Raw genomic sequence first — 57,671 nt, 5'->3', positions numbered from 1 at the left:
TACTATGCTGACCCAGAACCACGAGAAGACGATCAAAGGCTTTATGGGGCAGACCACTGCCTTCCGCAAGAGCCTGATCAAGCCCGATGTGGTAATTATGGGCGACAACAAAGCATCCGGCGAGGTGCGCTACATGCACGGCACCCTAGGCAAAGGCACCTGGACGTTCTACGGCGGCCACGATCCGGAAGACTACCAGCACTTGGTGGAAGAAGAACCAACGGATTTGTCGCTGCACCCCAACTCGCCTGGTTATCGCTTGATACTCAACAACATACTATTTCCGGCTGCTAAAAAGAAGAAGCAAAAAACCTAGCCGATTCGGCGCACTTAGCCGCTAAATACATTAACACTTCGTTATAAGCCGTCAGCAGTTGTTGCTGGCGGCTTTTTTTATGCTCCGGCGCATCATTCCGGAGCCTGCCATCGTTACTAACGAGCTGCCGAGCTATGCTGGTTTCGCGCTCCGATTCGCCCAAAAACACTACCCTTAGCAGGTGGTTTGTACAACAGACGGCTAATTTGGGCGTAAGTAGGTACGCAACCGTCGGTACGTAGTTGCTGCTTCCAACACTTATTGCAACTCCTTGTCTTAAAGCACCTTGCATGGATCTCGATCATTCCAATTACGGCTTATCGGTCAGCAAAGAGGAAGAAAACCTCGTTGAGGAAGAAGTCAATCCGCTGCCCCGGGCGGTTCTCCGCCTCAACAACCACATTTTGCTGGATGGAGAGTGGCGTTTTGCCATCGACACCGACGACAGCGGGCTACGCGAAGGCTGGTACTTAGGCCATGACTATGAGCACATTGCGCAGTGGCCGGGCTCCGTGGAAGACCACATGGCCGAAGCCAAAGGCAGTCCCCGCTGGCAAGACCAAGTGGTGGTCTGGTACGAGCGCGAGTTCAACCTACCCGAACGCGACGAGCCCCAGGCCTGCTCGATGCTTCAGATCACGTTCGGGGCTTGTGGCTACGAAACCCGTGTCTGGCTTAATGGACATCTGCTCAGTACGATAGAGGGCGAAGAAGTGCATTACGGAGAGTATACTTCTTTCTCCTATGAGCTACCCGAAGAGTACCTGCATTTAGGCAACCGCCTCACGGTCCGCATTGCCGACACAATGGATGCAGAAACGCCGCGCGGCAAACAGGAGTCGCACGTGTACAAACGCGGCGGCATCTGGTACCAAACTTATACCGGCGCTACGCGCAGCGTGTGGCTAGAGATGGTAGAGCGCAACCGCTTGCGTTCGCGCGTGGGCGTGGTAAGCGTGGTGGAAGACCAGCTCGTGCGCTTCAACCTTACCATGCGCATTCACGATCCGGGGGCTTACACCATCCGGTTGCAAGTGTTTGATCGCGAGCCTCTTAGTAAAGAACCCCTGGTAGCTTCCGACTTTCCGATGCGCCTAGAGGCCGGCCAGACCTACCAGCGCGTGGTGATAGAATTGCCGGGAGCCCGGCTGTGGTCGCCGGACGCGCCCAATCTGTATCGTCTTGTTGCTCAATTAATTGACTCCGAAGGCTACGCAGCTCAGATCGAAGCCAACTTTGGACTGCGCAAAATTGAATCGCGGGGGCGCTACGTGTACCTCAACAACAAGCCGACCTACCTCGACGGCATTCTGTACCAGCCCGGCACGGCCACTTACGAGGAGATGCGCCGGCATATGTACGCCATGAAAAAGCTGGGCTGCAACCTCGTACGCGTCCACATTGCCGGCATCGACCCGCGCATATACAATCTCGCCGATGAGCTAGGCCTGCTGCTGTGGGTGGAAGTGCCGAGTCCGCACAGTTCAACTCCGCGCAGCCGCGAAAACCACCGGGCCGAGTTGCTGCGCATGGTCGACCTGATCGAAACGCACCCTTCGGTGGTATGCTGGAGCCTCTACAACGAAGACTGGGGCGCCCAAGACATTGCTACCAATCCCGAAACCCGCAAGTATATCGTTGATACTTACCACTATATGCAGATTCGGTATCCGCAATTTTTGGTAATCGACAACGACGGCTGGCACCACATTTCTTACGAAGGACGCCTGAAATCCGACCTGCTGACGGCCCATCTCTACACCCCCGACTTAGACAGGTGGCGGGAACTCCTGGATCGGTTGGTGGCTGGCGAGATGGAAGGCACCGCCGCGTTCCCGCTGGTGGTGGGCGACCCATTTTTCTACCGCAAGCAAGTGCCCCTGGTGGTAAGCGAATGGGGCGGCTTCGGCTTCCCCGACTACGGCGGGCCGCTGGATTCGGAAGCGCGTACCGAACGCATTCGCAGCTTCAAGCAAGAGTTGCGGCGGCGCCCCATCGCCGGGGATGTTTACACGCAAGCGACTAATATTGAGGACGAACGCAACGGCCTGATGAACGCGCAGACCGGCGAACTATGGGTACCGGAAGGGTTGCTTGCCTCGCACAAGGAAAAGGAACTCGAAGCGCCCGTCCCCAAGATCGGATGAAGCTAATCGAGCGTTTTTGAATGAATGCGGCTGATCGAACGCATGTCAGGGCTTTTTTTGGTTCTGGCGTGCGTGAGGTTTGTGTGATAAACACTATTGCGAAGCGATTCTAGTGCATTCGGTCGTCGCGTACGGGCAAGTTCGTTACAATTTCCCCCTCAATTTTTAGCAGTTCCTGCAACCGAGCCTCAACCTCTTTCGGGTCGCAATATTCCTTGGCTAAATCAACGTACGCGACGAAGTGGCCGGCTTCGGAAACCATGAGTTCGTAGTAAAATTTGCTGAGGTCGGGGTCAGGAATGTGCTTCCAGAGGAGCTTGAACCGCTCGCAGCTACGGGCTTCTATCAGAGCACTTACCAGCAGCTGATCCATGAGCTGGCGTTCGCGGGCGCCACCCTTCCGGACGTGCGTCATGAGCTGCACTACATACTCATCGCGACGCTGCCGGCCGAGGGCAAAACCACGCTTGCGCAGCTCCTGCAACACCCGCTCGAAATGAGCCCATTCCTCGGCGACTAAATCGGTTAGTTCGTCTACCAGCCTAGCTTTCTCGGGGTACTTAACAATCAGGGAGATACCTGTGCTGGCCGCTTTCTGCTCGCAGTACGCGTGATCGACTAGGATGTCCTCGATGTTCTTGCTGGCAATGTCCACCCAGCGTGGGTCGGTGTTGAGTTTGAGCTTAAGAATGGTCTTTTCTTTTGGCTCGGAAGGCGTGAATTCAGCCATAAAGTTAAACGTAAAAGGTCTTGCGATAACGCTTTATCAACCAAGGTATTAACCGAGCTAATCAGTTAAAAAACTGCCACCGCAGACCCAATTGAAAGCGCCGGGGCAGGCTGGTGTAGTAAGGCGAAGCAAAGTACCCGTTGCGGTACAACCCTTGGTTAACGTAAGCCATTTTCAGGAAAATAGCGACCGTTTTGATATCCGCATTCAGGAACACATCAACCACGGGATAGTTGCGGATGGTGAAGTTGTCCTGCACGTAAAATTGCTGCGTGCTGGGGCTGTAACCATAGGCTCGGAAGCGCGATTGGTAATACACTTCCGCACCGACCTGCCCGAACAAGGCCTTCTTGAACACGTCGCCTTGGTAATACACTTTGCCGTTGGCCACCAGCGCCGGAATGTGCAAGCCCGCGCCGTCGCCGCCCAATGTGTACGTGGCCTCGTTGTCGGAGAAAAAGCTGCCGAACTGCGCGCGGTGGCGGGCCGATACGATAATCAACTGTTTGGCATCGCTCAGTTGCGCGGGCCGGGCGGAAGCATCGTAATAAACCAAGTTGGTGAGGTTGACTACGGCTCCGGAAGCCTGCAACCGCTGGTGACCCAGCGTTTGATCCACGCGCACAGTGAGCTGGTTTACCTGCGTTTGACTGAAGTTGTTATTCCAGAGATAGTGATTGCCGATGAACTGCTGCTGGGTCAGCGTCGGCGAGTACGAACTACTGAATATTTCGCCGGTCAAAGGCCCGAGCTTAGCGGCGGCTCTCACCCAGTATTCTTTGAAAAACCGGTATTCGCCTGCCGTTTCAATAGCGAAAATCTTGTAGCGAAAAGCGGCCGTACCCCCCACAAACAGTTGCCCCGGCACTTTCTGAATGGCAGAATCCGGCTGCGTCACCCTCGTGAGCACACCAGGGTTTCCGATCAGGCTTTGGGTGTCCAGGCTGCCTTTCCGATGCCGCCCGTAGATGCGGTACTCGACCGTTTCGGTGCGCCCCAGCACGCCCACGGTGTTTTCGATCTGCCGGTATTGCACGCGGTCGTCGGTGGCTGTAATGCTGCGCCGTGCTTCGGGGTAATACAGCACCTCGCCGTTGCTGGTCGGCAGTTGCGTATCGGTGTATTTGTTGAGCTGGCGGCTTAGGTCCAACACATGGAACGCGGTAAGCCCCTTGCCCAACAGGCGATAGGTTTGGGCAACGTGCACTTGGTCGCGGTCTTCGTTGTTGGCAGCCTTGGTTAGCCACACCGTTCGTCGGTCCTCGTTGCCAAACAGGTCGCCCCGGCCCAGCGTGTCGGTCGCCAGCGGCCGGATTCCACCCTGCTCCACGGATTTGTGGCGGGACGTATTCAGGTTGGCCAATACGTGATAGCGCTCATCCTCCGTCTGATAGCGCATAAATAGCAGCACATTGGAGTGATCCGTGAGGCCTTCGCGGGGGTTGGCAGTGTAGAGCTTGTTGGCAGAAAACCGTTCGTAGGCGAAACCTACGCTCGCCGTTTTTTTGATGCTACGGCTAAACGAGAGCTCAAAAACTGATTCGGGGGTGCCCTGCACGTACCGCAGAAACGCGTACGGCGAGCGGGTATCATAATACGGAATGGTAGCCGAGTTGCGCACGTAGCGGTCGAATACGTTGCGGCCCAGCCGGGCGCCCAGCTGCGTGTTAGGTGCCCACAGCAGCTGCCGCGACGCGGTTCCTAATTCGCCCAGATCCTGCTGATAAGTACTGTCGTGCGCCCAAAACCGCGCTTGCTGCATGTCGGTGAGCGTAGTATCGACCATGCGGCCCTCGGTTTTTTCGCGCAGCACGTCGGCTTCGCGGATGATGAAGGTAGTTTTGGGGCCGTAGATGGTTTTGGTTGTGTCGTCAACTATCTGTGCTTTAGCCTGTTGAGGCGGCAGCAAAAAAACCAGCAGCAACGAGAGCCACAGCACTGCAACGCCGCCCGAAGCGGCTGCACGACGAAAAAGAGACAAGAAGGGCGAAGTCAGAAGCAGGTCAGACAACAGCTTGGGGCTGAAATAATGGCGTGAGCAGTTCCTGCAAACGGGCGGCCCCATCGGCCAGAAACTGTACTTCAATCGGAATATAAAAAACGGGCAACGGCGTCACCACGGCTTGCAAGGTAGGGTCAAGAAGGCGAGTAGCGTCTTTTTGCGTGGTAAAAACGCTCTGGCCGGGTTGTAATTGTCTGGCCACGTCTGTAATCTCCGCAGCCGAAAAAGCATGGTGGTCAGGAAAGGCCGCGTGGTACACGATCGTGTAACCGGCTCCGAGCAGATGCTCCCGCAACGGGCCAGGCTGCGCGATGCCCGTGAGCAGCACGATTTCGGGGCCAGTAGGCGGCGCGGCAGCCTTGTTTACGGACACCGGCTCGCCGTATACGTAGGTTGAAAATAGTACCGGCGTATGCGGGCGGGCGTAGCGCCGAATGGCACGGGTAATTTCCTGCCGTCGGGTTTCGCCTAACGACGGCTCGCACTTCGTCACCACAATCACATTGGCCCGCCGCGCGCCCCTACGGCTTTCGCGCAGTCGCCCAGCAGGCAACACAAAGTCCTGATAGAAAGGCCGTTGCTGTTCAGTCAGGAGGATGTTTAGCGCTGGTCGTACCCGCCGATGCTGGTAGGCATCGTCCAAGACAATTGCCGTTATATTTAATTGATTATCAATTATTTGCCCAATACCCTCTCCCCGATTCTCAGCGACTGCCACCGGCACGGCACCCCGAAAATCCTGAAAATGCTGGAGCGGCTCATCGCCGATGGAAGCAGCTGTGGCCGTTGCGTCGGCGAGCTGAAAGCCCCGCGTCCGGCGCCCGTACCCCCGGCTCACGATGGCCGGTCTTTCGCCGCGGGCCAGCAATTGGGCAACGAGCCACGCCACATGCGGCGTCTTGCCCGTGCCCCCAACTCGCAGATTACCAATGCTGATCACCGGCACGGCAAAGGCAGCGACGGGCTTCACACCGGCGTCGTAGAGCCAATTGCGCACGGCCAGCACTCCGGCATACAGCCACGCAAAAGGCAACAGCAGAAAGGCGAGCGGATGGGGCATGCGATGGTAGGAAGGGAAGCAAAAATACGCGGAATTTCCGGGCGTTGCAGTTACGACAACGCCTTACTGCTTGGCTTCGCTACAGCGTTGTGGCCCGCTTCTGCGTAAGCACCAGGGAGTTGAATCCCTCTCCGCCCATGCCGACTTTCGCCGATCGCCTGCTGCATTTTCTGACGAACTTTCCGTTGCCCACTGCTCTACCCGACCAAGTAGAAGCTGTCAGCCCGTACCGCCAGGCAGTTCCGCACGCCTTGCTGACGCAATTTGCCCAACGGTATTACGCTGACAATCAGCCACGCGTGGCTTTGCTGGGCATCAATCCGGGCCGTTTGGGCAACGGCCGTACGGGCGTGGCCTTCACCGATCCGGTTGCCCTTACGGCCTGCGGCATTGCCAACAGCTTGCCGCAGCAGCGCGAGCCTTCGAGCCAGTTTGTGCACCTGATGATGGAAGCGATGGGCGGGCCAGTAGCGTTTTATCAGAGGTTTTACATAGGCTCGCTGTACCCGCTGGTTTTGCTGCGCCATGGCCGCAACTACAATTACTACGACTCCCCGGCTCTCACAAGCGCCCTCGATTCGGATATCCGGATATCGCTGCAACGGCAGGTTTCGGAGCTAGGGTTGGTACGCGAAGTGGCCGTATGTTTGGGGCGGCGCAATGGGCAGTATTTGCAGCGTTTCAACCAAGAACTGCAGTTGTTCGACCACATTCACGTCCTCGATCACCCGCGCTACATCATGCAATACCGGCGGCGAGAGTTGCCTGAGCACATCGCTCGCTATCAGGAAGTGCTCCAGAACAGTTTACAACTCAGCGCTTAAAGAACTTTTTGTAATCATTTGATTTTCAAGCACATGCCTACCGTTCTCGACCTCACCCGCGTGCTGGAAGCCGCCGCCCCTCTCGCCTATCAGGAATCGTATGACAACGCCGGCCTGCAATGCGGTGACCCTCAGGCGGTTGTCCAAGGCGTGCTGATCGCGCTCGATTGTACGCCGGCCGTGATAGACGAAGCCATCCGGCGCGGCTGCAACGTGGTGGTAGCGCATCACCCAGTCGTGTTCAAGCCTTTAAAGCGCCTCACCGGGGCCAATGAAGTAGAGAAAACCTTAATGAAGGCCATCAAAAACGATGTGGCCATTTATGCAGCTCACACCAACCTCGACAACGTGGTGCGCGGCGTCAACCGCAAGCTTGCCGAAAAGCTTGGCTTGCAGAAGCTACGCATTCTCGACCCCAAAAGCGGCATGCTGGCTAAGCTGGCAGTCTATACCCCCGCCGGCCATGCCGAAAAGCTGTTGCGCGCCCTCTACGACGCGGGCGCAGGCCAGATCGGCCAATACGCCGAGTGCAGCTTCCGGTTTCCGGGTACGGGCACCTTCACGCCCGGCCCCGATTCCAACCCCTACGAAGGCCAACGCGGCCAGCCCGAAACGACCAATGAGCTGCGCGTGGAAGTGCTGCTGCCGCTGCACCGTCAGCGACAGGTGCTGCACGCTATGCGCCAAACTCATCCTTATGAAGAAGTAGCTTACGACCTGATTCGGCTAGAAAACGAAGATCAGGATGTGGGCTCGGGCATGATTGGCGAACTACCCGAGGCCTTGAGCCCGGCAGAATTTCGCCAATTGCTGCGCCAAGCGCTTGGCGTGCCAGTTGTAAAACATACTGATTATCAATCACCTATAAAAAAGGTAGCGCTTTGCGGCGGTGCTGGCAGCTTTCTTATCGGCAAGGCCCGCAACGCCGGCGCCGAGGCCTACGTGACCGGCGACCTAAAGTACCACGAGTATTTTGGCGCCGAAGGCCACCTGATGCTCTGCGACGTGGGCCATTTTGAGAGCGAACAATTTACGGGAGAGGTTTTCCGCGATTTGCTTACCTCATCGTTTAGCAGTAATTTTGCGGTCTTAATTGCTGAGACCCTCACCAACCCTGTCCGTTATGATTTCTAACCCGTCCGCGGAAACTCCTGTTGCCAGTAAGCTGGAAGCCCTTCTGAACCTGCAGCGCATCGACTCGCAGCTCGACGAAATCCGGCGCGTACGCGGCGACTTGCCCGAAGAAGTGCGTGACTTAGAGGACGAAATTGCCGGCTACGAGGTACGGGTAAGCAAATTCGACGAAGAAATTGCCGCTCTGAACGAGCAGATCAAGCAGCGCAAGCAAAACGCCAAAGACGCCGACGGCCTCATCAAAAAGTACGAGGATCAGCAGCAGAACGTGCGCAACAACCGCGAATACGAAGCCATCGCTAAGGAAATCGAATTGCAGCGCTTGGAAATCCAGATTTCGGAAAAGAAAATCAAGGAAGCCCAGTACCAGATCGAGCTAAAAAACAACGACATCGCCGGCACGAAACAGCGCCTCGACGAGCGTAAAAAAGACCTCGACAACAAAAAAGCCGAGCTTGATACCATCGTGGGCGAAAGCGAAAGCGAAGAAAAAACGCTGATGCAGGAGCGCGATAAGGCCGTCCAGCCTATCGAAGAGCGCCTGCTTATGGCTTACACCCGCATCCGCGGCAACGTACGCAACGGCTTGGCCGTCGTAACGGTAAAGCGCGATGCCTGCGGCGGTTGCTTCAACACCGTACCCCCACAGCGTCAAGCCGACATCATTTCGCACAAGAAAATCATCGTGTGCGAGCACTGCGGCCGCGTGTTGGCCGACGTTGATATCAAAGTCAGCTAGATTATTATTTTAGTTAGGTTGAAAAAGGAACGGCGTCGCGTCGTTCCTTTTTTATTAGGCTGTTTTTAGGTGACAAAATTTTTCGCTGAGGTTGGCAGTAGGGTACGCAGGAGTGCACTTGTGCTCCTGTTCCTGCTCTCTGCGAACTTCAGCGACTGTTTCTGCGCGCCTCAGCTAGAGGGTTACCTCGATCAAACTCTTGTCACACAGCACCTTACCAAAAATCAACAGCGCGCCTATGACGAGCTGCTAAAGCTTAGGCCAGAGCCAGCGCGGGCGCTGTTGCGCACCGAACAGCCACGGAGCGCGGGTACGCTTTTGGTGGCCGATTGCATCGACTTCACCGAGCTAATGATTTCGCAGGACGCCAACCGGTACGCAGCCGTGGTGCAGGCCCAGGATGAACGCTTGGCCACGCTGGCCGAATCGCCAGAGCCAGGCCCCTTGCGTGCGTATGCCCGAGCTGAGATTCGGCTGCACCAAGCAGCAGCGCAGGTAGCCTTCGAGCATGAGGTGCAGGGCGCCTGGAGCCTGCGGCAAGCGTATCAGCAGATGCAGGCCACCGTGAAGCGCTACCCCGACTATCTGCCGGCCCGTAAAACCTTGGGAATGATGCAGTTTTTTATTGGCTCACTGCCCGAAGGCTACCGCTGGTTTTTGAAGCTGCTTGGCCTTGCCGGCAGCGTTGAGGTGGGCTTGCAGAACCTGCGCGTCGCGGCCCAACGCCCCAACGATTTTCAAACCGAAGCCCAAATCATTCTGGCGCTTATCCACGAAACGTACTATAAGCAAGGCGAGGAATCCAGCCGATTTATTCAGCAGCTCACACAGCAACAATCTGACAATCTGTTATTTGCCTATCTCGCTATTAGCATCAATAAGCGCTTGCACCACACCGATCAGGCTTTGGCGGCCTATCGGAGTCGCCCTTCCGGCGCGGGCTATTTGCCTATCGCTTACCTGCATCACATGGTAGCTGATTTGCTGCTCTACCAAGGGCAGTACGCAGCTTCGCAACGCGAAAATCTGCTCTTTTTGCAGGAATATCGCGGTACGCATTATCGCAAAGATGCCGCGTTTAAGCTGTATCTGGCGTCTTGGTTGAGCGGCGACCAAGCCAGCGCCGAGCGCTACCGGCGCCAGATCGACGCGGCAGGACGCACCGTGCTGGAGGAGGACACTTATGCGCAACGCTTTTTCGATGATCAGCAGCCTCTGAACCGAACCCTGACCCGCGCTCGCCTCCAGATCGATGGTGGGTATTACCGCGAAGCCCTTACTACCCTCGAAAGTTTTGCGACGACGGCCCACACTTCCCTGCGCGATCGCTTGGAAGCGCCCTACCGCCGGGCCCGCGCCTATCACGGCCTGCAACAGCTTGATTCGGCCCGTTATTTTTATGCCCGCACGGTGGCTTTGGCGGGCGATGCACCTTATTATTTCGCGCCCCAATCAGCTTTGCAACTCGGCTATCTCTATCAAATGCAAGGGCAAACCCGTTTGGCTAAAACGTACTTTCAGAAGGCACTCACTTACCCAAAACACGAGTACAAAAATAGCACCGACACCAAAGCAAAGTTGGCTCTTGAAAGCATTAAGCAATGATTTATATATATACCCATAATCAGCTATCAATCAAATAGTTATATAATTATTTTCGCATTCACATATTAGCGTATCTATTTTGCTTGTCGTTCCCTTTTCTGCCTTGCTCATATCACCCGACGACTTTCGAGCCAAGGCGCTTTTTTGGGCGGCGCGGTTCAGGTATTGTGCATATTACGAGCCCAATGGGCTTGCTTATCCGCAGGGGCCTTTTGCACAATTGCTAGCCGTTCGGACAACGGAGGCACCCTCACCTGCTACTCTGGCCGAGCTGCGAACCTGGCTGCAGTTGCCTAGGCAGGTTCCCGTTTGCGGGTTTCTAACCTACGATGTAAAAAACCAGATCGAAGCCCTTCACAGCGCCCACTTTGACGGCTTGTGCTGGCCCGAACTGCACTTTTTCGAACCCGAGATCTGGCTTTACTGGCGGCCTGAAGGCGTGGAAATCAACGGGCCTGACGGGGTGCTGGAGGACATTCTTGCCACCGAAATTCTGCCTGTAGAGGAGAGTGTTTCGGTAACGGCCATGCATCCGCGCATGTCCAAACCTGACTACCTCGCAGCCGTGGCCTCCGTTCGCGAAGAGATTCTCGACGGGGAAGTTTACGAACTCAACTTGTGTCAGGAGTTCTACGCCGAGCAAGTGTCGCTTGACCCCGTTAGCACGTTTCTGCGCCTCAATCGCGCTTCGCCTACGCCTTTTGCCTGCTTTTACAAATGGCACGATCGCTACCTGCTGTGCGCCTCACCCGAACGTTTTTTACGGCAAAATGGCCTTCAGCTTCTCTCTCAGCCGATTAAGGGCACTATCCGCCGCGGCACTTCTCCTATAGAGGATATTGAGCTAAAAAGCCTCTTGTTTAACGACGAGAAGGAACGGGCTGAGAATCTGATGATTGTGGATTTGGTTCGCAACGACCTCAGCCGCGTAGCCCAGACGGGCAGCGTGCAGGTTCCGGAGTTGTTTGGGTTGTATCCTTTCCGCCACGTGTGGCAAATGATCTCCACCGTGACGGCCCTACGCCGCCCCGATCTTGATGCAGTGGATGTGCTACTGGCGGCTTTCCCAATGGGCTCCATGACCGGTGCGCCGAAGGTGCGGGCTATGCAACTCATTGAGCATTACGAGCATACGCGGCGGGGTTTGTACAGCGGCTGCGTGGGCTATATATGGCCCGCTGGTGATTTCGATTTCAACGTCGTGATTCGCTCACTTCAATACAACGCAGGCACAGGCTACTTGAGTTTTCAAGTTGGCAGCGCCATCACCTACGACTCTGAGCCCCAGCGGGAATACGACGAATGCTTGTTGAAAGCGCGGGCCATGCTCGAAGTCTTGGGCGCTGTAGTACAGGAGTAATTGCTTGTCTATCAGAAACAACCCGGCTTAAGACCGTAGTGGCTAGTCACGTGGAAGCCCGCCTACAACACAGCTTCATACACTACGTCAGGAGGTAATTCACTGGGTAATGACAGAGTTTTTTACTTCTATATAGCTCTGCCATTCTGTCATTTTTGGGCCAAAAAGCCTACCTTTGCCCTCCTTATTTGTATTTGAGGCTATGTCGCAGCAACTGCTTTCTCTCGATTTTCTCGATACTCCCGCCACCCCCGCCGAGCACCAGCCTTCCGGGGAAGTACGCGTGAGTCCCGCCACCCGCACGGGCCGGCAGCGCAAGCTCTACATTGAGAGCTATGGCTGTCAGATGAATTTTTCCGACTCCGAAATCGTCTCCTCCATTCTCTTTGAGGAAGGCTTCGACACGACCGAAGACTTGGCCGTAGCCGATCTGGTACTCCTCAATACCTGCTCCATCCGCGAAAAAGCGGAACAGACTGTACGCATGCGTCTGTCGCAGATTAACGGGCACAAAAAGCGCAACCCTGGTCTGCTGGTAGGCGTGCTGGGCTGCATGGCCGAGCGCTTGAAAACCAAATTTCTGGAGGAGGAAAAAATTGTAGACTTAGTTGTAGGTCCCGATGCCTACCGCGACTTGCCGCGCTTGATCAAGGAAGTAGATGGCGGTCAAAAGGCTGTGAATGTGCTACTTAGCCGCGAGGAAACGTACGCCGATATTACGCCCGTACGCCTTAATTCCAATGGCGTTTCGGCTTTCGTGAGCATCATGCGCGGCTGCGACAACATGTGCTCTTTTTGCGTGGTGCCCTTTACCCGCGGCCGAGAGCGCTCCCGCGATGCCCACAGCATCGTACAGGAATGCCGCGACTTGGTAGCTGCTGGTTATAAGGAAGTTACTCTCCTGGGTCAGAACGTCGATTCCTACAAATGGGCTTCGGAGGACGAGCAAGAGCATGTCAATTTTGCTCAGCTGCTAGAGCGCGTTGCGTTGATAAGCCCTGAGCTGCGGGTGCGGTTTTCGACCTCACACCCCAAGGATATCACCGACGAGGTGCTGTACACCATGGCACGTCACGAGAACATTTGCAAGTACATTCACCTGCCCGCCCAGAGCGGTAACTCACGGATTCTCAAGCTGATGAATCGTACCTATGACCGTGCTTGGTACGAGGAGCGCGTGCAGGCGATCCGTCGCATTCTGGGCACTGAATGCGCCATCAGCACCGACATGATTTCGGGTTTCTGCTCCGAAACCGAGGAAGAACACCAGGATACGCTCTCGCTGATGGAGTATGTACAGTACGACATGGCGTACATGTTCTTCTACTCGGAGCGCCCCGGCACGCTGGCGGCGCGTAAGCTGGAAGACGATATTCCCTTGGAGATCAAGAAGCGCCGCTTGCAGGAAGTGATTGATTTACAGCAGAAATCCAGCCGTCTGCGAAATCAATTAGCGATCGGCAAAGTGCACAAAGTACTGGTCGAGAATGTTTCTAAGCGCAGTGCCGAACACCTGAGTGGCCGAAATAGCCAGAACCAAGTTGTCGTTTTCCCAAAAGGAGACTTTAAGAAAGGCGACTACGTGCACGTCCTCGTGCATGACTGCACGGCCAGCACCTTGATTGGGGAAGCGGTAGCCGTTTCTTAACACCCCATAAGCAAGTGAAGTATTTCTTGCTGCTTTTCGTCTCCATTACGAAAACCCACTTACGACCTTGACTCCCAGCGAAATACAATCCATCAAACAGCGCTTTGGCATTATTGGCAATGCCCCGGCTTTGAATTACGCCATTCAGGTGGCGGCCCAGGTGGCTCCCACCGACATGACGGTACTCATCACCGGCGAAAGCGGATCGGGCAAGGAGTCGTTTTCCAAGATTATTCACGCGCTTTCGCCGCGTAAGCACGGACAGTTTATCGCCATCAATTGCGGCGCTATTCCTGAGGGAACTATTGATTCTGAGCTGTTTGGCCACGAGAAAGGCTCGTTCACCGGCGCCAACGAAGCTCGCAAAGGTTATTTTGAAGTAACCAACGGCGGCACCATTTTCCTCGATGAGATTGGCGAAATGCCACTCGGCACGCAGGCCCGCTTGCTGCGCGTGCTCGAAAACGGCGAGTTCATCCGCGTGGGTTCGAGCAAAGTGCAGAAAACGGACGTACGCGTGGTAGCGGCCACCAACGTTAACCTGCTGAACGCGGTGCGCGAAGGGCGTTTTCGGGAAGACCTATATTATCGGCTCAATACTGTACCCATTACGGTGCCCCCATTACGGGAACGCGGCGACGATATCTACTTGTTATTCAGAAAGTTCGCTACGGATTTTGCCGAGCGTTACCGCGTCAAGCCGATTTCTCTCACCACGGAGGCCATCGCCGACTTGCAGCGCTTTCGCTTCCCTGGCAATATCCGGCAGCTGAAGAACGTTGCCGAGCAAATGTCGGTACTGGAAATGGAACGCGAAGTCGATGCCCAGCGCCTGCGGCAATATCTACCCGCCGACCATAACAGTCAGCTGCCCATGCTGTTGCACGCAGCCGGCTCGCCGGATGCCGGCCCTAGCGGCACCTATTCCGAGCGGGATTTGCTCTACAAAGTGCTCTTCGACATGCGGCGCGACATGACCGATCTGAAGAAGCTAGTCCTCGATTTGGCAGCCGGTCAGCGGCCAGCCGAAACGCAGGAACTGTTGCGGCAAAACAGTCATTTATTTACGAACCTGCCTCCTTACGACGGCAGCAACCGGCACAGCCGGCCAGCTGAAGCAGGCGCCTCGGAGTATTTTATCAATCCGCGGCCTGAGATCACGGTGGATGAAGAAGCAGCTTACGAAGACGAAAGCCAGCGGGTAGAAGACATTCCGCACGAAACCGAAGAGGAAACGCTCTCGCTCGAAGCCAAAGAGAAAGAGATGATTATCAAGGCGTTAAAGAAACACCACAACAAGCGAAAGTACGCAGCTCATGATTTGGGCATTTCGGAACGCACGCTTTATCGCAAACTGAAGCAGTATGATCTGGAGCAACTATAGCCGCTGGGCTACCTGGGTATTGATGCTGTTAGTGTGGCCCGTAGTGGCGGGGTGCAGCGTGTACTCTTTCACCGGCACCAACATCGATCCTACAGTCAAGAACATTTCCATTCAGACTTTCCAAAACAACGCCAGCAACGGTCCCTCCTTTCTGTCCCAACGCTTTACGGAGGATTTGAAGGATTATTTTCAGCGCAATACCTCGCTCAAAATCACGCCGCGCGACGGCGACTTACAGTTTGAAGGTCAGATCATTGCGTATGATTTCGCGCCGGCTGCTATTCAAAAGCAGAACGGAGTCGATCAGGCCGGCGTGAACCGCCTTACGGTGCAGGTGCGGGTGCGCTTTACCAACACAAAGGACCCCAAACAGGATTTCGAGCAGACTTTCCAAAGCTACGACGACTTCCCGGCGACGCAGGACGTAGCGCGCATCAACAACGATCCGACCGCCATTCGGCGCATTACCAATAACATCATCACCGACGTATTTAATAAGTCCGTGGCGAACTGGTAGCGTCCAAACAGCTCGTGGTTAAATGAATAAATTGCTGTAATGTTGCCGGCCCTAAGCCGGTGGTTGCCCAGTGGCCATAAACAGGCTTATCCTTTAACTAATTTATTACCAACTCGTTAACTTACTAAATCATGACCCGTGCGTCGCTGCTGCACATCTTGGATCACGTGAGCGAGATTTCGGAAGCCGAAATCCGTGAGCTGGAGCAGTTGGCGGCCGCCTTCCCCTATTGCCAAACGGCGCATGTGTTGCTGGCCAAGGCCGCCCACGACCGTGGAAGCATGCTGGCCAGCCAACGTCTGCGCCGGGCAGCCACTTATGCCGCTGATCGTCAGTTGCTTCGGCAGCTTATCGAGCGGCCGGCACCAGTTTTGGAAGCTGCTTCTTCAACGGAGCATTCCTTAACTGAACCTTATGGCTATCAAGCAGTTGAACAACAAGTTGCTTTTCAGGACGCCCTTGTAAGCTCTGAAACTTCGCTTCCGGAAGAATTAGTTGTGTCCGAGGAATACCCTGAAGCCATTGTTCAGGAAGAGTCAACCGAGAGCCGTCAGGAAGAATATGCAGACTCGGTTACCGAAGCTCTTGAGTCAGAGGCCTCTACCGTAGTGGATCAGCCAGAAGCCGATACCTTTTCGGCTGAAATACCAGCCTTGGATTTGGGCACAGAAAACGCTGATCAAGAGGCTGTAATAGCAGAGGAATCCGCTGCACCTTCTGAGTATACTTCGCCTGAAGAATCACATGAACAGGCACGGGAGGAAACGCTTGCCAGCTCTCAGGACCCAATAGCTTTCTTGGAAGAGGCAGCTACTCAGGGCGCGTTGCCGAATACAGACACTGCCGAACCAGCGGTAGCGACTGCTATCGAGCCGGTCACCTCGGAATCTTCGGCTTCGGATGGAATTTTTCCAGCGGAGGAAGTTTCGGCCCCACTTTTAGAGTCTAATAAGGGAAAGGAAACAGATGAAGAAGAAATTACAAGTACTATAACTCCTTCATTACCTGACACTTACAATATAACCAAATCAAAAACGGATGATGTATTGCTTCCCGTCGCGCCACCTATTCGGCCGCCAGTGGAAGTTGGAACATCACGCTTCGAATTCGGATTAGGCGGGGTGACACGGTCTAGTGAGCCCGCATACGAGCTTCCTGCACTGGAGGAAACGGTAGAGACCACCCCAAAAACGGATTACGATTTCCGTTCTGACTTAGACCTGGGGTATGCGCTGGGTTTGGGCAGCCGGATGGGCTCTTGCCTTCAATTGCGCGACGAACTCACACAAGACCTGCCAACTGAAGATTTTTTCCCACCAGATGCGGTATTGGCGGCGCATGGTCAGGCTCACCGCCCAATTGCCCTTCCGCCCCCTTCCACGCTGGAATTGATCAATCAATTTCTGCGCAATAAGCCCCGGCTGAAGTCGGCGGCCAAGCTTCCCGCGCCTACCGACGAACAGGCCGATCTTTCGGTACGAAGCACGGCGTCCATACCGGAGATAGCTTCCGAGAGCTTAGCCAAAATCATGGTAAAGCAGGGGAAAATTGCTAAAGCCATTGAAATATATGAACGGCTGATGGTGCGCCAGCCGGAAAAAAAGGCGTACTTTGCCGACCAAATTCAACAACTGAAACCTTCGGAGTAGATGTATATTGCCCTCATCATTCTCATTCTTTTTGTATGCTTGCTGCTGGCTTTGGTCGTGCTGGCTCAGAATCCCAAAGGCGGCGGCATTTCCAGCCAATTTGGTGCTGGCGGCGCAGCTAACCTAATGGGTGTCAAGCGTACCGGCGATTTGCTCGAACGCTTGACCTGGGGCTTCGCTATCGGCTTGGTTATTCTGTCGCTTGGCACACACATGCTCAACGGCACTACTGAGGCGGGTCCGGTTCGCAGCATCAATCAGCAAAAGGCGATGGAAACGCGTTTGCCTAACAACACCAGCACGGCACCTCTGCCGGGTGCGCCTGCTCAGCCTCGCGCTGCCACCCCTGCTGCTCCCACTCAGCAGCCAGCAGCTACTCCTGCGAAATAAACGCGCGTCGCGTTAATTCATAGTAAATCCAGTGGTTCCGAAAGGGGCCACTGGTTTTTTTTTACGCTTACTTTTACCCTGCCGGGCACACTGAAACTGTCAGGGTCTGCCACGTTTGACAGGTCAGCGGTGAAAAGCTGGCCGGGAAGCGTCCGGAATGGCGTCCATTCTGTCAGGTTTAGCGGGCTGGCACGAGAAGTGCCCAACGCCGTGCACGGTATACACCCATACATCCTTTTCAACCAAAACGAATACTATGTCACTTAGCATGAAACCACTGGCTGACCGCGTCATCATCGCGCCGGCTGCTGCCGAGGAAAAGACCAAATCGGGTATCATCATCCCCGACACGGCCAAAGAAAAGCCCCAGCGTGGCGAAGTTGTAGCCGTAGGCGAAGGCAAGGTGGCCGACAACGGCACCACCATCCAGCCGCAGGTGAAAGTGGGCGACCAGGTGCTTTATGGCAAATATGCTGGCACCGAAATCACGGTGGATGGCCAAGATTACCTCATCATGCGTGAGTCGGACATTTTTGCTGTCCTATAAGCTTCCTTTCCCTCTGATCTGATCTAACCCTTTGAAATAAGATGTCTAAAAACATTCAATTCGATACCGACGGCCGCGACAAACTGAAGCGCGGTGTAGACAAATTGGCTAACGCCGTGAAAGTTACCCTCGGTCCAAAAGGCCGTAACGTGGTCATTGACAAGAAGTTCGGCGCACCAACCATCACCAAGGACGGTGTAACGGTAGCTAAAGAAATTGAGCTGAAGGACGCCATCGAAAATATGGGTGCTCAGCTGGTGAAGGAAGTGGCTTCCAAAACGGCTGACCAAGCTGGTGATGGTACCACGACTGCAACTGTGTTGGCCCAGGCCATCTATACGGCTGGTTCGAAGAACGTAGCCGCCGGTGCCAACCCCATGGACCTGAAGCGCGGTATTGACAAAGCAGTACACGCTGTAGTTCAGAATCTGAAGCAACAGTCGAAAAAGATTGAAAACTCTTCGGAGATCGCCCAGGTAGGCGCTATTTCGGCCAACAACGACATGGAAATCGGTCAGATGATCGCGGACGCCATGGACAAAGTGGGCAAAGAAGGCGTCATCACGGTAGAAGAAGCGCGTGGTACTGAGACCGAAGTAAAAACGGTGGAAGGTATGCAGTTCGACCGCGGCTACCTCTCTCCTTACTTCGTAACTAACCCGGAGAAGATGGAAGTAGAGCTCGACTCGCCCTACGTCCTGATCTACGACAAGAAAGTGAGCACCATGAAAGAGCTGCTGCCCGTATTGGAGCAAGTAGTTCAGACGGGCAAGCCGCTGGTGATTGTTTCAGAAGACGTTGACGGTGAGGCACTTGCCACTTTGGTAGTAAACAAGCTGCGCGGCTCTTTGAAAATTGCAGCGGTGAAAGCTCCTGGCTTCGGCGACCGTCGCAAGGCGATGCTGGAAGACATTGCAGTCTTGACAGGTGGTACCGTGATCTCGGAAGAGCGCGGCTACAAGCTCGACAGCGCTACGATTGATTACCTCGGCCAAGCTGAGAAAATCATCATCGACAAAGACAACACTACGATTGTGAACGGCAAAGGCGATAAGCCGGCCATCACGTCTCGCATAAACGAAATCAAAGCCCAGATCGGTACTACCACTTCCGACTACGACAAGGAGAAGCTGCAAGAGCGCCTTGCCAAGTTGTCGGGTGGTGTAGCTATCCTTTACATCGGTGCTTCTACGGAAGTGGAGATGAAAGAGAAGAAAGACCGCGTTGACGATGCGCTGCACGCTACGCGCGCTGCCGTTGAAGAAGGCGTAGTTCCCGGTGGCGGTGTTGCCTTGGTTCGGGCCATTGAGTCGCTGGCAGCAGTTGATACCCTGAACGGTGACGAACGCACTGGCGTGAACATCATCCGCACGGCGCTCGAAGCTCCTTTGCGCTGCATCGTCGGCAACGCCGGTGGCGAAGGCTCGGTAGTGGTGCAGAAAGTTCGCGAAGGCAAAGGTGACTACGGTTACAATGCCCGCGAAGACCGTTACGAAAACCTGATGGCGGCCGGTATCCTCGACCCCACTAAAGTAACGCGTCTGGCCCTCGAAAATGCGGCTTCGATCGCCGGTCTGCTCCTCACTACGGAGTGCGTGATCTCGGACGAGCCTGAAGAAGAGAAAGCTGGTGCTGGCGGCGGTGCTGGTGGCATGGGCGGCATGGGTGGCATGGGCGGCATGATGTAAGCCTTTGTTTCACAACGCTTTACAAAAAGGCCCCGAAACTTTCGTTTCGGGGCCTTTTTACGTCCGGTGCTTTCGTGGTATGGTACCGGCTTGCGTGGCTTGCCAAAGGCTGCCAGGCACCGGTAGAATGGCAACCAAAAGCCCCGCCGGCAATTGCCAGCGGGGCTTTTGGTTGCCAAGCTAAGGTAAGGCTAGACAGCCGGAGCGAGATTACGAGCATCCATCATCTTCGCCAGCTTGCTGCTGATTAAAAACAACAGTATCGCCGCAACCGCCGCCGAAACCACGAACACCAAGAAGAAATCGTAAAGGTTAGTGATGTGGAAACCCAATAGCACTGGTGCAGGGGCTGTCGATTTGGGATCGGGATACAGACTGCTCATATAACCAGCTAGGTAGTTGGCGGCCGCGTTGGCCAGAAACCATACGGCCATCAACAAAGAGCTGAATTTCAGCGGGGCCAGCTTGTTGACCAAAGAAAGGCCAATAGGCGACAAGCACAGCTCACCGGCCGAATGGAGGAAGTAGAGAGCCACCAAAAAGAACATGCTCACCTTCACCCCGGGCATGAGGTTGTGCACGCCAAAACACATGACAAGATAGCCAGCAGCCAGCAAAGCCAGGCCCATTGCCATTTTGACCGGCGATGCAGGTTCGGCTTTACGACGGCCCAGTGCCGTCCAGACCATGGCCATAAGGGGTGCCCCAGCTACTACGAAGATGGCATTAAGGTTCTGGAAAATACTGGCCGGCAACTCATAGCCGAAAATGGTGCGGTTCATCTGCTCATCGGCGAAGAACGTGAGCGAAGCAGGCGCCTGCTCGAAAGCGGCCCAAAAAAACACCACAAAAAACGACACAATGAAAATTACCAGTACGCGCTGTACATCCGCCCCAGTCAACGACTTATCGGTGAAAATCATGAACGCAATACCGACCACAGCCAAGCCCAGCAACGGAGCAATGGTGGGGAATTTTGCCGAATCCAGCCACAAAGTACCCAGCACCAAAGCCAGCAAGACCGGTAGCAAAGCAAAGATGCCTTTTACGCCGCCAGAGTGCACGGGCGTTTCGCCCACCTGCTCGCCTTCAGGCGTATGGAGATATTTGCCTTTGCCCCAGTTGAAAACCAACGTACCTAGCACCATGGCAATGCCACAGGCCAGAAAGGCCCAGCGAAACAGCTCCGGATGGCCATCTTTGTCGCCGATGAGACTCGTAATGGTATTGCCCAGAAACGAGCCCAGGTTGATACCCATATAGAAGATGGTATAGGCAGCATCTTTGCGGGTGTCGGCAGGCGAGTAAAGCGATCCCACCATCGACGAGATATTGGGTTTAAAAAAGCCGTTGCCCACTATCATGGTGCCCAAACCAAGGTAGAGTAACCAATGGCTTAGCTCGTGCGTGCTAGCCGGGCCGTAATTGCTGGCGGACGCAAACAACGTAAACTGCCCAAGTGCCATTAACAAGCCACCCGTCAGGATGGAGCGGCGGTTGCCCCAGTAACGATCTGATATATAACCACCTATGAGTGGCGTAAGATAAACCAAGCTGGTGTAGCCGCCATAGAATTTGGAGGCAAAAGCCTTGTCCATCATCATGGCCTTGGTCAGGAACAGCACCAGAACGGCGCGCATGCCGTAGTAGCTGAACCGCTCCCACATTTCGGTGGCAAAGAGCAAGTATAAGCCCTTCGGATGGCCGGTTGACGCGGCAGGCGGCGCCTGTTCGCGAACGGCGGATGCAGTTTGCATGTAAGGTGATTGAAAGTGGTTAAATTAGAGAAGGGTATCCGACAGCTGTCGGATGGGTCTTGGTAAAGCTACAAAACTTTCCTAATTGATGCGGTTTCGCCCAAACCCGCTCAGAAAAAGGCTTAAATATTTAGCGAATTTTCGCTATTTTTCGATGTCCGCTAACCGAAACCCAAACCAGCGTCGGTTTTTTATCTATTTTTGTCTCGAAATCCCCCATTTTTCCCACCCACCCTCTAACTCGTTTTCGGCCCATGCTCAACTCTGCCGCCAACGCCCTCGATCGCCTCAAGCCGCTTGGTTTTGTCCAAGCCGCCCACGTCAACTTGAACCTTACTCCCGCCGAATTGGTCGAAGCCGCGTTGCAGCGCGGCGAAGGCACCCTGACGGATACGGGCGCGCTGATGTGCGATACCGGACAGTTTACGGGCCGCTCGCCCAAAGACCGGTTTGTAGTGCAGGATGCCCATACCCAAGACAGCGTTTGGTGGGGCGATATCAACATCCCTTTTGCCCCCGACCAATTCGATCGGTTGCAGGAGAAGATGATTAACTATCTATCCGACAAGGAGATATACGTGCGCGAGGCCTTTGCCGGTGCTCATCCGGATTATCAGCTAAAGCTGCGCATTGTTAATGAGCAAGCCTGGCATAACTTGTTCTGTTACAACATGTTCCTGCGGCCCACCGAAGGCGAAGACACGAGCTGGACACCCGACTTCTCGATCATTTGCGCGCCTGGTTTCGAAGCCGACCCGGCCGTGGACGGCACTCGCCAGAAGAATTTTGCCATCCTCAACTTCACCAAGAAGATGATCCTGATTGGCGGCACGGGCTACGCTGGCGAGATGAAAAAAGGCATTTTTGGGGTACTCAATTATTTGCTGCCCCACGAGCACAATACCCTGCCCATGCACTGTTCGGCCAACGTGGGCCCCGCAGGCGATGCAGCCATTTTCTTTGGCTTGTCGGGAACGGGCAAAACCACCCTGTCGGCGGACCCACACCGCGGCCTCATCGGCGATGACGAGCACGGTTGGACACCCGACGCCGGTATTTTTAACTTTGAAGGCGGCTGTTATGCCAAGGTGATTGATTTGAGCCGCGAGAAGGAGCCTCAGATCTGGGATGCAATCCGGTTTGGGTCGATTGTGGAGAATACGCGCTTCGTGCCCGGCACCCATACGGTGGACTACGCCAACAAATCCGTTACGGAAAATACGCGGGCGGCCTACCCTATTCATTTCATTGACAACGCCATTGAGCCATCGGTAGCAGGATCGCCGAAGAATATTTTCTTCCTCACAGCCGATGCCTTTGGGGTGCTGCCTCCCATCAGCAAGCTCGACAAGAGCCATGCCATGTACCACTTCATGTCGGGATACACGGCCAAGGTAGCGGGCACCGAAATGGGCATCACCGAGCCCCAAACAACGTTTTCGGCGTGCTTTGGAGCCGTGTTCCTGCCCTTGCACCCTACCAAATACGCCGAGATGCTGGGCCAGAAAATGGACGAACATCCCGACGTGAATGTATGGCTGGTAAACACCGGCTGGACCGGCGGCAGCTACGGCGTGGGCTCGCGCATGAAACTGACTTACACCCGCGCCATGATTACGGCTGCGCTCAACGGCGAGCTCGATGAAGTGACGTTCCTCAAACACCCGATTTTCGGGGTGGAAGTACCGACGGCTGTTCCCAATGTACCGGCCGAAATTCTGGACCCGCGCAACACCTGGACCGACAAGGAAGCCTACGACAAAACGGCTGCGGCCCTGGCTGAGAAGTTTGTAAACAACTTCCAGAAGTACGCCGATTTTGCCAGCGAAGAAATCCTGGCTGGCGCGCCCAAAACGGCAGAGCTTACTGTGTAATCCTTTGATTATTAAACATATATAAAAATGCCTCCTAGAAATCTAGGAGGCATTTTTGTAGTAGCCTATTCTGGTTTGGCGGGTTGCCCTAAGCTTCCACAGTCTGTTGTGGAAGCGGTATCCGTTGTGCATTGGCTGCCAGCCACGCGTCGAAGGTTTGTAGCTCAGGATTTAACTCGCGGGAAAACCGAACATCCCGCGCGGCTACAAATTGCTCTTCAAAATCGCGGTTGGCTTGGAACATGTTGCCCAAATCTTCCGCGCCGGGAAAGCCGAAGCTCCGGTACATATCTGGTGTAACCTCGTTATACTCAACCTTCTGCCCTATGGCTTTGCTCAAACTGTCAGCCATTTGCTGGCAGGTGAGCTGCTCGCCGGCAATGCCAACGGTCTTCCCGATAAGTTCGGCCCCCTTCTTGAAAATGCCATATGCGCATTTGCCAATGTCTTCGGCGGCGATGCCCGATAGGCGTTTGTCGCCCATGGGAAAAGTGATGGCCAGTTTCCCATCGGCGCCCTTTTGCGGCCCCATGGCGAAGTAAATAAAGTTATCCCAATAGAAAGAGGTCAGCAGGAAAGTAGTGGGCACGCCCAGATCGGCAAAGTAGTGATTAGCAGCACCTTTGGCATCGGTATGCGGCACTTTGTACTTGCCCATGAGCGTAGGCATGCGCGTATCGCTCAGCGGCATCCACTCCCGTGTGTCCTCCAGGGTCGACCAAATGACATGTTGCACCTTAGCATCTTTGGCAGCCTGGGCCATGTTGTGCGCTTCGGCATCTTCTTTTTCCGGTGAAAAATGCTCCCAAAAAAACGTCACGCAGAAGGCTCCGTACGCCCCGTCTAAGGCCTGGCGTAAGCTCTGCGGATCATCAATGTTGGCCGCCACTACCTCGGCACCCAAACGAGCCAGCTCCTGGGCTTTTTCGGAGTTAGGATTGCGGGTGATAGCCCGCGCCGTAAACTCGCCCATAGGATCGTTAAGAATGGCGCGGACGAGTCCGCCGCCCTGCGCACCAGTAGCGCCGAAGACAGCAATTGTTTTTTTGTTAGCCATGGGTTTTCCTGCGCAGCAAAGCGCTGTTAGTAAATGAGTAACGGAATCACTTACTAAAGATAAACCGCACTGATTGGTGCTGTCAATCGCCAAATCATGTGATATTGGCAGCTACATACCCACGCCAAAGTACCCCATTGACAACTGCCAGCGGACCGCTTTTGCAGTGTTGTATACCAGTAGAAATTAGCGGCCGGGAGACTTGTGGCCGTTGCGGAGTTTCGGCTTACTTGGCTACGTAGCCCGCTCCCATCAGCCGATCAAGGCCCTATTCTTCGGCCCTTATCCCTAGACTTGCTACTTTACTCTCGCCTGCACCCGACCTTTGCCAGTATGCCCACTTTCTACGCTCCTGACCTTTCCAGCACCACTTCGTCCTACACCCTGCCCGAAGACGAAAGCAAACACGCCGTGCGGGTTCTGCGCCTGCACGCGGGCGATCCCGTAGAGCTCGTTGACGGCCGGGGCGGCTTATACCAGGCGCAGGTGACTTCTGCCGAAGCCAAACGCTGTCAACTGCGCATCACCCACTACGAAGCCGTTGTGCGCCGTGCCTACAGCGTACACGTAGCCGTAGCGCCTACCAAAAACCTCGACCGCATGGAATGGCTGGTGGAAAAGGCCACCGAAATCGGCGTCGACCGGCTTAGCTTTTTGCGTTGTGCTCGCTCCGAGCGCCGCGATCTAAAGCTGGATCGGCTGGAAAAAATTGCTGTAAGTGCGCTCAAGCAATCGGGTCAGGCCTGGCTCCCACAATTAGATGAACTGATTGATTATGAGCTATTTATAAATACTGCCACCCCTGACACCACGTACATTGCGCATTTGGATGAAGGCGAACGCGTAAGCTTGTCTCACTTGGCAAGCACCGGTCCGGCGTGTTGTATCCTGATCGGGCCGGAAGGCGACTTTACACCGGCCGAAATTGCGTTGGCCCGCCAGCGCGGCATCCGCCCCGTAACCCTTGGAAGCACCCGCCTGCGCACCGAAACGGCCGCCCTTGCGGCGGTACACACCGTACACATCGCGCACGAACTTTCTCAGGGCTGATCTGCGTATCTTTATGTATCAGGCCGTTTGGGCGGTCTGGACAATTTTCTTTCGAACCTTTCTACCGATGAAATTCTTTGCCTCGCTTGTTTGTGTGGTTGCCTTGCTGCTCACGGCGGCGGCCCCGGCGCCTAGCTTTCGCATTGCCAAGCTGCACTACGGCGGGGGCGGCGACTGGTACGCCAACAAAACCTCGCTGCCGAATTTGATTCAGTTTTGCAACCGCACGCTCAAAACCAACATTGCTCCCGACGAGGCCACCGTCGAGCTGGATTCGCCGGAGCTCTTCACTTATCCCTTCCTGCACATGACCGGCCACGGCAACGTTGCTTTTACCGAAGCCGAAGCCAAGAATCTGCGCCGCTACCTCATTGGCGGCGGTTTTTTGCACATCGATGACAACTACGGCCTCGATAAATTTATTCGGCCCGAAATGAAGAAGGTATTTCCGGAACTGGAGTTTGTCGAGCTGCCCTTTTCACATCCTATCTACCATCAGAAGTTCAACTTCCCGAAAGGGCTCCCCAAAATCCATGAGCACGACGGCAAGCGCCCGCAGGGTTTCGGTCTGCTCTACAAGGGCCGGCTGGTATGCTTCTACACCTACGAATGCGACTTAGGCAACGGCTGGGAAGACGTAGGCACCTACCAAGACCCGCCGGAAAAGCACGACGAAGCGTTGCGAATGGGGGCCAACTTGGTCACTTACGCCCTGACCCAGGATTAGTCTCAGATTGGATTTTGACTAACAAAAAGCCCTGCTTACGTACGTAAGCAGGGCTTTTTGTTAGTCAAACTTGGGCTTGAGCACTTCGCTCAATATAAAGGCGGTTCGTAAATCCGTTGGATTTCGCAGGAGATCCCGGACGTTGGGCCGGCTGTCCTGACGAGCTCGCTCTTCGTGGCGGGCCAGTTGCTGCGCTGCCCGCTGTGGGTCGGGCGTAGAGCCCGCACGTGGCAACGACGACGCGCGCCGCATCGTCGGGGTTGTGGGCTCTAACGATTTGTTCGTGGCCGGTGCTTCTAACGACTTCGGGCGGACATCGGTGCGCTCGAGACTGCGGGCTGCGGGCGCCGTACCGTGCGCCACTGTACGTCCGCCCGGCGTATGGGTAGGCACATGCGGCGCAGCGGGTTGGCTCGCCTGGTTTTGGGCCTGCATCTGCTTAAGCAACTCCTGAAACGACGTACTGGGCAGCGGCGGCACCTGACCAGCAGGCCGCGGGGGCCGTTGGCGGCTTTCCTGGGCGGCGGTTTCTTGCGCTTTTTTCACCATCCGCCACACAAAGGCAATCAGCCCCAGAAGGATAAACAGCAGCGTTTGAAGCTTTTCCATAGTGGATGATGCTCAAGGTACTTATACATAATCACTTTACTATCAAGCATTTATGCAAAAGTAAGTTTTTAAACTATTAGGCTAGCGTACGCCCTTTTCAGGGAAGCGGCCCTGCTTGGTGCGGTAAAAGGCTTTAATTTTTTCCAGATCGGCTTCGTAATCGCCCGTTGGGTAAACGGCGGGGCCGACGCCGGCTTCTTTGTTTTTGTAGTCCAGAAAACCAAGCAAAATGGGTACGTGTGCCCCTTCGGCCGCAAAATAGAACCCCTTTTTCCAGCGGGGCTGGTAGCTGCGCGTGCCTTCGGGCGTAATCAGAATCACGAGTTCCTCGCGTTCGTTAAACAGCTTCACCATGCCATCGACCAGGCTGTTGTTTTTGCTTCTATCGACGGGCAACGCGCCCAAAGACCGCACCAGCCACCCGACAAAAAAGTTGTCGACCCACTCTTTTTTCACCGTAAAACGCACCGGCACGCCCATCAGAAAGAAGGCGCCCCGCGCATACAGGATGTCCCAGTTGCTGGTGTGCGGTGCGGCAATCATGATGGCTTTGGTGATGCCGGGCGGCACTACCGAAGCCAACCGCCAGCCCGTAATCCAGAACCAGAATTTTGAAAACAGGTACCAGAATGTAGGAGTAGAAGGTGGTTTTGGCATATTAAGGAGAGGTCAGCTGCCGGATGAGAAAGCGCAGCCAGAGGCTAAAACTAGAAAAATTTGCCGCCGAGCCCTAGAAGTCGGTTCACTTGGCCAGCAATTGTTGCAAGGCATCGGCTTGACTGAGCGTATACCGATAGCCAATATCAAACATTTCGGCGGTGTGGCGCAGGTCCAGGATGCGGTAGTGCCGCAGCTCGGGCGGTTCCAGCACAAAGTGGCACTGCGCCAACCGCGGGATCACGTTCATGCTGATGGCCAAGTAAGCCGTGCGCTCGCTTATCTCGCGGATGGTCGTCAGGGGTGCTTCCTGTGATTTGGGATTGCAGTGTACGCCCACCACCACCAGCTCGTCGCGCCCCAGCAGTGGCTCAACCGGCAAGTTGTTCATCACGCCCCCGTCAACCAGCAGGCGTCCTTCGTACTCGACGGGCCGGCACAATATCGGCACGGCCGACGAGCCCAATAGCGGTCGGATAATAGGGCCTTGGTCGTAATAAACCGGTTCGCCCGCCCCGAGGTCAGCAGCTACCAGCGTCAGCGGGATGGAAAGCTCGGCAAACGTCCGCTCGGCGCCCAAGTAATGCGCGTATAGCTTCTGCACTACTTCCAGATGCACCAAACCCAACCGAAAGGCCGGCCGGAACAGGCGCACAAACCGGGTGTCGGTAATGAGGCGAAAAATCTCGCGCGGTGGAAACCCGGCGGCGTAAAACGTGCCGACGATAGCGCCCGAACTAACGCCCGAGATCCGCCCAATGGGCAGCTGTAGTTCGTCAAGGGCCTGTAACACACCCAAATGCGCGATTCCGCGTGCCGCCCCTCCCGAAAATGCCAGCCCTAGTTGTCGCACTATTAGTCAGGGGTTATAACTCGGCCAGACGGAAGGTTTCGGCGAGGCGCACCCCTTTTTCGGTGTGCTGCACGGTACAGCACTCCACCGTAGGGTCATGCTCCAACATCAGCACCCAATTTTCATCGGCCGCTCGGCGCAGAACCGCTTCTTTTTCCGACAGCGTTACCAACGGGCGCATATCGTAAGCCATTACATACGGCAAGGGCACATGCCCCGTGCTCGGCAACAGATCAGCCATAAAAGCCACCGTACGGCCTTTGTATTCCATCAGGGGCACCATCATTTTCTCGGTGTGCCCATCGGCAAATATGATTTCCTTAAACTGCGGAAGCACACTTGGCATAGCACTCTGATTGTCAATAAATTGCAAATGGCCACTTTCCTGAATCGGCAGGATATTTTCTTTCAGAAAGCTGGCCTTTTCGCGCGCATTGGGTTGCACGGCCCACTGCCAGTGCGCCGCATTAGACCAGTATGTGGCATTTGGAAAGGCTAGTTGCAACTTGCCATCAAGGGTCCGGGTTACGGAGCCGCCGCAGTGGTCGAAATGCAGGTGCGTCAGGAAAACGTCGGTGATGTCGGAGGCCGTAAAGCCCAGCTTTCGCAGCGATTTTTCTAAAGAGTTATCCCCGTGCAAATAAAAGTACCCGCGAAATTTCTCGTCTTGCTTATCGCCTATCCCATTGTCAATCAGCACCAACCGATTGCCATCCTCCACAAGCAGGCACCGCATGGCCCACGTACACATGTTGTTCTCGTCGGCGGGGTTGAGCTTCTGCCACAGCGATTTCGGAACCACGCCAAACATGGCCCCGCCATCTAGTTTAAACAAGCCCGTATCAATGGTATGAAGAGTCATGCTTATAAATGAAGAATGAGCAGCGCAGAAGTAGCCAGGCTGACTTCCCTCTTCGCTGCTCATTTTAAGGAGAATTTAGCTATTCTACTACGACACCCATTGCCGAGAACTTATCAATACGCTGACTGATACGTTCTTCAGCCGGCAGTGCATCAAGCTCGTCCAGGGTTTTGATCAGCGTCTTTTTAAGCACGTCGATCATCTTGTTGGGGGCCGTGTGGGCCCCGCCCAACGGCTCCTTCACGATGCCATCCACGAGTTTGGCCTGCATCATATCGGAGGCGGTAAGCTTTAGCGCCTCGGCTGCTTGTTCCTTATAATCCCATGAGCGCCACAGAATGCTGGAGCAAGATTCAGGCGAAATCACTGAGTACCAAGTATTTTCTAACATCAGTACCCGGTCGCCGATCGCAATGCCCAAGGCCCCACCCGATGCGCCCTCGCCAATGACAACGCAGATGACGGGTACTTTCAGCAAAAACATTTCTTTCAGGTTGCGGGCAATGGCCTCGCCTTGGCCCCGCTCCTCCGCTTCCAGGCCCGGAAAAGCGCCGGGTGTATCGATAAGGGTGATGATGGGCTTGTTGAATTTTTCGGCCAGCTTCATAAGGCGCAACGCCTTGCGATAGCCTTCAGGGTTAGGCATGCCGAAGTTGCGAAACTGCCGCTGTTTGGTATTACGCCCCTTCTGCTGCCCGATAAACATGACGGAACGGCCATCCAGGTCGGCAAAACCGCCAACCATGGCTTTGTCGTCGCGCACCGTGCGGTCGCCGTGCAGTTCCACAAATTTGGTACTCATGCCCTCGATGTAGTCGAGGGTATATGGCCGGTCGGGATGGCGTGAGAGTTGTACCCGTTGCCAGCGGGTGAGGTTGGCATAAGTTTCTTTCTTGAGAGCCTTGATCTTGGCTTCAAGCGCGGCCACGGCTTCCGATACATCAACCTGGCTATCGTGGGCCAGCTGTTGCATTTCGCGGAGTTTGCCTTCGAGGGCAGCGATGGGTTGTTCGAAATCGAGGAGCATTGCCAATGGAAAACGCGGTCAGTTGCCTGATTTGGGTGGAATGATGGCTGTACTATCAGAGGAAAGCAAAGGTAAGCGAAACGACTCCACTGATGGTGCACTCGACAGCGGAATGAGTATTTCAAAAATCAATGTCTCTGAAATACAGCTACAACCGCGGAAAACGCCGTTTTTTTACGAAATATTTTCACTCAAGTGTTGTGCAGTCTCAAACCTCCTTCTACCTTTGCAGCACTTTAACGGAGAAACAAACGGTTCTCAAACGCTAAAGTAAACGGTTCGGTAGTTCAGTCGGTTAGAATGCCGCCCTGTCACGGCGGAGGTCGCGGGTTCGAGTCCCGTCCGGACCGCAGCAATGCAAAAAAGCCCCTCAGGATTCCCTGAGGGGCTTTTTTGTTTCTGATATTTCTTACTGGCTTATAAAGTCAGTTGTGTAAATAGGCAGATGGGGCGCATAACCAGCGGCATTTCAGTTAGCTCGGCGCTTGCCTTATTTCGCGCTTTCTTCTAACCCATTCTTTACCGAATTTCGTATACAACGCAGCAGCGGGAGGTGAACTGCCGAGTTCATTAGCACTCGGTAGAAGTGATGAAAGACCCGCATGCTTTGGAAAGCCTCACCCCCTTCGGATGAGGCTTTTTAATTTTTACTTAGTAGCCATCCAAGACGGGTTTCTGAAGAGGACTAAAAAGTAGCTACTGTAGCCCATAACCAACAAGGTGCCGTTTAAGCCACACCTTGCTGACGTACTGACATCTACTTATTTATCAAGGGATTGCAACCAAGGCAGGGCGTCGCCCATCATGGGTCCGATACTACTTTGGTGCGTACCGCCCGGAATGGGGAAAAAGGCAACGTTGGTGGCGCCAGCGGCCTGAAAGCGTGCGAAGGTGGTAACCGAGGTTTGGAAGAAAACGCTTTCGTCGTTTGTGCCGTGGTAGAGGCGCGTGGGGCTTTTCGGCACCCAATTCAGGAAACTATTCTGCTCCAACTGTTTTTTCAACACGGGTTCGCCGCTGGGGTTGCTCAAGTTTGCGTAGAACGTGGGCGTAAACAACGCCGCAGGACTGGTAGTGAGTTCGGCGTTGATCTGCTCCCGATCCTTGGTGCCATCGAGTAGCGCGGGCACCTTGGCCGCGTATGGAGCCTGAAAGAAGTCGGTCAGGGGGCGGTTCCAGCTATAAGTAGTGTTATAGCCTTGCAGAATCAGGGCCAGAAAAGCGGGGTTGGCATACGTAGGTACCGTCGCAATTCCAGTCAGCATGCCCGGCAGGTCGTAGCCACCGGCTCCTTCGGCGGCAGCCGTGAGGGTGAGTTTATGTTGGGGCACGGTTTCAATGGCTTGTTGGGCGGCCATGGTCACGTAGCCACCTTCTGAGTAGCCCACCAAAAACAAATTTTTGTTGAGCGCCACCTTTTGTAGCTGCAGGAAATACTGCGCCGACTTTATCATATCAACCACGGTGGACGCCGACGTCTCCTTGTCATAGAACGCTTGAACTACGTTCTGAGAAGCGCCCAACCCAATGTAATCGGGAATCACGGTGACGAAGCCCGCGCTGGCAAACAACTCAAAGCCGCTGAAGGTGGCCGGGAAGTTGGAAGGCGCGTCGGCTTGGCGGAACATGGTGCCGTGCTGGGCACTGAGCAAGGCAGGCGGCGCGGGGGTGTTCAATGGAATACCCAGTAAACCAGACACTTGAATAAACCGGCCCTGGTAAGTAGTTTTATATAGGAATTTATAGAACGTCACGTCGTACTTGAGTTGGGGCGCGAAAGCCCCATAGCCGGCGTTGGCCGCTAAGGCTTGTAGCTGAACCTTCGGAACGGTACCGACCAAGTTGGCAGAAACAAACAGGTCTTTGCCAGTGGGCAGCATCGGCCCCGGCTGCGGATCTTCCCGATCGGGGTGCAGGAATTGGCAGCTATCCAGCGAGGCAACCAACAAAATCAGCAACAGCCAACGAAAGGGTCTTAGGTTATTTTGCATAGTTTCCAGAGGGTGAGAATGGGAAATGGCAGCAATTTTTCAGGAGCCGGAGAAATCAGTCTATTGTTAAGTATTTAATAATCAACAATTTATAACTAAGAAGAAAAGTCATTCTTAGCTGCTTGCGGTCGCAGGATATTGGGCTTCGCTAGCGGGCTAAGGCGGAATGGTCGGCAAACCCAGCCGCCGAAGGTTGTATAGAGTCGGGGTAACCTGCATAGGGCAAAGTTTTCCAGCACCGAACCATCTGTAAAGCGACAAAAGCCGCTTTCTTCTACCCTAGAGAAAGCAGCTTTCTTGCTCACACAAGTACTTGCCCCACTGAGGGTTGCGCCTGCGTCGTTAGGAACAAGATAAGATCTACATTCGTTAATTCCTATACTTGCCGCGCCCGGATTTGCGTTTGCTACGCAGCGCTAGAAAACGTCCTTAAGCGCTTGCTCAGCCGCGTGGTAACCGCACATGCCATGCACGCCCCCGCCGGGAGGCGTCGAGGAAGAACACAGATACAGGCCTTGGCTCGATGTGCGGTAGGGCGAAAGCCGTAGCACGGGCCGGGTAAAAAGCTGCCCCGGATTGTTCATGCCGCCACTGATGTCGCCGCCTATGTAATTGGGGTTGTGGGCTTCCATGGCAGCCGTATCGAAGGTATGGCGGGCCAGAATCAGGTCGCGGAAGCCGGGCGCAAATCGCTCTACCTGCCGCTCGATGATGCCCGTCATATCCACCCGCGAGCCGTTGGGAACGTGGCAGTAGGCCCAGGCCGTGTGCTTGCCGGCCGGAGCACGGGTCGCGTCGAACAGGCTTTGCTGCGCCAACAGCACGTAAGGCCGCTCGGGGTGCCGGCCTTGGCTAATCTGGTGCTCGGAAGCCGCGATTTCCTCCAAGGTATTGCCTAAATGCACCGTACCCGCCTGCCGGCAAGCGGCCGCAGCCCACGGAATGGGCCCATCCAAAGCCCAATCGATCTTGAATACGCCCATTCCGTACTTGTAACGCGCTAATTGCCAGCGGTACAGACTCGAAAGCTGCGAGCCCGCTATCTGCAGCAACTGACGGGGCGTAACGTCGAGCAGCACAGCACGAGCCGACGGCAGCTCGCGAAGCGAGCGCACGGGCCGGTCGGTTTGTATCTGGCCGCCTAACGATCGGAAATAAGCTCCCAAGGCCTGCGCAATGGCTTGCGAGCCGCCGCGCGGAATTGGCCAGCCGTGCCGGTGCCCGACGGCCATCAATACCAACGCTATGGCCGAGGTAAAGGGCTTGGTTAAGGGTTGGATGGCGTGCGCGGCCATGCCGGCCCACAGGCCCCGCAATTCGGGCGTCTGAAAGCGCTTGGCTAGCAACGTAGCTGGTTGGAGCGCATCGAGGCCGAAGCGCGCCAGGGCTACCGGGTGCTTCGGCAAGCGCAACGGTCCCAAAATATTGGGCACAATGCCCGGCCAGTCGCGCAGCAACGGATCGAACACGCGATGATACACCGCCGCATCGGCGCCAAACTGCTCGGCGGTGTCGTTGAGGGAGGCAGAAAGGAAAGCCGCGGTTCCGTTGTCGAAAGGGTGCGCGGCCGGCAACGGCGGCTGGATAAACTCGAGCCCGTATTCGGCCAGCGGCAACGTCTGGAAATAAGGCGAAGCCAGGGCCATGGGATGAACAGCCGAACACACGTCGTGCACAAACCCTGGCAACGTAAGCTCAGCCGAACGCGAGCCTCCCCCGATCGTCTCTTTGGCTTCCAGCAACAGCACGCCAAGCCCTGCTTGCTGCAAACGAATAGCTGCCGCCAGCCCGTTCGGGCCCGCTCCTACCACTACCGCGTCAAAATCTTTCTTGGCCAAACTGTTCTTCGCTTACGAGTTGCTATTGCTACCTGATTCGGGCCCTTATCGCACGCCCACCACCTTCAAAACGAGGCAGGCAAATAACGAGGAATTAAATTACAAATACTTGATAATCAAATGATTACAAACACATCTCTTTCCTTCGGCGAAAAGCCGTTTACTTACCTAACTTGATAATTCGGCTTTGGGTTGCCGACAAAATACAGGGAGAAGATCCGGAGCACTCCGAATGCAAACAGGTTCGCTTATCTTGTCAATCCCTTTCCTTATTGACCATGCTCCTACCTACCCTCGACGAGTTTCGCCAAGTTCTGGAATCGCACACCGATGAGCGGGTGCAGGCCGACTACTTTGCCGACTTGATGCCGCCCCTCCTGACCGCCTTTGAGGCCGTCATGCCGCACAAACCGCAATCGGTTAAGCTGGTGGCCCCGCCGTGGAGCGAACCGGCGCTGGCTTTCGAAGCCGCGTGGGCCGACACCCGCTCTTTGGTGGTTGCCGCACGCCGACGCCCCCAAGAAGGCGCACCCGTACGGATGACCTTGCGCCGCGCCGGACAATTGGTGCAAGCCGGCGGCTTCGAATACAACCAGGTAGCGCTGGCCGTCGGGCTCTGCCTCGAACACCGCTAGAAGCAAAAAGCCCGGCTCCCCGGCCCAGACGCGAGCGTTTGGGCCGGGGAGCCGGGCTTTTTAAGCGCATTGCGCTTAAATAATAGTGCTCAGCCCGAGCTCGATATTATTTTTATGCAGTTGACAATCAGCGATATCCAGCACGCCGTACGCAATGAAGCTCCCCACCTGCTCGGTGGTATAGGGCGCCGTAGCGTTAAGTTCGGGGGTTAGCACGCGCTTATCCAGGGCGTTGTTTACTGCCGCTTTTACCGAGTCGGCTTCTTCCTGTAACCCAAAGTGCTCCAGCAACATAGCCGCCGACAGAATAGTCGCGATGGGATTGGCAATGCCTTTGCCCTTGGCCTGCGGATACGACCCGTGAATTGGCTCGAACAGTGCCACCTCATCGCCAACCGATGCCGAGGGCAACAAGCCCAAGGAGCCGGCAATCACAGAAGCTTCGTCGGAAATGATGTCGCCGAACATGTTTTCGGTTAGGATCACGTCGAACTGCTTCGGATTCAGGATGATCTGCATGGCCGCATTGTCGACAAACAGATAATCCACCTCTACGCTATCGTACTGACTTGCAATCTCTTGCACCACTTCGCGCCACAAGCGCGAGGTTTCCAGCACGTTGGCCTTATCCACGAGCGTCAGTTTACGACGGCGGTTTTCGGCAGCCTGAAACGCGCGGTGCGCAATCCGCACGATTTCTTCGCGGCTATAGGTACAATTATCATAGGCCGAGCCATCGGGGTTACGGCCCTTCTCCCCGAAATACACACCGCCTGTCAACTCCCTGAAAATGAGCATGTCCGCACCCTGAATGCGCTCTTTTTTGAGCGGCGAGTGCTCCAGCAACCGATCGTAAGCCGTAACCGGACGGATGTTGGCGTACAGCCCCAGCGACTTGCGCAGGCGCAGCAGTCCTTGCTCGGGGCGCACTTTGGCGGTCGGGTCGTTGTCGTACTTGGGGTCGCCGATGGCGCCGAGCAGCACAGCATTAGCTTGGCGGCAAGCGGCAAGCGTTTTGGCGGGCAGCGGGTCGCCGGTTGCGTCGATGGCGCAGGCGCCCATGAGCTGATGATCGAAGATAAACTCGTGGCCAAAGCGTTCAGCCACAGCCTTTAGCACGCGCACAGCTTCGGAGCACACTTCGGGCCCAATGCCGTCGCCGGACAGCACCACAATTCGTTTTCTTAATACGTCCATGGTCGGTGTTGTTCGTAGGCTTCGATGGCGGCCTTTTGGCTCACCAGGTAATCAATGTCGTCGTACCCGTTGATCAGGCACTCTTTTTTGTAAGGGTCAAGTTCAAAACCGATGCTTTCCTCCCAAACGGGCACCGTAAGCGTCTGCGAAGGCAAATCGACGACGAACTGCGTCTGCGGGTCCTGCTCCACTTGCTTGAACAGCCGTTGCAGCACTTCATCCGACACTTGCAGCGGCAACAGGCCCGTATTCAGGGCGTTTCCGCGAAAAATATCAGCAAAGTAGCTCGATATAACTACTTTAAAACCAGCATCATACAAAGCCCAAGCAGCGTGCTCGCGGCTAGAGCCGCACCCAAAGTTTTTGCCGGCCAGCAAGATCTGGCCTTGGTAGCGCGCGTCGTTTAGCACGAAGCTCTCCTTGGGCTGACCATCGGCAGCATAGCGCCAGTCGGCAAACAGGTTCTGGCCGAAGCCTTCGCGGGTCGTGGCTTTGAGAAACCGAGCCGGGATAATCTGGTCGGTATCAACGTTTTCGATGGGCAACGGGACAGCACCCGAGCGGAGCGTTTGAAACTTTTCCATGCCTTAGTTCAGGTACTGCGTAATGTCGACAATGCGCCCTTCCACAGCCGTAATGGCCGCTACCAGCGGCGAGGCCAGCAACGTGCGGGCGCCGGGCCCCTGCCGGCCCTCGAAGTTGCGGTTGGACGTTGAAACGCAGTAAGCGCCGGCCGGGATTTTGTCGTCGTTCATGGCGAGGCAGGCGCTGCAACCGGGTTCGCGCAGCTCGAAGCCCGCTTCGGCCAGCACTTTATCCAGCCCTTCTTCAATGGCCTGTTTCTCAACTTGTTTCGAGCCGGGCACAATAATCGCTTCTACGTGCTCGGCCTTGTGCTTGCCTTTCACATACGCTGCCACCGTCCGCAGATCCTCGATGCGCGAGTTGGTGCAGCTCCCGATGAACACGTAGTTGATCTCTTTGCCCAGCAACGATTCGCCAGGCGCGAAACCCATGTATTTCAAGGACTTATCAAAGCTAACTGTTTCGCCTTCCGTTACTTGCGAAGGAATGTTGGCGTTGAGCGCGATGCCCATACCGGGGTTGGTACCGTAGGTGATCATCGGCGTGATGGCCTGGGCCTCGAACCGAACCTCTGCATCAAACTCGGCGTCTTCGTCGGAATACAGGGTTTGCCAGTAGGCCACCGCCTGCTCCCACTGCTCGCCCTGCGGCGCGTAACGACGGCCTTTCAGGTAGGCAAACGTGGTTTCGTCGGGGGCGATGAGGCCGCCGCGGGCCCCCATCTCGATGCTCATGTTGCAGACCGTCATGCGGCCTTCCATGCTCAGCGCGCGGATGGCGCTGCCTGCATACTCCACGAAGTAGCCCGTGGCTCCGCCCGTGCCCAGCTGCGATATTACGTAGAGAATCAGATCTTTAGCCGAAACACCAGCCTTCAGCTCTCCTTCCACCGTGATGCGCATGCGCTTGGGCCGGCTAATCAGCAAGCACTGCGAAGCCATTACCTGCGTCACTTGGCTGGTACCGATGCCAAAAGCAATGGCGCCAAAAGCGCCATGAGTAGAAGTGTGGCTGTCGCCGCACACGATGGTCATGCCGGGTTGGGTAATGCCCAACTCCGGCCCGATGACGTGCACAATACCTTGGTATTCATGGCCTAAGCCAAATAACTCCACGCCAAACTTGGCGCAGTTTTCGGTCAATTTATCGACTTGCGAGCGCGAAAGCGGGTCCTGAATGGGCAGGTGCTGGTTGCGCGTGGGCACGTTGTGGTCGGCGGTGGCCACAATCTGGTCGGCGTGGTACAAGGGCAAGCCGCGGGCGGTCAGCTCGTCAAACGCTTGCGGGCTAGTGACCTCGTGGATGAGGTGCCGGTCGATATAAAACACCTCCAGGCCGCCCGGAATGGCTTTCACCACGTGGGCGTCCCAGATTTTGTCAACTAAGGATTTGGCCATGTTTAGTTTGCCGCTACCAGGTTTTCTTGTTCAACTAATATGTGCAGGTCGCTGTCGACCACTTCTTTCTGACGGTCGGCAAGTTGCAGAAAAGACGCGTAGGCTTTGTTCAGCACCTGCTTGTCGAAATCGTACCCAATCTTTTGGAGGCGATAGGCCAGCGCCGCCCGCCCGGAACGGGCCGTGAGCACAATCGAGGAATTCGAAACGCCCACCTCGCGCGGGTCGATGATTTCGTAGGTTTCGCGGTTCTTGATGACGCCGTCTTGGTGGATGCCGCTGGAGTGCGAAAAGGCGTTGGAGCCCACAATGGCCTTGTTGGGCTGCACGGGCATGCCCATCATTTGCGACACCATGGCAGAAGTTTCGGCCAGCAATTGCGTGTTGATGTTGGTGCGCAGATTCAGGTACGGATGCTGGCGCAGAATCATGACCACTTCTTCCAGCGCCGTGTTGCCGGCCCGCTCGCCTACCCCGTTGATGGTGCACTCAATCTGGCGGGCGCCGTTCTGCACGCCGGCAATGGAGTTGGCCGTAGCCAAGCCCAAGTCGTTGTGGCAATGCGTTGACAGACAGACGTTTTCAATGCCGCGCACGTTTTCACGAAGAAACTTGATTTTGGCGCCGTATTCGTCAGGCAGACAATAACCGGTCGTATCCGGAATGTTGAGCACCGTTGCGCCGGCCTTAATAGCGGCCTCGCAGACGCGGGCCAGATACTCGTTTTCGGTGCGTCCGGCGTCTTCGGCATAAAACTCCACGTCTTCCACAAAGGACTTGGCCAGTTTCACGGCCGCGATGGCGCGCTCCAGCACTTGCTCCTGGGTGCTGCACAGCTTGTGCGTGATGTGCGACTCGGAAGTACCAATGCCGGTATGAATGCGCGGATAACGCGCCAGTTTCAGGGCTTCACCGGCCACGCGAATGTCGTTTTCCACGGCCCTTGAAAGGCCGCACACGGTAGCTTCGCGCGTTTGGGCGGCGATGGCCTGCACAGCGGCAAAATCGCCGGGGCTCGACACCGGAAAACCCGCTTCGATTACGTCCACGCCGAGCAGCTCGAGCTGCCGGGCAATGACCAGTTTCTCGTCGCGGTTGAGCTTGCAGCCGGGCACTTGTTCGCCGTCGCGCAGGGTGGTATCGAAGATTTGGATTTTCTGAGTTGCCATGAGATGTGTCTTCTTTCAGCCAAATGCTGATTGCAAGTACACCGACAATGCCTCTCCCAGAAAATTACTTTTCGGCAAGCCTACTATTTCTAATGGCCGCTTCTATATTTATAACTAATTGATTATAAAATACTTATGCAAGTTAAAAATACGATATCTAACGGTATAATTGCGGTATTTAATAGGATTCCCTTACACCAATAAGCTCAGGAAATCGGGCTTGCCGTTGAGGTATTCGTAGGCAAAACCTTCGGCCAGCATGCGCTGCTGAATGCCCTGAATTTCGTGCGGACGCTTGACTTCGATGCCGATAAAGACCGGGCCTTTTTCCTTGTTATTCTTCTTAATGTATTGGAAATGAATGATATCGTCGTCGGGGTGCAGCACCTTGTTGACGAAGCTGCGCAAGGCACCGGGCCGCTGGTTGAAGGTCACCATGAAGTAGTGCTTTAGCCCCTGGTGCTGCATGGCGCGCTCCTTGATATCTTCCATGCGGGTGATGTCGTTGTTGGAGCCACTGACCACGCACACGACATTTTTGCCTTTGATTTCGTCGGCGTATTGGTGTAAGGCTGAAATACTTAGCGTACCAGCCGGCTCGAGCACGATGCCTTCCTCGTTGTACATCTTGAGCAAATCTTCGCAGACTTGGCCTTCGGGCACCAGCACCACGTCGTCGAGCAGTTGGCGGCACAGCTCGAAGGTCAGCTCGCCGGGGCACTTCACGGCTGCCCCATCCACGAAGCTTTCGATCTGGTCGAGGGCCTGCCGCTGCCCATTCTGAATGGAGCGCTGCATCGACGGCGCGCCCAACGGCTGCACCCCAATGAGCTTGGTATGCGGGCTCAGCTGCCGAAACACGCTGCCCACCCCCGAAGCCAGTCCGCCGCCCCCGATGGGCATAAAGCAGTAGTCAATCGAGACCGGTGCGGCCTTCAGGATTTCCAGCCCGACCGTGGCTTGGCCTTCCACAATCGCCAGATCGTCAAAGGGATGCACAAACGTACTGCCGCGCTCGTCGCAGAATGCTTTGGCAGCTTTGAAGGTATCGTCGAAGGTGTTGCCGGTGAGCATCACCTCAACTTTGTCCTTCCCAAACAAGCGCACTTTGTTTACTTTCTGGGCCGGCGTGTTGGCCGGCATAAATATGTAGCCCTTCAGCCCCAGCAGTTGGCAGGCGTAGGCCACGCCTTGCGCGTGGTTGCCGGCGCTGGCGCACACCACGTCCTGAGCGCCTTGCTCCTGCGTCAGCGTCGAAATCTTGTTGTAGGCCCCCCTGATTTTGTAAGAGCGCACCACCTGCAAGTCTTCGCGCTTGAGGTAAATCGTGGCGCCGTAGGCTTGCGAAAGCCCCAGGTTTTGCTGCAACAGCGTTTTATAAATCACGCCTTTTAGGTTGCGCGCTGCCTGCTCTACGTTGGCCAGCGAAACCACTGGGGCTGAAGTAACTACATCATTTTCCATTTGGCCAGGTTTGACGGCGAAGGCTATAAACCAAGCTCCCCTCCTTGTGTGAGGAGGGGAGCATTTTAGCACCTGCCTTTATTTCTCTTGTGTCGAAAGCGCGTAGCCTTCTTGGTTTTCAGTTTTTGCGGTTGCTTTGGAACGCAGCTCGCGAACGGTCGCGCCCGTCTGCCACAGCTCCGAATCGCGTACTTCTTTCAACTCTGCTTCTAACTCCTTGCGGTAGTTTGGCGTAGAGCCGCGCTGGATGGTGCGCTCGGCTTCTTTGCCCGAGGCTACGCTGTCGTATAACTCGTTGATTACGGGCAAGGTAGCATCGCGGAAGCGGCCTTTCCAGTCGAGGGCGCCGCGCTGGGCGGTTACCGAGCAATTGCTAAACATCCAGTCCATGCCGTTTTCGCCTACCAGTGGCACGAGGCTCTGGGTGAGCTCTTCCACCGTTTCGTTGAAGGCCTCCGAAGGCGAGTGCCCGCGTTGGCGCAGCACTTGGTATTGGGCCTCGATGATGCCGGCCAAAGCGCCCATCAGCACGCCGCGCTCGCCGGTCAGGTCGCTGTACACCTCTTTTTTGAAATCGGTTTCGAACAGATACCCCGAGCCTACGCCGATGCCCAGCGCGATGGCTTTCTCGTACGCATCACCCGTAGCATCCTGATACACAGCGAACGACGAGTTCAGGCCGCCGCCGGCCACAAACAGGCGACGCAGGCTGGTGCCGCTGCCTTTCGGGGCTACCAAGATCACGTCCACGTCGGCGGGCGGGATAATGTTGGTTTGGTCGTTGAACGTGATACCGAAGCCATGCGAGAAATACAGCGTTTTGCCCGCCGTCAGCTTGCCTTTTAGCGTTGGCCACAGCGCGATTTGGCCCGCATCCGACAGCAGGTTGCAAATGATGGTGCCGCGCTCAGCCGCTTCTTCGATCGAGAACAGCGTTTCGCCTTCCACCCAGCCGTCGTGCAACGCCCGCTCCCACGAAGGCGAATCCTGGCGCTGCCCCACAATTACGTTGAAGCCGTTGTCGCGCAGATTCAGTGCCTGGCCGGGGCCTTGCACGCCGTACCCAATCACCGCGATTACTTCGTTTTTCAGGAAAGCCTGCGCCTTAACCAGCGGATATTCGTCGCGGGTGATGACGGTTTCGTCTACGCCGCCAAAGTTGATCGTTGCCATGTTGTTAGGATTGGGTTTAGGGTTGAATTTTAAATGTTTTATTATCAAGCATTTACATCGTAAACACTTTGTCTCGGCTGTTGAGGTATTCGTTCTCGATGACTTCCGAGCTAGGCTCGGTGCGCTCAAACTCGCGCAGCTTGCGGTTGAAGCCGTCGCTGTGCTTGATGATGGCGATGCGGGCGCTGCGCACAAACTCGATCAGGCCGTAGGGTTGCAGCACCTTGATCAGGGCGTCGGTTTCCTCGCGGTGGCCAGTGGTTTCAAACACCGTATAATCCTTGCGGATGACCACGGCGCGGGCGCCATTTTCGCGCAGCAAGCGCTCTACGGAAGCTTTTTCGGCGATCACGTCGGTAGGGACTTTGTACAGGGCCATTTCCTGCCAGATCACCTCTTGGTTGGTGTTGTAATACACCTTCAGCACTTCCACCTGCTTCTCAATCTGCTTGGCGATTTTGCGCACGACTTCCTCCGTTTCGTGAATCACAATGTTGAAGCGGTGAATGCCGTCGATCTCGGAAGGCGACGTGTTCAGGCTCTCAATATTGATTTTGCGGCGGGAGAAAATGATGGCAATGCGGTTCAAAAGCCCGATCTGATTCTCGGTGTAAGCCGTGATGTTATATTCTTGGCGGTCAATTACTTGCGGATCGCTCATGGCTACTTTTTAATTTTGAGTTGCACGTCCTGCTGAGCTTGCCTTTTTTGGCTTTTATCGCAGCCGAATCTCGCTCACGCTACAGCCCTGCGGCACCATCGGGAAGATGTTGTTCTCTTTGGTCACCATCACCTCCAGCAAGAAAGAGCCGGGATGCGCCAGCATCTCCTGTAGCGCCGTTTGCAGCTCGCCGCGCTCGGTTACCCGCTTGCCGGCGATGCCGTAGCCGCTGGCCACGGTCACGTAATCGGGGCTGGCGATGTCGACGAAGGAATAGCGTCGGTCGTTGAACAGCTCCTGCCACTGCCGTACCATGCCCAAAAATTGGTTGTTGAGAATCATGATTTTCACATCGACGCCCGTCTGCATGATGGTGCCCAGCTCCTGAATCGTCATCTGGAAACCACCGTCACCGATGACGGCTACCACCGTGCTGTTCGGCGCCCCAAACTTGGCCCCAATGGCGGCGGGCAGCGCGAAGCCCATCGTGCCCAAGCCGCCGCTGGTGATGTTGCTGCGCGAGCGGTTGAACCGGGCATACCGGCAGGCTACCATCTGGTGCTGGCCCACGTCGGTCACCACAATGGCCTCACCCTGAGTTAGTTCGTTGAGTTGCTGAATGACTTCACCCATTGTCAGCTCTTCCGAAGTCGGGAACAGCTCCTCCTGAATAACGGCCGCTACCTCCTGCGTCTGGTAATCTTCGAAGCGCTGACGCCACTCAGCATGTGTTTTATTATCAACTAGCTGGGTAAGCAACGGCAACGTTTCCTTACAATCGCCCCACACCGGCACAGTGGCCGTTACGTTCTTGTCGATTTCGGTGGGGTCAATGTCGAGGTGGACAACCTTAGCCTGCTTGGCATATTTGTCGAGGCGGCCCGTGACGCGGTCGTCGAAGCGCATCCCGATGGCAATCAGCACGTCGCATTCGTTGGTAAGCACGTTGGGACCGTAATTGCCGTGCATGCCCAACATGCCCACGTTCAGGGGGTGATCGGTGGGCAGCGCACCGGCTCCCAGAATGGTCCAGGCGGCCGGAATGCCGCTTTTCTCGATAAATTCTTTGAATTCCTGCTCTGCCTTCCCCAGGATTACGCCCTGCCCCCAGAGCACAAACGGCCGCTGGGCCTGGTTGATGAGCGCCGCCGCCTGCTCGATGTATTCGGGCCGCACAATGGGCTTGGGGCGGTAGCTCCGGATGTGGTTGCAAGGCGTATAGCCGTTGTACTCAAACTTTTGCTGCTGCGCGTTTTTGGTGATGTCAATCAGCACCGGGCCGGGCCGGCCGCTGCGGGCGATGTAAAACGCTTTGGCCAGCACCTCCGGGATTTCCTCGGCGTTGGTGATCTGATAATTCCACTTGGTGATGGGCGTGGTGATGTTGAGGATGTCCGTTTCCTGAAAGGCATCTGTGCCCAACAAGTGCGCGAACACCTGGCCCGTGATGCACACCAGCGGCGTGCTATCAATCAGAGCATCAGCCAGTCCCGTAACCAGATTGGTAGCACCGGGGCCGCTGGTAGCAAACACTACGCCGACCCGACCCGACGCCCGCGCGAAGCCTTGTGCCGCATGGATGCCGCCCTGCTCGTGCCGCACGAGCACGTGGTTGAGCTGCTCTTTGAAGTCATACAGCGCATCGTAGATGGGAATAATTGCCCCACCCGGATAGCCGAAAATGGTGTCCACGTCCTCGGCCAGCAGCGCGCGCAAGGTTGCTTCGGCGCCGGAAATGGTCGTGGTAACTTGTTCACGCAAGGCTTGCGCTGGCTGCTCTTTCGTTAACATAGTCCTCTTCTAAATCGGTGATACACCCGTGACTTGCATCGCTTACCGTGCGGATATACTTTAGCAATACCCCCTGCTTCACATTGGCTGGGGGCCGCTGCCACTCGCTCCGGCGCAGCTGCATAACTGCTTCATCTACTTGCACTTGTATGGTATTGGCAGCGGCATCCAACACAATCAAATCGCCGTCTTCTACTAGGGCGATGGGCCCACCGTCGTAGGCTTCCGGGCAGACGTGCCCGATCACGAAGCCGTGGGTGCCGCCGGAGAAACGGCCGTCGGTGATCAGGGCCACTTTGTCGCCCAGGCCGGCCCCGATGATGGCCGAAGTCGGCTTCAGCATCTCGGGCATGCCCGGCCCGCCTTTCGGTCCCACATAGCGAATGACGACGACGTGGCCCGGCTTGATCTTTTGCTGAATGATGCCTTCGTTCAGCTCTTCTTCCGAGTTGAAGACCACGGCCGGACCTTCAAACTTGACGCCCTCTTTGCCCGTGATTTTGGCCACTGCGCCTTTCGGAGCGAGGTTGCCGTACAGAATCTGGATGTGGCCATCTACTTTGATGGGGTTGGAAAGCGGGCGAAGCAAATCCTGCTCCGAGCCGAGTGGTTGTACATCGGCCAGGTTTTCGGCTACCGTTTGGGCCGTGACGGTCAGTAAGTTGCCGTTCAGCAAGCCTTCGTTGAGCAAGGTTTTCATCACGGCCGGCACCCCACCCAGCGCCGACAGATCTTCCATCAGGTACTTGCCGCTGGGCTTCAAGTCGGCCAGCACCGGCACACGGTTGCTGACGGCCTGAAAATCTTCCATCGTGAGCTTCACGCCGGCCGCGTGGGCAATGGCAATGAGGTGCAGCACAGCGTTCGTAGAACCACCTAATACTGTGATCATTACGAGCGCATTTTCAAAGGCTTCGCGCACCAGAATGTCGCGGGGCTTGATGTCTTTTTCGAGCAACAGGCGTAGGTAAGCGCCCGCATCGAGGCATTCCTGCGTTTTCTCGGCGCTCACGGCCGGCGACGACGACGAAAACGGCACCGACATACCCAGCATCTCGATGGCCGCGGCCATGGTGTTGGCCGTGTACATGCCTCCGCACGCGCCGGGACCGGGGCAGGCATTGTGAATGATGCCTTTGTAATCTTCGTCCGAAATCTGGCCCTGCAATTTCTTGCCGTACGCCTCAAAACACGATACGATGTTGAGCTGCTGACCCTTAAACGTGCCGCCCTTGATCGTGCCACCATACACCATCAGCGACGGCCGGTTGAGCCGCGCCATGGCGATGAGCGCCCCGGGCATGTTTTTGTCGCACCCCATTACGCAGGCCAGCGCGTCATAATTGTGTGCCCCGGCCATGGCCTCAATCGAATCGGCAATTATTTCTCTGGAAACCAGCGAAAAGCGCATACCGGCCGTACCGTTGGTGATGCCATCGCTTACACCAATGGTGTTAAAGCGCAGTCCCACAAGCCCTTGCGCCGTCACGCCCAGCTTCACCTGATCGGCCAGGCCGTTGAGGTGCATGTTGCAGGTGTTGCCTTCGAAACCCGTAGAGCAGATGCCCACGAAAGGCTTGCGCAAATCTTCATCCGACAAGCCCGAGCCGATGAGCATGGCCTGCGAGGCGGGCAGGCTGTCGTCTTGGGTGTAGATGCGGCTGTATTTGTTGAGGGCCATGGTCTGGTAGAGGCGCGTTGCACGCGCCCGTGCATTGTTGTCTGTGAGTGATTGAAAGAATTGTAGCTACGGCCTCACGCCTGCCGTTCGGCCAGCGGGCGCGAGCGGAGCGCCCCCGCGCCCGTTACCAGCGCCTGGTACTGCTCGGCCAGCATTGCTCCCAGCGTTTCTTTGAAAGGTTTCGCAAACGATTCACCATCAACCGATTCCACCCCCACTACTTCGGCGGCCGTGCCCGTCATGAAAGCGCCGGTAGCGCCCTGCAACTCGGCTGGCCGGAAGAACTTTTCGTGCACCGTGATGCCGGCTTCGCGGGCCAGATCAATGATGGTATTGCGGGTAATGCCGCGCAGAATGCTGCCCGCTGGCGCCGTAAACAGTTCGCCGTTCTTTTCGAAGAAAAAGTTAGCGCCCGGTCCTTCGGCCACGAAGCCGTTCATGTCGAGCAGCAAGGCCTCGTCGTAGCCACGGTTTTTGGCTTCGGTGCTGGCAATGATGGAGTTGACGTAGTGGCCCGCTACCTTGGCCTCGATGGGCACCGCCTTGGGGTTGGGGCGCTCGTAAGGCGAAACGGTCAGGCGCAGGCACTGGTCGCCGAGGTACTTGCCCCAGTCCCACACCGCAATGAGTAAGTTGCTGGTTGTGGGGCACTTAAGGCTCATGTTGGGCGTACCAGCATACACCAAGGGCCGGATGTAGGCGTCGGTCAGGTTGTTTTTTTCGAGCAACTCGTACGTGATTTCGGTCATTTCCTCAACCGAGTATGACAGCGGTAACCCAATCACCCGACACGAATACTGCAGCCGCTCGAAGTGTTCCTGTGCTTTAAAAATCTGCGTGCCTTGTGGCGTATTGTAGGCGCGGATGCCTTCAAAAACTGCGTATCCGTAGTGTAGCGACTGGGCGTACACCCCGCACGTAGCCTGGTCGGCCTGCACAAATTCTCCGTCCAGAAAAGCGACTGTGTTACTCTTGAAATACATGGTGGAAAGCGTTAAAAGTCAGCAGAGTGCATCAAAAAGCCTTCCTGAGCGCGAGGCTTAGAAAGGCTGATTCTTGGGTAAGTAAGAAGCGATCCTTTCAGCCCGCGGGCAGAGGAGTAATGACTTTAATGACGAGCAGAATCGAGAGGATCATGGGCTGAGAAAAGGATTGCGGAAGCGCTGAGTATAGGCCGTCTAACGCTGCCTTTGGGGAGATCAGTAGGAAGGAAATCATGGCCGCCGCAATAATCAACCTCCGCTTCCTGTTACCTTGCAGGCGGTGTGCCAAGCAAGTTCAGAAGCATTTGGCAGCGTTACTCGGAGTGCCATGTGTGGCATTTTTGCCTGAATGCTTAGCACAAGTACAGCTTCAAGGCGCAGCTACAAAAACTTTTTTTTGGTTTGCCTACTATTTCTAATTGCGATTTCAGTGTTGATAAAATATTGATAATCAAACACTTAATAAGCAGCAGAATACAATGCCCAACGAAAGCATTGATCCGGTTTTTCAGTTAATTAAATCGCTGACGCGCTCCGAAAAGCGGCATTTCAGGCTGTTTACCAACCGCCAGGGATCCAACGAGGGTCTAAAGTTTCTGCAGCTTTTCGATACGCTTGATCAAATGGAGCGCTACGACGAGGAGCGCATCTTGGTGCAGGTGCCCGCCATCAAAAAGGTGCAGCTGGCCAACCTGAAAGCCAACCTTTACCGGCAGATGCTCGCCAGTTTGCGCCTCTACCACGCCGGCCAAAACCTGGATATTCAACTGCACGAGCAGCTCGATTACGCCCGCGTGCTCTACAACCGTGGGCTTTACCAACAGAGCCTCAAGATGTTGGAGCGCGTGAAGGTGGCTGCCCAACAAGCCGAAATGCCGCACGTAGCGCTGCTGGCCCTCGACTTTGAGAAGCTGATCGAGTCGCAGTACATCACGCGCAGCCTGCGGGGCAAGGCGGATCTGCTGTCGGAAGAAGCCGTCGAAACGGTGGCGCACGTGGCGCAGGAGCATGCGCTTTCTAACCTGGCGCTGCGCATGTACGGGCTGTACTTGAAGATTGGCCACGCGCGCAACCAGCATGATTTTGACCGCATTACGGAGTTCTTCTTAACGGCACTCGACAAAATTGACCTGAGCAATCCGGGCTTTTATGAGAAACTGTACTACTACCAGGCGCAGGTGTGGTATTCCACGATCACGCACAACTTCCGGGCGTGCTTCCGCTACGCGCAGAAATGGGTTGACCTGTTTGAGCAGCACCCAACCATGCGCGAGCAACAAACTATGCTCTACATCAAAGGCCTGCACAACCTGCTGATCTCGCTCTATAACATGCTGTATTACAGCAAGTTTATGGAAGTACTGAAGAAGCTGGAGGACTTTGCCGCCGATCCGGAGCGGCGCACCAATCCGAATACGGAAATGTTGCTTTTCCTTTACATCTACACCAACCGCATCAATTCCTACTTTCTGCGGGGGCGGTTTACGGAGGGGCTCACGATCATTCCGCCGCTGCTCGAAAACCTCGACCGCTTCCAGGTGCAGCTCGACTCGCACCGGCGGCTGGTGTTTTACTACAAGATTGCGAGCCTCTACTTTGGCAGCGGCCACTACAACAAGGCCATCGAATACCTCACCAAAGTCATTCAGTACAAAGACGTTAGCCTACGCGAAGATATTCAGTGCTTTGCGCGCATCCTCAACCTGATTGCCCACTACGAAGCCGGTCGCGATGAGGTGCTGGAATACCAGATCAAGTCGGTGTACCGCTTTTTGGGCAAAATGAACGACCAGCAGCAGATGCAGGTCGCGATTTTTCAGTTTCTGCGCCGCGTCGGCGACATTGCCCCCGACCAGCTGAAAGAGGCCTTTGCGCAGCTTAAAGAAGAACTGATTCGCATTGCGGCCAACCCGTTTGAGCGGCGCCCCTTTCTCTACCTCGATATCATTTCGTGGCTCGAAAGCAAAATCGAAAACGTGTCGGTGCAGGAAATAATGCAGCGTAAGTTTCTGCAAATGAAGTAGATAGCAAAACAAGTTCCTGCGGAGCGAGACCTCCAACGGTGCAGGTTGGGGCGGCGCCCCGCGGGAACTTTGGCAAGGCTTCTTAACAAGCTGAGCAAGGATTTCCGCCGTTTATTTGCGGTTCGTGGGTTTGTGGTTGCATCTTCAACGTCGCTTCTCCGCCCACTGGAGTCGGACCTGGCCAGAATATGCCAAAACGAAGGCTGCAACAGCTTAAAGAACAAACATTTGATTATCAAGCATATACAATGAAAGTAAGAAAGGCAGTGATTACCGCGGCAGCCCGTGGCGCGCGTTTGTATCCGGTGGCGGATACCATTCAGAAAGCCTTGCTTCCCGTAATCGACGTCGACGGCTTGCACAAGCCCGTGATTCAGATTGTGGCAGAAGAAGCCTTCAGCAGCGGCATCGAGGAGCTGTGCGTAGTGTGCGCTCCCGGCGACGGCGAGCGCTACACTGCGGCCTTTACTTCGCTGCGCGATAACCTGTTGAAGTCTTACCAAGACATTGATTGGGCGAAAGAAGAAGCCGAAAAAATCGACCATCTCCTGAGCCGATTGCAGTTTGCGGAGCAGCGCGAAGCACTTGGCTACGGCCACGCCGTGTATTGCGCCCGCGAGTTTGTAGGCGACGAGCCGTTTCTGCTCCTACTCGGCGATTACCTCTACGTTTCGGATTTGCCGGGGCAGTGTTGCGCGGCCCAACTGCTTGCGCTCGCAGCGCAGGAAGAATGCGCGGTGTCGGCCGTCAACCCCACTATTGAGCACCAAATCGGCCGGTACGGCACGCTTACGGGCAAGCACTTGCCCAGCCAAGTAGGTATCTATCAGATAGATAAGATCATTGAAAAACCTTCGTTGAGCACCGCCGAGTTGGAGCTGCAAACGCCAGGCTTACGGGCCGGCTATTACCTGTGCTTTTTCGGCATGCATGTGCTGACACCGGCCATTTTCGACATTCTACAGAAGCACTTGGCGCAAGGAGGCGCGAACGTGTTGCTAACGCCAGCCTTGCAAGAGCTCGCCGAAACGGAAAAATACTTGGCTTTGGAAGTGAAAGGCACCCGCTACGACCTAAGCCGCAAACACGGCCTGTTGCGCGCCCAAATTGCCCTTGGCCTGGCCGGCGAAGCCCACGACGAAACCCTGACCACCATGGTCGAGCTGCTGGCCGAAGCCAACAACCGCAAAGCAAAATAACCGGATTATCTCCTTGCTTCCCCTGCTTTGCTTCTGCTCAGCAGGTGCAGCTCCAACCCCGGAAACCCTATCTAATGAATGTTTTTGTAGAAACTATAGTCGCTACGGAGCCGGCCAAACGCAACCGCTCGTTTTACGAGCTCAGCCGCGGGCTGTCGGCGAAAGATCTGTTGCAGCACCTGCGCGAGCTTGATCAGTTTCGGAAGGCCACGCCCAATCTGTACGATAAGGTTCGGGCGATCCTGTTTCTCTACGCCGGTTTTCGCTTCTTCTTGACCGAGTCGAAAGACGTACCGGCCGTGGGCAAAATTCCGTACGCCGGTTTCGAGGATTTGCTGGCCCGGCGCTTTGAGCACGCCATCAGCACGTTCTTGGGCGAGCTAGACGCGCACGGCCCCAACGCTACGTTGTTCAGCGCTTTGGCCGATAGCTACCACCATTTGTCGTTCCAAATTCTGGCCGACCAAGTGCGCAAAAGCGTGCGTTCCAGCAAGGGCAACCAGTGGATGTTCCGCGTGGGACACCAAGAAGAACATCCGATTCGCATTCACCCGGCACTGTTGCAGCGCACCGACAGCTCCCTGTTCTACCCCATTCTGCACGAGCACACCTCCGTGCGTATGGACCTGACGCACAGCGGCTGGTCGGATATTTTCTTTCTGGGCATGGATTATCCGGAAGGCGCCCGCGTGATCAATCTGTCGATTGATTTGGGCGTTTTCGGCCGCGACAAGGACATTCTGCCGCCGCTGCACGCCTACGTACGCGTCATTCCGGACCCCGTGCTGCGCCTGACCAGCATCGACCTGAACACCACCAAGGACGTGCACGATTTGGCCGACCTGTTCAACTTCGGCAACGACTACCTGAGCTTGGTGAAAGCCGGCGTGATCGCTTCGGGCCTGATTCCGCCTTCCTTCGAAGGCACCAACCAGTCGTTGCCCGATATTTTGGCGCGCATCGTGGCACCGGGCATGGGCATTGAATTGGTTACCAAGGTCAACGACATTCCGAAGGGCTCGCGCTTCGCGGTTTCTACCAACCTGCTCGGCTCGATTATTAGCCTGCTGATGCGCGCCACCGGCCAGACCAAAAACCTGACCGGCGGCCTCGACGAAAGCGAGCGCCGATTAGTGGCGTCGCGCGCCATTCTGGGCGAATGGATCGGCGGCTCAGGCGGCGGCTGGCAGGATTCGGGCGGTGTGTGGCCAGGCATCAAGGCCATCCAGGGCACGTTTGCGCAGGAAGGCGATCCGGAGTTCAACATCAGCCGGGGCACGCTGCTGCCGCGCCACCGCGTGCTGGAAGGCGAAGAAGTGCACCCCGAAATCGGCGAGAAAATCATGAATTCGCTGGTGCTGATGCACGGCGGCATGGCGTCCAACGTCGGCCCCATTCTGGAGATGGTGACGGAAAAATACTTGCTCCGCGGCGAGCAGGAAACGCAGGCCCGGCAGCAAACCAACGAGATCTTCGACAACATCCTGGCGGCCATTAAAGAAGGCGACGTTCAGAAATTGGGCGCCAACACGGCCCGCAACTTCGCCGGCCCCATCAAAACCATAATCCCTTGGGCGTCAACGTATTTCACGGAGCAAATTATCGCCCGCGCCAAGAAGGAATTCGGTTCCGACTACTACGGTTTCCTGATGCTGGGCGGCATGTCGGGTGGCGGCATGGGCATGTTCGTGAATCCTGCGCGCTACGAGGAGTACAAGCTGCGGGTGCTGGAACTACTGCGCAGTACCAAGCAGGAACTATCTGATTCTCTGCCCTTTGCTATGGAGCCGGTGGTGTACAATTGGCGCATCAACCCGAAAGGCTCGTGGGGCACGCTGCACCAAGGCAACGAGGCGCTGATGCCGGAGCAATATTACGCCATCCATGTGTCGCAATTGGTGAAGCACGACCCAGAGACGATTTCTTACATCCGCCGGGCCGAAATTGACTTTTTCACCACGTATTGCGAGCAGAACAACCTGGCCTACCCGCTGCTGCGCACCATCGTCAGCAACCTGTTCAAGGTGTCGGACCCCACGGCACAGGGCAACCGCAGCGTCGAAAACGAGAAGGCCGACCGCATCAAGCGCGAAAATGGCTTCGACTACATTCAGCACGAAGACATCCGCGAGGAACTGCAAAAAGGTCGCATCGGCTTGTCGCGCAACCGCTTAGCCGCCGAAACTTCCATCGAAGACGTGCAGCCCGCAGACATCACCCAACTCTCTGACACACAACAATATACCCAATCAGGCGAAGCCGCAATCCGGGCCGGCAAAGTAGCCGTGATGAGCCTAGCCGCCGGCGTGGGCAGCCGCTGGACCAAAGGTGCGGGCGTGATCAAAGCGCTCAACCCGTTTGTGGAAATCAACGGCGTGCACCGCAGCTTTTTGGAGATTCATTTGGCCAAAACGCGGCGCGTGGCTGAGCACTACCAAACCGACATTCCGCACGTGGTGGCTACCAGCTACCTCACCCACGAGCCCATCCGTAAGCAGCTGGCGCACACCCGGAATTATGGTTACGGCGGCAAGGTTTTCCTGTCGGCAGGCCGCTCCATTGGGCAGCGTTTTGTGCCCACAGAGCGCGATTTGCGCTTTATGTGGGAAGAAATGCCGCAGGAAACGCTCGACGAAAACAAGCAGAAAGTCCGCGATGCCGTGCGCAGCAGCATGATCAACTGGGCCAAGGCGAAGGGCGAAGGCACCGACTACGTGGATAACATTGCCGCTCAGCGATTTTCGCCGCTGGGGCACTGGTACGAGGTGTCCAATTTGCTGCGCAACGGTACGCTGGCTCAGCTCCTGCGCGAGCAGCCGCAGGTCGAAACCATCATGCTGCACAACATCGACACGCTGGGCGCGGATGTGCACGCGGCCGTGCTGGGCTACCATTTGGCTTCTGGCAACGCCCTGACTTTCGAAGTAGTACCGCGCCGCATCGAGGACCGTGGCGGCGGATTGGCGCGCGTCAATGGCCATGTTCGGCTACTGGAAGGCCTCGCCCAGCCCCGCGAAGAAGACGAGCTGGCCCTGAGCTACTACAACTCCATGACCACCTGGATTCAGGTCGATCCGCTGCTGAGGCTGTTTGGCCTGAGCCGCCAAGATGTGCAAAATGGCGACGAGGCACTGCTGGCCAAAGCCGTGCGCAGCGTGGCCCAGCGCATCCCTACATACGTCACGATCAAAGATGTGAAATACCGCTGGGGCCACGGCCAGGAGGATATTTACCCCGTCGCGCAGATCGAAAAGCTGTGGAGCGATATGTCGGCCCTCCCCGACGTGAAATGCGGCTATGTGGTCGTGCCGCGCAGCCGCGGTCAGCAGATGAAGGATCCCGCTCAACTTGATTCGTGGGTAACGGATGGCAGCAAAGATTACGTCGTTTCGCTGGGCACTTTTGAATAATTTATGCTCTAACATCTTATAAAACAGCGTCCAAAAGCTTCGGTTTTTGGACGCTGTTTTGCTTTTCAAGCATTCCGATAGGATGAAATTGATGCTGTTTTTATAATAGCTGCGCTCATCGCTACAACTTTTTTCAAAAATTTTCTTGCATCCTAAGCGATTATTTACCAACAAAATACCCACTGATCGCAAACGATTGATGTTTAATTACAACATGTTGATTATCAATGTGTTATTTCATTTTAATTAATAGCTATTTTCTCGTGGATTCTTCGCTGTAAAAGCCTTTTATGCTAAGCCCGAATCTTATACGCGTTTGTTTTTATCAAAAAGCTTAGTTTACATTTGCTGCATCAATTCTTTCTGATCAAAGAGTTGTTTTTATACAGAGGCGTGGAGAGACAGGCTCGACGAAGCGCCGGCAACCAACCGATACCCATCGGGAACGGTGCCAAGTCCTGATCATATAAAAACAAGTTACCGTGGCTACTGTCTCCAACCTCCGCGCCTCCTTTGCCAACCTCGTTGCTGTACAGCATGGGTGTTGTTGCATGGCGCGCCCAGCCACCTGTATGGCTGCGGCTAGCATGGGTTGCTGAAGCGTAGTCCCCTTCTCTTTTCCCTTTCCTGCGGTTGCCTGATCAACGGTAACTCCCCCTCGCCGGCAGCCTTCCAGCACCGGGCTCTATCGTCGCAGACATAGGCTTCCCGGTTTGCGGCAATCTGTGCGCCAGCCACCTCTCTTCTCTGCCTTTCCGTTCGGAAAAATCCTATTTCACTCCTCTCATGCAAGTAGCACTCGAAGGGCTGGTCGAAGACCTGCGCCACCGTTTGGCTGGGCAATCCGTGACGGACACGTTGGAGCTCATCGCCGACCATTTTCCTGATAAAGTCGCTTTCTCGACCTCCTTTGGCCTAGAAGACCAGATTCTTACCCACCTGATTTTCAGCCACAACCTGCCCATTCGGGTGTTTACGCTCGATACGGGCCGCAATTTCCAGGAGACCTATTCTACCTGGAACAAGACGCTATTGCGCTACCAAAAGCCCATTGAAGTATATGCGCCACAGCGCGAAAGCATCGAGCAATTGGTTCAGCAAAAAGGCCCCAATAGCTTCTACGAGAGCATCGAAGCCCGCAAAGAGTGCTGCCACATCCGCAAAGTCGAGCCGCTGGGCCGCGCCTTGGCCGGGCAGCGCGTGTGGCTGACCGGCATTCGGGCCGAGCAATCGCCGAACCGGCAAAACATGCACGCCGTGGAGTGGGATGCCGGGCACCAGCTCATCAAAGTACACCCGCTGTTCGACTGGACCTGGGACGAAGCCTGGGAGTACGTGCGCGAACACAGCATCCCATTCAACCCGCTGCACCAGCAAGGCTTCGTCAGCATTGGGTGCGCGCCCTGCACCCGCGCCATCAAGCCGGGCGAGGATTTTCGGGCCGGCCGCTGGTGGTGGGAAGAACAGGCCGCCAAAGAGTGCGGCCTGCACAGCACCGCCGCCCACGAAGGCCGCGACCCAGTAGTCGAAAAACTGCTTGCTTAAGCACCTGCCACCGTTATCTCATTCGCCAAATCGGCCCCTACCTGGGCAGACCCATAGTACTGATTATGAGCACAATTCATCTCGACTACTTAGACCGCCTCGAAGCAGAAGCCATTCACATTCTGCGGGAAGTCGCCGGCCAATTTGAACGACCCGCCCTGCTGTTTTCGGGTGGCAAAGATTCGATTGCCTTAACTCGCTTGGCCGAAAAAGCCTTCCGGCCGGGCAAGTTTCCTTTCCCGCTGGTGCACATCGACACGGGTCATAACTTCCCCGAGGTGCTGGCTTTCCGCGATCAGCTGGCCGCGAGCCTGGGCGAAAAATTGATCGTTCGCAGCGTGGAAGACACCATTAAGCAGCGCGGCCTGCGCGAGCCCGGCGGCAAGTTTCCGAGCCGTAATCCCTTGCAAACCTACACGTTGCTCGACGTGATCGAAGAGTTTGAGTTTGACGCCTGCATCGGCGGGGCGCGCCGCGACGAAGAAAAAGCACGGGCGAAAGAGCGCATTTTCAGCGTACGCGACGAGTTCGGTCAGTGGGACCCGCGCCGGCAACGTCCGGAGCTCTGGAACATCTACAACGGCCGCATCCAGAAGGGCGAAAACGTGCGCGTGTTCCCCATTTCCAACTGGACCGAGTTGGACGTGTGGAATTATATCCAGCGCGAAAAAATCGAGCTGCCCAACATCTATTTCGCACACGAGCGCACATGCGTAGTGCTGCCCAGCGGCCAATTGCTGGGCCTTACCGAGCACCTGCGCCTCGACGACACCGACGAAATCGTGAGCCGCCGCGTGCGCTTCCGTACTGTGGGCGACTCGACCTGCACTGCCGCCGTGGAAAGCGAAGCCGACACTGTGGACGACATCATCCTGGATTTGCTGCAAGCCAAAGTGAGCGAGCGCGGCGCCACCCGCCTCGACGACACCATCTCGGAGACCGGCATGGAAGATCGCAAGCGCAACGGCTATTTCTAAGTAATTAATTATCAATTACTTAGAAATAAGATTAAACTTATTTTTCCCGACTAATTGCGCCCCGGCGCAGCCCCCATACTCCCATGGACTTACTCCGATTCATCACCTGCGGCAGCGTCGACGACGGCAAAAGCACCCTTATCGGCCGCCTGCTCTACGATAGCGATTCGGTGTCGCTGGACGTGCTGGCGACGTTGGAAAAACGCCAAACCAGCACCGGCAACGTGGATCTGGCGCTGCTCACCGACGGCCTGAAGGCCGAGCGCGAGCAGGGCATTACCATCGACGTAGCCCATAAATACTTCACCACGCCGCGCCGCAAATTCATCATTACCGACGCGCCGGGCCACGTGCAATACACCCGCAACATGGTCACGGGCGCCTCAAACGCCGACCTCGCCATCGTACTCGTCGATGCGCGTCAGGGCGTGGTGGAGCAGACGCGCCGGCATACGCTGGTGGCCGCGCTGCTCGGCATTCGGCACTTTGTGCTGGCCGTAAATAAAATGGACTTGGTCGGCCACGATGAGGCTGTGTTTCAACAGATTGTCGCCGATTACGCCGCCATTGCCGACCACCTCAAGCTGCCCCACATCGTGGCTATTCCGGTGAGCGCGCTGCACGGCGACAACATCGTGAAGCGGTCGCGCAAGCTGTCGTGGTACAAGGGGCCAAGCCTGCTGGAACACTTGGAAAGCGTGCCTTCTACGGCGGATGCCAACCCGCATGAGCCGCGTTTTCAGGTGCAATACGTGATCCGGCCGCAGACCGAAGAGCTGCACGATTACCGCGGCTACGCGGGCCGTATTCAGAGCGGCACGTACCGCAAAGGCGACCGCGTCAAGATCCTGCCTTCGGGCCTGGAATCGGTGATTGAGGCGCTGGAAGTAAGCCAGCAGGAAGTAGAAGCGGCCGTGGCTCCGCAAGCCGTAGTGATTCGGCTGCGCGACGACGTGGACGTGAGCCGCGGCGACTCCATTGTAGTGGCCGATCACGCCCCTACTACCACTCGCAACCTCGAAGCGACGCTTTGCTGGATGGATGAGCGCCCACTCCAGCCCGGTCGCAAGCTGCTGGTCCAACATCATTCGGCCGTGGTAAAGGCTTCTGTATCAGCCATCCTGAGCAAAACCAACATTCAGACCTACGCCCATTCGGCCGCCGAATCGGCCCAGCTCAACGACATCGTGCGGGTGCAAATCAAGACCGCCGTGCCCATAGTAGCCGACTCTTACCTCAACAACCGGACCGCCGGCGCCTTCATTCTGGTGGATGAACTCACCGGCGATACGCTCGCCGCCGGCCTAATCGAATCGTCTTAATCAGCTCATTCACAAGGTTTTATATTCTTTTCCATTATGCCTGCAAATCCGCACATCTTACCACGCCTCACGGTAGTCGGGGCTGGCCCCGGCGACCCAGAGCTGCTCACGCTCAAGGGCGCGCGCACACTGGCCGAAGCCGACGTAGTGCTCTACGATGCGCTGGTTAGCGACGACCTGTTTGCCTTGGTGCGGCCGCAAGCGCTGCGGGTGTTTGTGGGCAAACGCCGGGGGTATCAGGCTTACTCTCAGGAAGAAACGAATGCGCTGATTGTGAAATACGCTCGGCAATACGGGCACGTCGTACGGCTGAAGGGTGGTGATCCATTTGTGTTTGGGCGGGGCCGCGAAGAGATGCTCTACGCTGAGCAACATGGCTTGGCTACGGCTTATGTTCCGGGCATCAGCAGCGCGGT

At 55.9% G+C, this 57,671-nt stretch carries 47 protein-coding genes, 1 tRNA gene and 1 riboswitch (2 of these 49 only partly in view); of the genes, 26 read left to right on the top strand and 22 right to left on the bottom strand.

Annotation, left to right across the window (positions count from 1 at the left end; all coding sequences use genetic code 11):
- Window positions 1-316 carry the end of an asparagine synthetase B gene (locus H9I52_RS08920; RefSeq protein WP_139517027.1) on the top strand. It extends 962 nt beyond the left edge of the window, so only the last 316 of its 1,278 coding nucleotides appear in the window; the start codon falls outside the window, past its left edge; it ends in the stop codon at window positions 314-316.
- A 290-nt stretch (window positions 317-606) separates the two neighbouring features.
- Window positions 607-2,463 carry a glycoside hydrolase family 2 protein gene (locus H9I52_RS08915; protein ID WP_187453571.1) on the top strand — a complete coding sequence of 619 codons (1,857 nt, stop codon included), beginning with the start codon at window positions 607-609 and terminating at the stop codon, window positions 2,461-2,463.
- Window positions 2,464-2,572: 109 nt separating this feature from the next.
- On the opposite strand, the gene H9I52_RS08910 is transcribed toward H9I52_RS08915, so the two are convergent.
- The 3 genes from H9I52_RS08910 to lpxK form a co-directional block, all read right to left on the bottom strand.
- The gene (locus H9I52_RS08910) at window positions 2,573-3,193 is read right to left on the bottom strand and encodes a tRNA-(ms[2]io[6]A)-hydroxylase (RefSeq protein ID WP_187453570.1); all 621 of its coding nucleotides are present in this window, start codon (window positions 3,191-3,193) and stop codon (window positions 2,573-2,575) included.
- A gap of 61 nt (window positions 3,194-3,254) precedes the next feature.
- Window positions 3,255-5,204, bottom strand: a complete 1,950-nt coding sequence (locus H9I52_RS08905; RefSeq protein WP_187453569.1) for a putative porin — start codon at window positions 5,202-5,204, stop codon at window positions 3,255-3,257.
- Window positions 5,197-6,255: a tetraacyldisaccharide 4'-kinase gene (lpxK, locus tag H9I52_RS08900; RefSeq protein ID WP_187453568.1), complete on the bottom strand. Its 1,059-nt coding sequence runs from the start codon at window positions 6,253-6,255 to the stop codon at window positions 5,197-5,199. Before lpxK ends, H9I52_RS08905 begins: the two co-directional genes overlap by 8 nt.
- 137 nt (window positions 6,256-6,392) lie before the next feature.
- On the opposite strand from lpxK, the gene H9I52_RS08895 reads away from it, so the two are divergent.
- The 12 genes from H9I52_RS08895 (at window position 6,393) to groL (ending at window position 19,740) form a co-directional block, all read left to right on the top strand.
- A complete protein-coding gene (locus H9I52_RS08895; RefSeq protein WP_187453567.1) occupies window positions 6,393-7,079 on the top strand; it encodes a uracil-DNA glycosylase family protein in 687 nt (228 codons plus the stop codon).
- 33 nt (window positions 7,080-7,112) lie between these two features.
- Window positions 7,113-8,213: a Nif3-like dinuclear metal center hexameric protein gene (locus tag H9I52_RS08890; RefSeq protein WP_187453566.1), complete on the top strand. Its 1,101-nt coding sequence runs from the start codon at window positions 7,113-7,115 to the stop codon at window positions 8,211-8,213.
- Window positions 8,203-8,952 (top strand): zinc ribbon domain-containing protein, encoded by a 750-nt coding sequence (locus H9I52_RS08885; protein WP_139517020.1) that lies wholly within the window; start codon window positions 8,203-8,205, stop codon window positions 8,950-8,952. Before H9I52_RS08890 ends, H9I52_RS08885 begins: the two co-directional genes overlap by 11 nt.
- Before the next feature lie 120 nt (window positions 8,953-9,072).
- Complete coding sequence (locus H9I52_RS08880; RefSeq protein WP_187453565.1) at window positions 9,073-10,557, top strand: tetratricopeptide repeat protein; 1,485 nt, start codon at window positions 9,073-9,075, stop codon at window positions 10,555-10,557.
- A 289-nt stretch (window positions 10,558-10,846) separates the two neighbouring features.
- Entirely contained in the window at window positions 10,847-11,917 is a 1,071-nt protein-coding gene (locus H9I52_RS08875) for an anthranilate synthase component I family protein (RefSeq protein ID WP_262385994.1), read from the top strand.
- 202 nt (window positions 11,918-12,119) lie between these two features.
- Window positions 12,120-13,565 (top strand): tRNA (N6-isopentenyl adenosine(37)-C2)-methylthiotransferase MiaB, encoded by a 1,446-nt coding sequence (miaB, locus tag H9I52_RS08870; RefSeq protein ID WP_187453984.1) that lies wholly within the window; start codon window positions 12,120-12,122, stop codon window positions 13,563-13,565.
- A gap of 67 nt (window positions 13,566-13,632) precedes the next feature.
- Entirely contained in the window at window positions 13,633-14,949 is a 1,317-nt protein-coding gene (locus tag H9I52_RS08865; protein ID WP_139517017.1) for a sigma-54 interaction domain-containing protein, read from the top strand.
- Window positions 14,930-15,466 carry an LptE family protein gene (locus H9I52_RS08860; RefSeq protein WP_230471185.1) on the top strand — a complete coding sequence of 179 codons (537 nt, stop codon included), beginning with the start codon at window positions 14,930-14,932 and terminating at the stop codon, window positions 15,464-15,466. The genes H9I52_RS08865 and H9I52_RS08860 overlap by 20 nt, the downstream gene beginning before the upstream one ends.
- Before the next feature lie 131 nt (window positions 15,467-15,597).
- Window positions 15,598-17,115, top strand: coding sequence for a hypothetical protein (locus tag H9I52_RS08855; protein WP_187453563.1), 1,518 nt, complete (start codon window positions 15,598-15,600; stop codon window positions 17,113-17,115).
- Window positions 17,116-17,505: a preprotein translocase subunit SecG gene (secG, locus tag H9I52_RS08850; protein ID WP_187453562.1), complete on the top strand. Its 390-nt coding sequence runs from the start codon at window positions 17,116-17,118 to the stop codon at window positions 17,503-17,505. It begins immediately after the preceding gene.
- 256 nt (window positions 17,506-17,761) lie between these two features.
- Window positions 17,762-18,052 carry a co-chaperone GroES gene (gene groES / locus H9I52_RS08845; RefSeq protein ID WP_139517014.1) on the top strand — a complete coding sequence of 97 codons (291 nt, stop codon included), beginning with the start codon at window positions 17,762-17,764 and terminating at the stop codon, window positions 18,050-18,052.
- 41 nt (window positions 18,053-18,093) lie between these two features.
- The gene (gene groL, locus H9I52_RS08840) at window positions 18,094-19,740 is read left to right on the top strand and encodes a chaperonin GroEL (RefSeq protein WP_139517013.1); all 1,647 of its coding nucleotides are present in this window, start codon (window positions 18,094-18,096) and stop codon (window positions 19,738-19,740) included.
- Between the two features lie 191 nt (window positions 19,741-19,931).
- Here the strand turns inward: groL and H9I52_RS08835 are convergent, their stop codons facing one another.
- The gene (locus tag H9I52_RS08835) at window positions 19,932-21,497 is read right to left on the bottom strand and encodes a peptide MFS transporter (protein ID WP_187453561.1); all 1,566 of its coding nucleotides are present in this window, start codon (window positions 21,495-21,497) and stop codon (window positions 19,932-19,934) included.
- Between the two features lie 254 nt (window positions 21,498-21,751).
- Between H9I52_RS08835 and pckA the strand changes: the two genes are divergently transcribed.
- Window positions 21,752-23,371: a phosphoenolpyruvate carboxykinase (ATP) gene (gene pckA, locus H9I52_RS08830; RefSeq protein ID WP_187453560.1), complete on the top strand. Its 1,620-nt coding sequence runs from the start codon at window positions 21,752-21,754 to the stop codon at window positions 23,369-23,371.
- 88 nt (window positions 23,372-23,459) lie between these two features.
- Here pckA and H9I52_RS08825 read toward each other — a convergent pair whose 3' ends face one another.
- A complete protein-coding gene (locus H9I52_RS08825) occupies window positions 23,460-24,428 on the bottom strand; it encodes an NmrA/HSCARG family protein (RefSeq protein ID WP_187453559.1) in 969 nt (322 codons plus the stop codon).
- A gap of 333 nt (window positions 24,429-24,761) precedes the next feature.
- Here H9I52_RS08825 and H9I52_RS08820 point away from each other — a divergent pair, with 333 nt between their 5' ends.
- Together H9I52_RS08820 and H9I52_RS08815 are read left to right on the top strand one after the other, a co-directional pair.
- Window positions 24,762-25,478, top strand: a complete 717-nt coding sequence (locus H9I52_RS08820; protein WP_187453558.1) for a 16S rRNA (uracil(1498)-N(3))-methyltransferase — start codon at window positions 24,762-24,764, stop codon at window positions 25,476-25,478.
- A 67-nt stretch (window positions 25,479-25,545) separates the two neighbouring features.
- Window positions 25,546-26,205 carry a DUF4159 domain-containing protein gene (locus H9I52_RS08815; RefSeq protein ID WP_187453557.1) on the top strand — a complete coding sequence of 220 codons (660 nt, stop codon included), beginning with the start codon at window positions 25,546-25,548 and terminating at the stop codon, window positions 26,203-26,205.
- Between the two features lie 60 nt (window positions 26,206-26,265).
- Here H9I52_RS08815 and H9I52_RS08810 read toward each other — a convergent pair whose 3' ends face one another.
- The 5 genes from H9I52_RS08810 to H9I52_RS08790 all read right to left on the bottom strand — a co-directional run bounded on the left by H9I52_RS08810 (window position 26,266) and on the right by H9I52_RS08790 (window position 30,213).
- Entirely contained in the window at window positions 26,266-26,814 is a 549-nt protein-coding gene (locus H9I52_RS08810; RefSeq protein ID WP_187453556.1) for a hypothetical protein, read from the bottom strand.
- An 81-nt stretch (window positions 26,815-26,895) separates the two neighbouring features.
- Window positions 26,896-27,471 carry a 1-acyl-sn-glycerol-3-phosphate acyltransferase gene (locus H9I52_RS08805; RefSeq protein WP_139517006.1) on the bottom strand — a complete coding sequence of 192 codons (576 nt, stop codon included), beginning with the start codon at window positions 27,469-27,471 and terminating at the stop codon, window positions 26,896-26,898.
- Window positions 27,472-27,556: 85 nt separating this feature from the next.
- Complete coding sequence (locus tag H9I52_RS08800) at window positions 27,557-28,324, bottom strand: patatin-like phospholipase family protein (protein ID WP_230471184.1); 768 nt, start codon at window positions 28,322-28,324, stop codon at window positions 27,557-27,559.
- A gap of 13 nt (window positions 28,325-28,337) precedes the next feature.
- On the bottom strand, window positions 28,338-29,186 hold the full coding sequence (locus tag H9I52_RS08795) for an MBL fold metallo-hydrolase (protein WP_187453555.1): 849 nt from the start codon (window positions 29,184-29,186) through the stop codon (window positions 28,338-28,340).
- A gap of 79 nt (window positions 29,187-29,265) precedes the next feature.
- On the bottom strand, window positions 29,266-30,213 hold the full coding sequence (locus tag H9I52_RS08790; protein WP_174805803.1) for an acetyl-CoA carboxylase carboxyltransferase subunit alpha: 948 nt from the start codon (window positions 30,211-30,213) through the stop codon (window positions 29,266-29,268).
- Window positions 30,214-30,489: 276 nt separating this feature from the next.
- Here H9I52_RS08790 and H9I52_RS08785 point away from each other — a divergent pair.
- A tRNA-Asp gene (locus tag H9I52_RS08785) sits at window positions 30,490-30,563 on the top strand.
- Between the two features lie 411 nt (window positions 30,564-30,974).
- On the opposite strand, the gene H9I52_RS08780 is transcribed toward H9I52_RS08785, so the two are convergent.
- Window positions 30,975-32,204 (bottom strand): alpha/beta hydrolase family protein, encoded by a 1,230-nt coding sequence (locus H9I52_RS08780; protein WP_187453554.1) that lies wholly within the window; start codon window positions 32,202-32,204, stop codon window positions 30,975-30,977.
- A gap of 416 nt (window positions 32,205-32,620) precedes the next feature.
- Window positions 32,621-34,042: a phytoene desaturase family protein gene (locus H9I52_RS08775; protein WP_187453553.1), complete on the bottom strand. Its 1,422-nt coding sequence runs from the start codon at window positions 34,040-34,042 to the stop codon at window positions 32,621-32,623.
- 278 nt (window positions 34,043-34,320) lie between these two features.
- Between H9I52_RS08775 and H9I52_RS08770 the strand changes: the two genes are divergently transcribed.
- Window positions 34,321-34,677 (top strand): hypothetical protein, encoded by a 357-nt coding sequence (locus tag H9I52_RS08770; RefSeq protein ID WP_187453552.1) that lies wholly within the window; start codon window positions 34,321-34,323, stop codon window positions 34,675-34,677.
- Window positions 34,678-34,752: 75 nt separating this feature from the next.
- Here H9I52_RS08770 and leuB read toward each other — a convergent pair whose 3' ends face one another.
- The 10 genes from leuB to H9I52_RS08720 form a co-directional block, all read right to left on the bottom strand.
- A complete protein-coding gene (gene leuB, locus H9I52_RS08765) occupies window positions 34,753-35,874 on the bottom strand; it encodes a 3-isopropylmalate dehydrogenase (RefSeq protein ID WP_187453551.1) in 1,122 nt (373 codons plus the stop codon).
- Entirely contained in the window at window positions 35,862-36,458 is a 597-nt protein-coding gene (leuD, locus tag H9I52_RS08760; protein ID WP_187453550.1) for a 3-isopropylmalate dehydratase small subunit, read from the bottom strand. Before leuD ends, leuB begins: the two co-directional genes overlap by 13 nt.
- A 3-nt stretch (window positions 36,459-36,461) precedes the next feature.
- On the bottom strand, window positions 36,462-37,856 hold the full coding sequence (gene leuC / locus H9I52_RS08755) for a 3-isopropylmalate dehydratase large subunit (RefSeq protein WP_187453549.1): 1,395 nt from the start codon (window positions 37,854-37,856) through the stop codon (window positions 36,462-36,464).
- Window positions 37,857-37,858: 2 nt separating this feature from the next.
- The gene (locus H9I52_RS08750) at window positions 37,859-39,025 is read right to left on the bottom strand and encodes a 2-isopropylmalate synthase (protein WP_139516995.1); all 1,167 of its coding nucleotides are present in this window, start codon (window positions 39,023-39,025) and stop codon (window positions 37,859-37,861) included.
- A 192-nt stretch (window positions 39,026-39,217) separates the two neighbouring features.
- Window positions 39,218-40,489, bottom strand: coding sequence for a threonine ammonia-lyase IlvA (gene ilvA, locus H9I52_RS08745; protein ID WP_139516994.1), 1,272 nt, complete (start codon window positions 40,487-40,489; stop codon window positions 39,218-39,220).
- A 78-nt stretch (window positions 40,490-40,567) separates the two neighbouring features.
- Window positions 40,568-41,662, bottom strand: a complete 1,095-nt coding sequence (ilvC, locus tag H9I52_RS08740) for a ketol-acid reductoisomerase (RefSeq protein ID WP_139516993.1) — start codon at window positions 41,660-41,662, stop codon at window positions 40,568-40,570.
- A gap of 52 nt (window positions 41,663-41,714) precedes the next feature.
- Entirely contained in the window at window positions 41,715-42,323 is a 609-nt protein-coding gene (ilvN, locus tag H9I52_RS08735; protein WP_187453548.1) for an acetolactate synthase small subunit, read from the bottom strand.
- 54 nt (window positions 42,324-42,377) lie between these two features.
- Window positions 42,378-44,114 (bottom strand): biosynthetic-type acetolactate synthase large subunit, encoded by a 1,737-nt coding sequence (gene ilvB / locus H9I52_RS08730; protein ID WP_187453547.1) that lies wholly within the window; start codon window positions 44,112-44,114, stop codon window positions 42,378-42,380.
- Window positions 44,077-45,795: a dihydroxy-acid dehydratase gene (gene ilvD / locus H9I52_RS08725; protein WP_187453546.1), complete on the bottom strand. Its 1,719-nt coding sequence runs from the start codon at window positions 45,793-45,795 to the stop codon at window positions 44,077-44,079. The genes ilvB and ilvD overlap by 38 nt, the downstream gene beginning before the upstream one ends.
- Window positions 45,796-45,869: 74 nt before the next feature.
- Entirely contained in the window at window positions 45,870-46,778 is a 909-nt protein-coding gene (locus tag H9I52_RS08720) for a branched-chain amino acid transaminase (RefSeq protein ID WP_187453545.1), read from the bottom strand.
- 479 nt (window positions 46,779-47,257) lie between these two features.
- On the opposite strand from H9I52_RS08720, the gene H9I52_RS08715 reads away from it, so the two are divergent.
- From H9I52_RS08715 to cobA, 7 genes are all read left to right on the top strand, one after another.
- The gene (locus H9I52_RS08715) at window positions 47,258-48,802 is read left to right on the top strand and encodes a hypothetical protein (RefSeq protein WP_187453544.1); all 1,545 of its coding nucleotides are present in this window, start codon (window positions 47,258-47,260) and stop codon (window positions 48,800-48,802) included.
- 248 nt (window positions 48,803-49,050) lie between these two features.
- Entirely contained in the window at window positions 49,051-50,001 is a 951-nt protein-coding gene (locus tag H9I52_RS08710) for a sugar phosphate nucleotidyltransferase (RefSeq protein WP_187453543.1), read from the top strand.
- 74 nt (window positions 50,002-50,075) lie between these two features.
- Window positions 50,076-53,411: a UTP--glucose-1-phosphate uridylyltransferase gene (locus tag H9I52_RS08705; RefSeq protein WP_187453542.1), complete on the top strand. Its 3,336-nt coding sequence runs from the start codon at window positions 50,076-50,078 to the stop codon at window positions 53,409-53,411.
- A gap of 378 nt (window positions 53,412-53,789) precedes the next feature.
- Window positions 53,790-53,884: riboswitch (SAM riboswitch) on the top strand.
- 313 nt (window positions 53,885-54,197) lie between these two features.
- A complete protein-coding gene (locus H9I52_RS08700) occupies window positions 54,198-54,956 on the top strand; it encodes a phosphoadenylyl-sulfate reductase (RefSeq protein WP_187453541.1) in 759 nt (252 codons plus the stop codon).
- Window positions 54,957-55,021: 65 nt separating this feature from the next.
- Complete coding sequence (gene cysD, locus H9I52_RS08695; RefSeq protein WP_139516984.1) at window positions 55,022-55,933, top strand: sulfate adenylyltransferase subunit CysD; 912 nt, start codon at window positions 55,022-55,024, stop codon at window positions 55,931-55,933.
- Window positions 55,934-56,016: 83 nt separating this feature from the next.
- The gene (locus tag H9I52_RS08690) at window positions 56,017-57,255 is read left to right on the top strand and encodes a sulfate adenylyltransferase subunit 1 (protein WP_187453540.1); all 1,239 of its coding nucleotides are present in this window, start codon (window positions 56,017-56,019) and stop codon (window positions 57,253-57,255) included.
- A 36-nt stretch (window positions 57,256-57,291) separates the two neighbouring features.
- Window positions 57,292-57,671, top strand: the 5' end (the start) of a protein-coding gene (gene cobA / locus H9I52_RS08685; protein ID WP_187453539.1) for a uroporphyrinogen-III C-methyltransferase. Its footprint extends 415 nt past the window's final position; 380 of the gene's 795 nt are visible here — the first part of the coding sequence; it begins with the start codon at window positions 57,292-57,294; its stop codon lies off the right edge, out of view.

The sequence above is a fragment of the Hymenobacter sp. BT491 genome, from assembly GCF_014349165.1.
In the GTDB taxonomy this organism is placed as follows: domain Bacteria; phylum Bacteroidota; class Bacteroidia; order Cytophagales; family Hymenobacteraceae; genus Hymenobacter; species Hymenobacter jejuensis.
The sequence above is the reverse complement of the archived record's forward strand: the minus strand, read 5'-3'. Positions and strand labels throughout refer to the sequence as shown.

Bases quoted from the DNA above. Each gene is read 5' to 3' on its own strand.
- H9I52_RS08915 (WP_187453571.1), top strand. From the start codon at position 607: ATGGATCTCGATCATTCCAATTACGGCTTATCGGTCAGCAAAGAGGAA.
- H9I52_RS08910 (WP_187453570.1), bottom strand. From the start codon at position 3,193: ATGGCTGAATTCACGCCTTCCGAGCCAAAAGAAAAGACCATTCTTAAG.
- lpxK (WP_187453568.1), bottom strand. From the start codon at position 6,255: ATGCCCCATCCGCTCGCCTTTCTGCTGTTGCCTTTTGCGTGGCTGTAT.
- H9I52_RS08895 (WP_187453567.1), top strand. From the start codon at position 6,393: ATGCCGACTTTCGCCGATCGCCTGCTGCATTTTCTGACGAACTTTCCG.
- H9I52_RS08890 (WP_187453566.1), top strand. From the start codon at position 7,113: ATGCCTACCGTTCTCGACCTCACCCGCGTGCTGGAAGCCGCCGCCCCT.
- H9I52_RS08885 (WP_139517020.1), top strand. From the start codon at position 8,203: ATGATTTCTAACCCGTCCGCGGAAACTCCTGTTGCCAGTAAGCTGGAA.
- miaB (WP_187453984.1), top strand. From the start codon at position 12,120: ATGTCGCAGCAACTGCTTTCTCTCGATTTTCTCGATACTCCCGCCACC.
- H9I52_RS08860 (WP_230471185.1), top strand. From the start codon at position 14,930: ATGATCTGGAGCAACTATAGCCGCTGGGCTACCTGGGTATTGATGCTG.
- H9I52_RS08855 (WP_187453563.1), top strand. From the start codon at position 15,598: ATGACCCGTGCGTCGCTGCTGCACATCTTGGATCACGTGAGCGAGATT.
- secG (WP_187453562.1), top strand. From the start codon at position 17,116: ATGTATATTGCCCTCATCATTCTCATTCTTTTTGTATGCTTGCTGCTG.
- groES (WP_139517014.1), top strand. From the start codon at position 17,762: ATGTCACTTAGCATGAAACCACTGGCTGACCGCGTCATCATCGCGCCG.
- groL (WP_139517013.1), top strand. From the start codon at position 18,094: ATGTCTAAAAACATTCAATTCGATACCGACGGCCGCGACAAACTGAAG.
- H9I52_RS08835 (WP_187453561.1), bottom strand. From the start codon at position 21,497: ATGCAAACTGCATCCGCCGTTCGCGAACAGGCGCCGCCTGCCGCGTCA.
- pckA (WP_187453560.1), top strand. From the start codon at position 21,752: ATGCTCAACTCTGCCGCCAACGCCCTCGATCGCCTCAAGCCGCTTGGT.
- H9I52_RS08825 (WP_187453559.1), bottom strand. From the start codon at position 24,428: ATGGCTAACAAAAAAACAATTGCTGTCTTCGGCGCTACTGGTGCGCAG.
- H9I52_RS08820 (WP_187453558.1), top strand. From the start codon at position 24,762: ATGCCCACTTTCTACGCTCCTGACCTTTCCAGCACCACTTCGTCCTAC.
- H9I52_RS08815 (WP_187453557.1), top strand. From the start codon at position 25,546: ATGAAATTCTTTGCCTCGCTTGTTTGTGTGGTTGCCTTGCTGCTCACG.
- H9I52_RS08810 (WP_187453556.1), bottom strand. From the start codon at position 26,814: ATGGAAAAGCTTCAAACGCTGCTGTTTATCCTTCTGGGGCTGATTGCC.
- H9I52_RS08805 (WP_139517006.1), bottom strand. From the start codon at position 27,471: ATGCCAAAACCACCTTCTACTCCTACATTCTGGTACCTGTTTTCAAAA.
- H9I52_RS08795 (WP_187453555.1), bottom strand. From the start codon at position 29,186: ATGACTCTTCATACCATTGATACGGGCTTGTTTAAACTAGATGGCGGG.
- H9I52_RS08790 (WP_174805803.1), bottom strand. From the start codon at position 30,213: ATGCTCCTCGATTTCGAACAACCCATCGCTGCCCTCGAAGGCAAACTC.
- H9I52_RS08780 (WP_187453554.1), bottom strand. From the start codon at position 32,204: ATGCAAAATAACCTAAGACCCTTTCGTTGGCTGTTGCTGATTTTGTTG.
- H9I52_RS08770 (WP_187453552.1), top strand. From the start codon at position 34,321: ATGCTCCTACCTACCCTCGACGAGTTTCGCCAAGTTCTGGAATCGCAC.
- leuB (WP_187453551.1), bottom strand. From the start codon at position 35,874: ATGGACGTATTAAGAAAACGAATTGTGGTGCTGTCCGGCGACGGCATT.
- leuD (WP_187453550.1), bottom strand. From the start codon at position 36,458: ATGGAAAAGTTTCAAACGCTCCGCTCGGGTGCTGTCCCGTTGCCCATC.
- leuC (WP_187453549.1), bottom strand. From the start codon at position 37,856: ATGGCCAAATCCTTAGTTGACAAAATCTGGGACGCCCACGTGGTGAAA.
- H9I52_RS08750 (WP_139516995.1), bottom strand. From the start codon at position 39,025: ATGGCAACTCAGAAAATCCAAATCTTCGATACCACCCTGCGCGACGGC.
- ilvA (WP_139516994.1), bottom strand. From the start codon at position 40,489: ATGGAAAATGATGTAGTTACTTCAGCCCCAGTGGTTTCGCTGGCCAAC.
- ilvC (WP_139516993.1), bottom strand. From the start codon at position 41,662: ATGGCAACGATCAACTTTGGCGGCGTAGACGAAACCGTCATCACCCGC.
- ilvN (WP_187453548.1), bottom strand. From the start codon at position 42,323: ATGAGCGATCCGCAAGTAATTGACCGCCAAGAATATAACATCACGGCT.
- ilvB (WP_187453547.1), bottom strand. From the start codon at position 44,114: ATGTTAACGAAAGAGCAGCCAGCGCAAGCCTTGCGTGAACAAGTTACC.
- ilvD (WP_187453546.1), bottom strand. From the start codon at position 45,795: ATGGCCCTCAACAAATACAGCCGCATCTACACCCAAGACGACAGCCTG.
- H9I52_RS08720 (WP_187453545.1), bottom strand. From the start codon at position 46,778: ATGTATTTCAAGAGTAACACAGTCGCTTTTCTGGACGGAGAATTTGTG.
- H9I52_RS08715 (WP_187453544.1), top strand. From the start codon at position 47,258: ATGCCCAACGAAAGCATTGATCCGGTTTTTCAGTTAATTAAATCGCTG.
- H9I52_RS08710 (WP_187453543.1), top strand. From the start codon at position 49,051: ATGAAAGTAAGAAAGGCAGTGATTACCGCGGCAGCCCGTGGCGCGCGT.
- H9I52_RS08705 (WP_187453542.1), top strand. From the start codon at position 50,076: ATGAATGTTTTTGTAGAAACTATAGTCGCTACGGAGCCGGCCAAACGC.
- H9I52_RS08700 (WP_187453541.1), top strand. From the start codon at position 54,198: ATGCAAGTAGCACTCGAAGGGCTGGTCGAAGACCTGCGCCACCGTTTG.
- cysD (WP_139516984.1), top strand. From the start codon at position 55,022: ATGAGCACAATTCATCTCGACTACTTAGACCGCCTCGAAGCAGAAGCC.
- H9I52_RS08690 (WP_187453540.1), top strand. From the start codon at position 56,017: ATGGACTTACTCCGATTCATCACCTGCGGCAGCGTCGACGACGGCAAA.